At 48.3% G+C, this 42,964-nt stretch carries 33 protein-coding genes; 16 read left to right on the top strand and 17 right to left on the bottom strand.

Annotated features, from left to right (window positions below; all coding sequences use genetic code 11):
- Positions 1 to 319: 319 nt before the first annotated feature.
- Positions 320 to 643: an iron donor protein CyaY gene (gene cyaY, locus ACR2PX_RS10765; RefSeq protein WP_433999354.1), complete on the top strand. Its 324-nt coding sequence runs from the start codon at positions 320 to 322 to the stop codon at positions 641 to 643.
- Positions 644 to 818: 175 nt separating this feature from the next.
- The gene (locus tag ACR2PX_RS10770) at positions 819 to 1,529 is read left to right on the top strand and encodes a hypothetical protein (RefSeq protein ID WP_433999355.1); all 711 of its coding nucleotides are present in this window, start codon (positions 819 to 821) and stop codon (positions 1,527 to 1,529) included.
- A gap of 160 nt (positions 1,530 to 1,689) precedes the next feature.
- On the opposite strand, the gene ACR2PX_RS10775 is transcribed toward ACR2PX_RS10770, so the two are convergent.
- A complete protein-coding gene (locus tag ACR2PX_RS10775; RefSeq protein WP_433999356.1) occupies positions 1,690 to 2,841 on the bottom strand; it encodes a porin in 1,152 nt (383 codons plus the stop codon).
- An 880-nt stretch (positions 2,842 to 3,721) separates the two neighbouring features.
- The gene (tenA, locus tag ACR2PX_RS10780) at positions 3,722 to 4,408 is read right to left on the bottom strand and encodes a thiaminase II (protein ID WP_433999357.1); all 687 of its coding nucleotides are present in this window, start codon (positions 4,406 to 4,408) and stop codon (positions 3,722 to 3,724) included.
- A 108-nt stretch (positions 4,409 to 4,516) separates the two neighbouring features.
- On the opposite strand from tenA, the gene ftnA reads away from it, so the two are divergent.
- Positions 4,517 to 5,032, top strand: coding sequence for a non-heme ferritin (gene ftnA / locus ACR2PX_RS10785; RefSeq protein ID WP_433999358.1), 516 nt, complete (start codon positions 4,517 to 4,519; stop codon positions 5,030 to 5,032).
- An 88-nt stretch (positions 5,033 to 5,120) separates the two neighbouring features.
- Here the strand turns inward: ftnA and ACR2PX_RS10790 are convergent, their stop codons facing one another.
- The 6 genes from ACR2PX_RS10790 to ACR2PX_RS10815 all read right to left on the bottom strand — a co-directional run bounded on the left by ACR2PX_RS10790 (position 5,121) and on the right by ACR2PX_RS10815 (position 14,152).
- Positions 5,121 to 7,850 carry a hypothetical protein gene (locus ACR2PX_RS10790; protein WP_433999359.1) on the bottom strand — a complete coding sequence of 910 codons (2,730 nt, stop codon included), beginning with the start codon at positions 7,848 to 7,850 and terminating at the stop codon, positions 5,121 to 5,123.
- Positions 7,851 to 7,937: 87 nt separating this feature from the next.
- On the bottom strand, positions 7,938 to 9,410 hold the full coding sequence (locus ACR2PX_RS10795) for an ATP-binding protein (RefSeq protein WP_433999360.1): 1,473 nt from the start codon (positions 9,408 to 9,410) through the stop codon (positions 7,938 to 7,940).
- A gap of 23 nt (positions 9,411 to 9,433) precedes the next feature.
- On the bottom strand, positions 9,434 to 10,162 hold the full coding sequence (locus ACR2PX_RS10800) for a response regulator transcription factor (RefSeq protein ID WP_433999361.1): 729 nt from the start codon (positions 10,160 to 10,162) through the stop codon (positions 9,434 to 9,436).
- Between the two features lie 124 nt (positions 10,163 to 10,286).
- Positions 10,287 to 11,051, bottom strand: coding sequence for an enoyl-CoA hydratase (locus ACR2PX_RS10805; protein ID WP_433999362.1), 765 nt, complete (start codon positions 11,049 to 11,051; stop codon positions 10,287 to 10,289).
- 39 nt (positions 11,052 to 11,090) lie between these two features.
- Complete coding sequence (locus ACR2PX_RS10810) at positions 11,091 to 12,485, bottom strand: hypothetical protein (RefSeq protein WP_433999363.1); 1,395 nt, start codon at positions 12,483 to 12,485, stop codon at positions 11,091 to 11,093.
- Positions 12,485 to 14,152, bottom strand: a complete 1,668-nt coding sequence (locus ACR2PX_RS10815) for an amino acid adenylation domain-containing protein (protein ID WP_433999364.1) — start codon at positions 14,150 to 14,152, stop codon at positions 12,485 to 12,487. The genes ACR2PX_RS10810 and ACR2PX_RS10815 overlap by 1 nt, the downstream gene beginning before the upstream one ends.
- Before the next feature lie 470 nt (positions 14,153 to 14,622).
- Between ACR2PX_RS10815 and ACR2PX_RS10820 the strand changes: the two genes are divergently transcribed.
- On the top strand, positions 14,623 to 16,125 hold the full coding sequence (locus tag ACR2PX_RS10820; RefSeq protein ID WP_433999365.1) for a catalase: 1,503 nt from the start codon (positions 14,623 to 14,625) through the stop codon (positions 16,123 to 16,125).
- Between the two features lie 62 nt (positions 16,126 to 16,187).
- Positions 16,188 to 16,709, top strand: coding sequence for an ankyrin repeat domain-containing protein (locus ACR2PX_RS10825; RefSeq protein WP_433999366.1), 522 nt, complete (start codon positions 16,188 to 16,190; stop codon positions 16,707 to 16,709).
- Positions 16,710 to 16,740: 31 nt separating this feature from the next.
- Here the strand turns inward: ACR2PX_RS10825 and elbB are convergent, their stop codons facing one another.
- On the bottom strand, positions 16,741 to 17,394 hold the full coding sequence (gene elbB / locus ACR2PX_RS10830; protein WP_433999367.1) for an isoprenoid biosynthesis glyoxalase ElbB: 654 nt from the start codon (positions 17,392 to 17,394) through the stop codon (positions 16,741 to 16,743).
- Between the two features lie 420 nt (positions 17,395 to 17,814).
- Here elbB and ACR2PX_RS10835 point away from each other — a divergent pair, with 420 nt between their 5' ends.
- The 7 genes from ACR2PX_RS10835 to pgi all read left to right on the top strand — a co-directional run bounded on the left by ACR2PX_RS10835 (position 17,815) and on the right by pgi (position 26,144).
- Positions 17,815 to 19,014, top strand: coding sequence for a retroviral-like aspartic protease family protein (locus tag ACR2PX_RS10835; protein ID WP_433999368.1), 1,200 nt, complete (start codon positions 17,815 to 17,817; stop codon positions 19,012 to 19,014).
- A gap of 614 nt (positions 19,015 to 19,628) precedes the next feature.
- Complete coding sequence (gene pcnB / locus ACR2PX_RS10840) at positions 19,629 to 21,116, top strand: polynucleotide adenylyltransferase PcnB (protein ID WP_433999369.1); 1,488 nt, start codon at positions 19,629 to 19,631, stop codon at positions 21,114 to 21,116.
- A gap of 192 nt (positions 21,117 to 21,308) precedes the next feature.
- The gene (locus tag ACR2PX_RS10845; RefSeq protein ID WP_433999370.1) at positions 21,309 to 21,794 is read left to right on the top strand and encodes a hypothetical protein; all 486 of its coding nucleotides are present in this window, start codon (positions 21,309 to 21,311) and stop codon (positions 21,792 to 21,794) included.
- Between the two features lie 113 nt (positions 21,795 to 21,907).
- Positions 21,908 to 22,405 carry a 2-amino-4-hydroxy-6-hydroxymethyldihydropteridine diphosphokinase gene (gene folK, locus ACR2PX_RS10850; protein WP_433999371.1) on the top strand — a complete coding sequence of 166 codons (498 nt, stop codon included), beginning with the start codon at positions 21,908 to 21,910 and terminating at the stop codon, positions 22,403 to 22,405.
- Between the two features lie 154 nt (positions 22,406 to 22,559).
- Positions 22,560 to 23,354, top strand: coding sequence for a 3-methyl-2-oxobutanoate hydroxymethyltransferase (gene panB / locus ACR2PX_RS10855; RefSeq protein ID WP_433999372.1), 795 nt, complete (start codon positions 22,560 to 22,562; stop codon positions 23,352 to 23,354).
- 122 nt (positions 23,355 to 23,476) lie between these two features.
- Positions 23,477 to 24,328, top strand: a complete 852-nt coding sequence (gene panC, locus ACR2PX_RS10860; RefSeq protein WP_433999373.1) for a pantoate--beta-alanine ligase — start codon at positions 23,477 to 23,479, stop codon at positions 24,326 to 24,328.
- Between the two features lie 172 nt (positions 24,329 to 24,500).
- A complete protein-coding gene (gene pgi / locus ACR2PX_RS10865) occupies positions 24,501 to 26,144 on the top strand; it encodes a glucose-6-phosphate isomerase (RefSeq protein WP_433999374.1) in 1,644 nt (547 codons plus the stop codon).
- 62 nt (positions 26,145 to 26,206) lie between these two features.
- Here pgi and ACR2PX_RS10870 read toward each other — a convergent pair whose 3' ends face one another.
- Positions 26,207 to 29,839, bottom strand: a complete 3,633-nt coding sequence (locus ACR2PX_RS10870; RefSeq protein ID WP_433999375.1) for a hypothetical protein — start codon at positions 29,837 to 29,839, stop codon at positions 26,207 to 26,209.
- 264 nt (positions 29,840 to 30,103) lie between these two features.
- Here ACR2PX_RS10870 and add point away from each other — a divergent pair, with 264 nt between their 5' ends.
- Entirely contained in the window at positions 30,104 to 31,099 is a 996-nt protein-coding gene (gene add, locus ACR2PX_RS10875) for an adenosine deaminase (protein ID WP_433999376.1), read from the top strand.
- 33 nt (positions 31,100 to 31,132) lie between these two features.
- On the opposite strand, the gene ACR2PX_RS10880 is transcribed toward add, so the two are convergent.
- A complete protein-coding gene (locus ACR2PX_RS10880) occupies positions 31,133 to 32,143 on the bottom strand; it encodes a 2-hydroxyacid dehydrogenase (RefSeq protein ID WP_433999377.1) in 1,011 nt (336 codons plus the stop codon).
- Positions 32,144 to 32,221: 78 nt separating this feature from the next.
- On the opposite strand from ACR2PX_RS10880, the gene ACR2PX_RS10885 reads away from it, so the two are divergent.
- The gene (locus ACR2PX_RS10885; RefSeq protein ID WP_433999378.1) at positions 32,222 to 32,599 is read left to right on the top strand and encodes a CidA/LrgA family protein; all 378 of its coding nucleotides are present in this window, start codon (positions 32,222 to 32,224) and stop codon (positions 32,597 to 32,599) included.
- Complete coding sequence (locus ACR2PX_RS10890) at positions 32,596 to 33,306, top strand: LrgB family protein (RefSeq protein WP_433999379.1); 711 nt, start codon at positions 32,596 to 32,598, stop codon at positions 33,304 to 33,306. Before ACR2PX_RS10885 ends, ACR2PX_RS10890 begins: the two co-directional genes overlap by 4 nt.
- A gap of 37 nt (positions 33,307 to 33,343) precedes the next feature.
- On the opposite strand, the gene ACR2PX_RS10895 is transcribed toward ACR2PX_RS10890, so the two are convergent.
- The 6 genes from ACR2PX_RS10895 to ACR2PX_RS10920 all read right to left on the bottom strand — a co-directional run bounded on the left by ACR2PX_RS10895 (position 33,344) and on the right by ACR2PX_RS10920 (position 41,296).
- On the bottom strand, positions 33,344 to 35,542 hold the full coding sequence (locus tag ACR2PX_RS10895) for a TonB-dependent receptor (protein WP_433999380.1): 2,199 nt from the start codon (positions 35,540 to 35,542) through the stop codon (positions 33,344 to 33,346).
- Positions 35,543 to 35,721: 179 nt separating this feature from the next.
- Positions 35,722 to 37,704, bottom strand: coding sequence for an iron ABC transporter permease (locus tag ACR2PX_RS10900; RefSeq protein ID WP_433999381.1), 1,983 nt, complete (start codon positions 37,702 to 37,704; stop codon positions 35,722 to 35,724).
- Positions 37,704 to 38,573: an ABC transporter substrate-binding protein gene (locus ACR2PX_RS10905; RefSeq protein WP_433999382.1), complete on the bottom strand. Its 870-nt coding sequence runs from the start codon at positions 38,571 to 38,573 to the stop codon at positions 37,704 to 37,706. Before ACR2PX_RS10905 ends, ACR2PX_RS10900 begins: the two co-directional genes overlap by 1 nt.
- A gap of 36 nt (positions 38,574 to 38,609) precedes the next feature.
- Complete coding sequence (locus tag ACR2PX_RS10910; protein WP_433999383.1) at positions 38,610 to 39,440, bottom strand: ABC transporter ATP-binding protein; 831 nt, start codon at positions 39,438 to 39,440, stop codon at positions 38,610 to 38,612.
- A gap of 209 nt (positions 39,441 to 39,649) precedes the next feature.
- A complete protein-coding gene (locus ACR2PX_RS10915; RefSeq protein ID WP_433999385.1) occupies positions 39,650 to 40,036 on the bottom strand; it encodes a hypothetical protein in 387 nt (128 codons plus the stop codon).
- A gap of 12 nt (positions 40,037 to 40,048) precedes the next feature.
- Positions 40,049 to 41,296, bottom strand: a complete 1,248-nt coding sequence (locus ACR2PX_RS10920) for an MFS transporter (protein WP_433999387.1) — start codon at positions 41,294 to 41,296, stop codon at positions 40,049 to 40,051.
- A 309-nt stretch (positions 41,297 to 41,605) separates the two neighbouring features.
- Between ACR2PX_RS10920 and ACR2PX_RS10925 the strand changes: the two genes are divergently transcribed.
- Positions 41,606 to 42,916 (top strand): IucA/IucC family protein, encoded by a 1,311-nt coding sequence (locus tag ACR2PX_RS10925; protein ID WP_433999388.1) that lies wholly within the window; start codon positions 41,606 to 41,608, stop codon positions 42,914 to 42,916.
- Positions 42,917 to 42,964 lie beyond the last annotated feature (48 nt).

The raw sequence follows: 42,964 nt of genomic DNA on the forward strand, positions 1-42,964 counted from the left end.
GTTCTAGACAGCTTCGATGGATTCGTGAGAATAGTTGACCTATTTAATCGAATTCATCGAATAATTGGGCCGTTCTTTCTGGAATTTAGGCCGAAATAGTCTTAAGTCCGACAGGCTCCTAGAGCAACGCAAGGAGCAGTTGCCGAGATGGCCCCTTTACAGAGCATCCGTAGGCCTCATTCAGGAGCATCCACTGCAGCGTTCCAACAGATTGAAAGATGTTGAATATTCCTGCACTGTTGCGCCTTGCACTGAATGCTCCTGAAATGAGCTGAGCTCCATGATTAATTGAGAACGCGCCCTTATGACGGATACATCTATGAACGAAAACCAGTACCATGATCTGCTGGACGACCTGATGGTCGCCATTGAAGACGCTATTGAAGAAGCAGAGCTGGATATTGATTATGAAACCGCCGCAGGCATTCTCACACTCACCTGTGAAAACGGTACCAAAGTTATTCTGAGTCGCCAGACTCCGGTACTGCAATTATGGCTGGCTGCCAAAAGTGGTGGTTTTCATTTTGATTATGATGAAGACAAAGAGCATTGGATTGCCGACAGCAACGGTGAAGAGTTTATGCAAATGCTAAACCGGTGCCTGAGCGAGCAGTATGGAGAGTCTGTAGAACTGACTCTTTAAGCTCAAGGGAAGCAACAAGCTTCCCTGTTTATTTGAGAAAACCGAATGCTGTATCTTAACCCGGACATTTCATAAAGCCACCTGGATCGGGATGCAGACTGCAAAAGCTCGACACTCTCTGAAATTTCCGAGCTAAATTAAACAGACCCCTATGTGTTTGTGACAGGAAAACTCTGTGCGCTATATTTACCTTGTTCCTTTCCTGAGCGTCATCCCATTCTCTTTCTCCGGCCCATTGCCTCTTCAACCCCTATCACTTGCGGATGCAGTAGGAGATATCAGCACGCTACTGGAGTTGAGATCTGTGTCCAACAACAGAAAAGAGGGATCTTCTTATCACTATATCTGCAAAGCTACTGACTTTATTTACGGACTTGAATGGGAACAGGAGAGCAATCAAACATTTTGCCAGCATCTGGATCCTGACGGAAATATTGTCCTGACGAGCTCTTTCGCCCCGGCTTTCTCTGAACAACAAGAGATAGAAGAAGTCGCAGAGGAATTCATCATGACAAATCGAATGCCCAACCTCTGGATAGTGAAAAACAGGGAGAAAAACAGGGAGAAAAACAAGGATCTATGCTACCTCCATAGAGTAAATCCAGTCCAGGAGCATTGCCTGAAAACCCGGGAAGCCAAAGCAGAATTAGAATCAGGCTCCGGGATGATGGTAATACCCGATCAAACCCCGTCCCCAACAGCACCTGACGCCTCTACAACCAGGCGACCGAAAACAACTATAGACATTCCTGCCACAACGGGAGGCGCAGCGATCATAGCAACGGGACTGCTTTTGATTGCACTCTTTCTTGTCGAAACCAAATTTCACTGCATGCTTAATGGGTGTAAGTCGCTGTATAACAAAGTGCAGCTAAATTTGCCTTAATGAGCCATCACTTTGGATGCTTGAAGCGCCAAAGCTCATCAGTGAAGAGAAGCAATAAAAAAGGCGAAGCCCGGATAGGAATTCGCCTTTTCTGACAGAGTCCGACAAAACAGAATACGTTTCCTCAGATACTGCTTACTGTCAAACCAACCGCTTCAGACTAGAAGTAGTAGATAGCCTGTACAGCGTAGGTGTCGTCAAAGTCTTTCTTGCCACCAGCATTAACTTTCTCGCCACGGGTGTATTCGAAAGCGAACTGCATTGGGCCAGTTTCATAGATAGCACCAACCATGTAGTCGGTGAACTCAGCGTCAGTGTTCTCACCTGTGTAGGTGTCGTCAGCAGACAGCTGGTTGAAACCAGACTGCAGGTAGAAACCGTCAACAACCTGAGGCAGTGCCAGTTTACCGTACAGTTCAATACCGTTAGATTCTTTGTCCAGTATACCTTTTTCTACAGCAGTCTTGTTTTCAAACTGACCGTAAGTAGCTGCCAGGTACAGAGCTTCATTTTCGAACTTGGCACCCACAGTAGCAGAGGTTGACTTGTCGGAACCGCTATAGGCTGGCAGAGTCACATTACCGATCTGACCCAGTTCTTCAGCGTATTTGGTTTCGTTGTAAGTAGCACCAAGAGACAGACCCATTGGCAGGTCGTAACTCAGGGCAACACCGTAACTGCTGTCACGTGTTCCGTCTACAGTTGTGGTAGCATCTGACATGGTCTTGCCAGCAGTACCTTTCAGTTGGTACTGGATACCAACATTCAGGCCACCGAAGCTTTTGCGGTATTGAATGACGTCATCAGCACGTGCTGTACCGTCAGTGTCACCACCACCGTGAGAAGCATCGAGATCACGAATCAGGTCATTTGAAGACATCATGCCGTCACGACCGCTGTAGATACCCATAGCAGCGCCGCCGCCGATAGCGAAGACATCAGTCCAGCCGGATACGTCATAAGTTACAGCCCATGCTTTACCAGCAGTGAACGCACCGTAAGTGTCGTGGCTCAGGCCAACGTTGCCCAGACGATTGAAGAACTGGTCGTCCTGGTCGCCGTCAACAGCGTAGAAGCCCCATTCAGCAACAGCGGAACCGGTCCAGCCGCTGTCAAACTTGTGAGCGTACTTGAAGTTGATGCGTGGGCTGGCATCGCCCATCTCAGCGTCGGAACCGTCGCTCTTAACGGTTTTAACGCCGATCTTACCGCCGATTTCCAGGCTGTTTACGTCATCGTTGTAAACTTCCAGGGCCATCGCCTGGCCGGCAACGAGGGATGCTACTACAGTGGCAAGCAGTTTCTTCTGCATGGTCACTAGACTCCTGACTGAATGTGTTGTGTGGTGTAGATCATTTCTGCTTTTAATATGTGATCAAGATCTATTAAAAATGATTCTGTGATCGAGCAATTATATGCGGATTTTTATAAGCTATGGGACGATTGTCATATCACTAAAAGTGATACGCCAATCCAACTTTCAGCTTTGCTCTCGGTTTACCCCCAATAAGAACCAAACAAACACCTACACACACACCCATCGAAGAAATACATCTACCTATTGAACTCTCTGATTTGATTTTTTGTCATAAATATTTAACACAATACATTAAGTAAGTTTTTTAAAAACTCAGTAAAAGTTGGCTGAAGAAACGATCAATTTCACTCTAGTAAGGGTCCATACGGATCAAAAATAAACGACATTGTTTATATTATTGTCAAAATGGGGGGGCCGCTATCCCCTGTTAGATACTGGATCTCAAAGAGGACTAAGTAGAAGGGCACTCCAGTACTGACAGGACTTACAGCAGGATAAGTACAAACATCGTTATTCGTCAGCGGGACAAGGTCGATAAGAAGAAGGTATTTAAATCGGGCATATTTATTCTTTTAAAAAGAATTTTTAATCCAAAAAAAGCGGTTAAATGGATGAAATAATCCTTCAATCCATCGGAAAATCTTTTCTTTCATTGCTCAAGACTGTTTTTACTCCAGGAGCCTGACCGAGAATTGCGCCCGAGCATAAAGTTCAGTAGAGCGAGCCAGCTGTTTCACTAAATTCGTGCGAATAGTTGACCTATTTAATCGAATTTAGTGAGAAAGATGGCCGCTCTTTCTGGGCTTTAGGCCGGGCTGTCTCTTCTCGGTCAGGCTCCTAGCAGCCGATTGCAGCTCACCCTGACCAGCCACCCTCAAAAGGTTCGATTCAACCCCATGTCCCAAAAGCCTATTTCAAGGCGGGTAGCTTCCCTGAAAGTGCGGCAGAGCGATTCCATTCTGCCTTCAGAAAAACGACTGGCAGCCAGCTTCTCAATGGCTTCAACCTGCTTAATCGCTCCCTGAACAAACTCATCCCCTCCATAAGTCTGAATCCATTTCCAATAGGGGTTGCCTTCTTTTTGGGTCGCCGGATCACTGATCAGTCTCAGGCCGATCTCTGCATAGCCTACAGAACAGGGTGACAGAGCCGTTTGAAGATCAAGAATATCACCCGCCATGCCTCGCTCAAGCACATAGCGGGTATACGCCATATTGGCCCTGGCTTCCGGCTGGCTCACAACGTCCTGCTCGGTCATGCCCCACTCGGCGCAATACTCCAGGTGAAGATTCATCTCTGAAAGAATACCCGCCACTGAACCGGAAGCAACTCTCATATCCTCAAGATTATCGGCTTTATAGACCGCCAGGGCATAGGCTCTGGAGAAGTGAATCAGAAACAAATAATCCTGCTGCAAGTAATGTTTGAAGCTTTCAAGCGGCAAAGAGCCATCCGCTATACCTTGCACAAACTCATGGTGACAATAGCTGTACCAGTCGTCTGCACAGGCTGTTTTCATTTTGCAATAAAGCGTATCAGGATTATCGAAGGGGGTGGTCATGATGCAATCCACTAACAGCGATGGGAGAAGGCGAAAGGATACCCTGATTGTTCATCTACGGCATCAAGCCGTTATAATTCAGCTTTTTGGAACGAACAGGTTAATCCCATGCTGACTCAAACCATGGTCGACAAGCTTAACGATCAGATCAATCTTGAGTTTTACTCCTCCAATCTTTATCTGCAGATGGCTTCCTGGTGCGAAGCTCAGGGTCTGGATGGCTGTAATGCGTTTCTGCGCCGCCATGCCCAGGAAGAAATGGAACATATGCAGAAGCTGTTTAACTACGTCAACGAGACAGGTGCAATGGCGGTAATTGGTGCTATCAATGCCCCTCCCCACCGATATGAGACAGTAAGAGATATCTTTCAGTGCACTTATGAGCATGAGTGCACAGTGACTCGCTGCATCAATGAACTGGCACACACGGCATTTACTGAGAAGGACTACAGTACCTTCAACTTTCTCCAGTGGTATGTGTCCGAGCAACACGAAGAAGAAAAACTGTTCAAGGGCATTCTGGATAAAATCGATATGATTGGCTTTGAAGGTAAGGGGCTGTATTACATTGATCAGGAAGTATCCAAACTGGTAGCCTCCATGCCTCCTGTAACAGCGGTATAAAACAGCCATGAGCGAAGAAAAATATTTTGCGTCACCCTCGAGTATGACTAATGGCCAAGCAAAATATTTTTCACAGTAAAAACAGTGATCACAGAGCAGCTTGCATGGCTTTGAACGTTTCTTCATCCACCACTTGAAGCTTGCTCTGTGTATATTGCTGCCCTTTCAAGCGCTTGTTCAGGCGATCCGGGTTAACGGCATCTGCTACTCGAAACAAGTGCTCATGACCGGGAGTCATCAATTTTCTGGCTTTACCCAGCTCACCATTCAATTTTAATAACTTGCAGGATGTACTGATCAACGATCCCAGGCACCTCCTGTACTCCATAGGGATAACAGCATCTTTCAGATCAAGCTGATCCAAACGCTCTTTGTTAATGTCTTTTCCGATCAATCGACTCATACCAGCCACAGCAAAATCCAGTCCTTTCTGAATTTCAACATCTCGCTGACCGGCTTCATATCGAAGATTCTTGACCTGATTCAGACAGAGCCAGGCTTTTTTCTGAAGCAGGTAAGCTGAATGAAGCACTGAGAGCTTTTTCTTCTGCAGGGCCTTCAGTCCGGCCATGGCTTCCTCATAACACTCATCATTGATCTGTTTATCCAGAGTGTTCAGCGTTTGCCAAAAGTTCGTAGCGGTTAAGACCGGACGAGGAGTCGACACTTTGGCCTCAGCTTTCTTTACATCAGCTTTCTTTACATCAGCTTTCTTTACAGTGACTGTCTCCTTTTGTTCGCCCTCTACAGAGGATTTTGAACGCGCTTCCTGAGGCTCCTTGTCACTTGAAGTATCAGACCCGGACGACCTTCCTGATGACTGCAGTTTTTTCTGCTCTTTTTCTGATTCGCTGGCAAAGGTTTGTTGACACAAATCGACCATGATCCGGCAATAATGCGCCTCGTCAGAATCACTCTGCTCTTTCAACAGTTCAACAGCCTTTTCAAAATAAGCGGCTGCATACTCCCAGACCGAGCTGTCATTACTCACTTTACTCAGCAACAAATCAGCAGCTCGCATATAACCTGCAGCAACACCAAATCGTCCTGCTCGTAAATAATACTTAAGCGCTCTCTGAAAATGTTCTTTGACAGGATTTGCAGAAACACCTCTCAGACTGACGGCATCCCCCATCCAGATCATTGCAACAGGGTTACCCAGTCCAAGAGCCGCTTTATCAATACACGCCACCCCATGAACGCCATTTTGCCCTTCGCTATCAGAATAACAGAGACCCATTAACCAATATCCTTTGGCAGGATCGTGCTTCCTGAGACAGCTTGCTCTGACATATCCGGCGTACCGGTCACGCCTGAAGTCCACTCCTTTCAAGCACCTCAAACAATCTCTGGCCCACATAACAGGCGATGCAGATAAGGCCATCACCATTAACTGATGACGGGATACCGGATCCTGACGCTCCTGTTGAACCAAAGCAGGGATATGTAAGGTTGGGGACGAAGAAGACGTAGTAGTAGAGGAGGAGGAGGAGGAGGAGGAAGAAGAAGAAGAAGAAGAAGATGATGATGATGGCTTCTGGGTCATGACGGCAACGCCTATCAAACTCCAGAACTCTGAAAAGTCTCGTTCAAGGAAAATGCACAAATCTGCAAGCAGATCTTCATCTGCAGAATCGGGTAACAGTATTTCTACCTCTTCATCACTAAATTCAGACAACAATAGTGTTCTGAAAGCCTTTAACACTGAGTCAGTATCCCCGTCATTCAATAGCTTTCGCACACTGCTTTTCCTGACATCAAAAAACTGCCAGAGAGCCTCGACTCGCTCTCGAGAAAAACGGTGATAAAAATTCACCAGAGGCGTCACCCGCCCAGAAGAAAGCATTTTGGCAAGCTCAGACCGGGATGCCAGCCATTGCCTGAATCCCTCTTTAGTCTGACAATGTCTGGGAATCTTCAAAACCTGAATCAGGCACTTATCCACCTTCTCTTTTTCCGCAGTTTGCTCCACCAGTGGCTGAAAAACCTTCCAGGCATGCTTAACCATAAAGGCAGTGTCTTCTGTGTCTTCATATAGATCATGACTGGCCGCTTGAGGAACCCGATTTACTCTGACTTCCTGCTCCAGAAGAGCCAGTGCAGCCTGACCTTTCTCCGGGTCACTGAGGGGAAGATACTCCTCCACCATCCCCAGTTTGATAAGAGCCAGCTCCCAATAGGCTTGATAGTTTCCCTGCCGGATAGACTGCTCCAACTGCACCAGGGCATTACCATAATCCCCTGCCAGGCTGTAATTCATAAAAAGGCTGTAAGTAATATCTGAAACCAGATCTGAATCAACATCCGCGTCTTTCAATGCTTGATACAGCACGTCCTGAGCTTCTTCCAACTGACCGAGAAAGGTCAGTTTCTGTCCGAATTTCAAAAGCAGGGAACAACGCCTGATCCGGGTATTTTCAGGAATGTCCGTTCTTTTCAGACAGTCTCTCTTGGCCGGTTTCTTTTTTCTGCCGCTGGGCCTGCCTTCATTGCTCATTGCATCAGACAGAGCTATTTCTGCCTCAAGCTCCCGCAAAGTACAGTAATGCTTTGTTCGAAGCAGATTCAGAGCTACCGGGTCTTCCTCTGCTACAAACTCGAACCACTCTATATTGGTCAGGGCTTTCGGCTTACCATGAATTCTACGGCTATCGACCGGTTTAGCCTCAGGCAGGGGCTGATGCTCTTCAGATGATCTGGGAATCTTGGGCTTACAGGCTTGAGGGAGCTCTTTTTGCTCTGCCTGTGCTGAAGTATCTGGAGTTTGTCCGGAAACAACAGAAGGCTTGCTGTTATCTCCTGCATCATAGCGATCCATGTTATTTTCTCATCTATTCAACCATCTATTAAGATTAGATGAGCAGCGCACTTTCAGTAGCCGACCTGTCTATTCCCAGTCAGGCTCCTAAACAGGCAGAGTAAACCGGAAACAGGTCCCTTCTCTCAATCGGCTGGTCACCTCTATCTGGCTGCCATGCAACTCCAGAATCCTTTTGACGATGGAAAGCCCCAACCCGATACCTCCGGGCTTGCTTCGATGCTCTGCAGTCAGCGAGGCCTGGTAGAAACGATTGAATATTCTCGGTAGATCCTTTTCATCGATCCCCCTGCCAGTATCCTCAACCGTTACATTGACCCCTTTAGCCGAAGTCGTTAGGCGGATCAGGATAGAACCACTCTCCGGGGTATGGATAATGGCGTTCTTCAGCAGATTATCAAACACCCTCTGAATCATTCCGATATCAGCAAATACCTGGGTTTGACTCTCATTGCATTCGATGGACAGGGAGATACCCCGTTCTTTTAATGTCAGGCGGAAACTCTGGACCGTGTCATACATTAATTCAGCCAGTAAAAAATGTTCGAAGTCTGGCTTCTTGCTGCCTGACTCCAACTTTGAGAGTTCAAACAGATCCGAAATCAATCTGGATAAACGATGACAGCCTTTTTCTGCCAGCCTCAGATATTCGATACGCTGACCAGCTTCCAGACTCTCATCTTTGATAATCAGGGTTTCCAGATAACCCTGCATAGTGGCCAGAGGGGTTCTGAGGTCATGGGAAACATTGGAAACCAGCTCCCTCCGGAGACGGTCTGTGGTCCTGAGTTGCTCCAATTGTGTTTTTATTCGACCGGCCATAGCCTGAAAAACGGCAGATAACCGGACCACCTCATCGGTTGTCTGTCCACCGACCTGAGAAAAAAGATTCTCTGCCCCTAACTCTGACTGGGCAAACTCCGACATATCACAACTGAGTTTGGTCAGTGGCCGACTCAACAATCGGAATATCAGCAAACCCACCAGCGCACTACTGGCAACAATGATGAGTAATGACCAGAACATCTGCTTACTGATATGACTCCAGGCAATACGGTCACTGATGTCGTCATAAAGCCTGCCACCCAGCACCACATAAAAGTATCCCCGCAGACCCCGTGCATCCCGTATTTCTGAAGCTGAAAAAATCTTGTTGATATCGCTGTGTCTGGGATCGTTGGCACGAATGGGATAGCGCTCATCACCGGCAATAAATCTTTTCACAGGCTCAAGATCAACCTGATCTCGAATCAGTTCACCTTCTTCTAAGGTATGGGTCAGGACTTTACCCTGAGGATCCAGCAGATAGACCTCAACCGCCGGATTTATGATCATGGCCTGATGTGCCAGCATTCTGATGGCTCGCTCACTGCCCATGTCACCTTCGATCAGTTCATGCTCGCTGGTCACATACATGGCAATACTTTGATTAAGCTTCTGGGTCAGCTCTTCATAGTAGAGCCTCATGCCCCACTGCCCAATCACCAGAGCAGCCAAACCCACACCGGAAACAATAATCAGCAGCGCCAGTGATAGTTTCCTGTTCAAAGTATTCAGCATGTCCCTGTTCCTGAATGACGCGGTTAAACCACAATTCTTGGAAGGGTTTTTCCCGGATTGTCCTGCAGCTTATAACCTACCCCCCAGCAAGTGATAATATACTCAGGGTGTCGTGGATCCAGCTCAAGCTTGCTGCGCAAACGATTAATATGAGAATTCACAGTGTGCTCATACCCTTCATGGTTATAACCCCACACCTGGTCCAGCAACTCTGTACGGCTGAAAACCCTGCCCGGATGACGCACAAAGTGCATCAGGAGGTTGAATTCTCTGGCCGTTAAGTCAACGGCTCTGCCAGACAGCTTCACCAGACGACGGGCTTCCATGATCTCAAGATCCCTGACCCGGATGATCTCTTCAGAGGTCAGGTGGTTGGTCATCACCGCTACTCTTCGAAAAATGGCCTTAATCCGGGCAATCAGCTCCAGCATACTGAACGGCTTGGGAATATAGTCATCAGCCCCCACTTCCAGCCCGACCACCCGATCCAGTTCTGTCGAACGAGAGGTCAGTAACAAAATAGGGATAACCTGATTCTGTCGCCGCAACTGTCTGCAGATTTCCAGACCACTGGCTCCGGTCAACTGGATATCAAGAATCAGCAGATCCCAATCTCCGGAAACAGCGGCCTGCAGTCCAATATTACCGTTCGTGACATGGGTGACCTGAGCCCCCAGATCACCCAGATGCAGCGAAACCAGATCACCGATTTCCTGCTCATCTTCCACTATCAGGATACGTTTGTTTTCCATGTCTTGATCTAACTCAGGATGGAATTGCTGATTTGTTTGTATCGCAGAAACGGAAAAGTGTGAAGCCTGCACCCGGAAAATTGTGATGGGCACAGACATCCTTTTGAAAAGCGTGACAACTGGATTACATTCCCTTGAAATCCGGCTGTCTTTTTTCCAGAAAAGCAGCCATCCCTTCTTTTTGATCCTCAGTAGCAAACAAAGAATGGAATACCCGGCGTTCATACAGCAACCCTTCATTCAGGGTCAGCTCCAGAGCCTGATCTACCGCCTCCCGGGCCACCATCACCGCTGGCTTGCTGTATTGAGCAATGGCCTCCGCTACTTTGATCGTTTCTTTTATCAGCTCATCGGTACTGAAAAGTCTGGCCACCATTCCTGCCTGCTCAGCCTCCTGAGCGGTGATCATTCGTCCAGTCAAAATCATATCCATAGCTTTGGCTTTCCCAACCAGTCGAGTCAGTCGCTGAGTACCACCAATTCCCGGGATCACACCCAGTTTGATCTCTGGCTGACCAAACTTTGCAGTCTGAGATGCATAGAGGGTGTCGCACATCATGGCCAGCTCACAACCTCCTCCCAGGGCATAGCCTGACACAGCGGCTATTTTCGGAGTACGTAATTGGGCAAAGCGTTCCCAGCCTGCAAAAAAATCTTCCTGAAACATCTCGGCAAAGGATTTTCCCGACATTTCCCGAATGTCGGCACCGGCAGCGAACGCCTTTTCTGAGCCGGTAATCACAAAGCACCCCACTTTCGGATCACGATCCAAAGGTTCCATGATCTCCAGCAGTTCATTCAGTGTTTCTGTATTGAGTGCGTTCAGTGCTTCAGGGCGATTCAACCGGATTAGAACCACTCTATTTTTATGTTCAACAATGATGCTCATGACGGTTTCCTTCTAGATTTATTATTGGTTGGGTGTTGCTCATGAATCCCAGATCGCACCGTAGGCGGGGATGCCCCTCAACTCCATTTCATAAACTACTTTCTGGGTAAGGGGCTGGTTGGCAATACAAATCACCGCCTCAGCTCCCGTTGCCACTACCGCGTCATGGGCCAGTTTCACCAGATCAGGTTTGCCATGGCTGCCAGTATCCCAAATCAGAGCATCAGGCACCGCCTCAAGAATCTCATCCACTAATTCATCACCGTAGGTTTTACGCGGAGTGCGTGTGGACCACACCAGGCTGGCAGGTACTTCTTTTGCCAACAGATGAGGCAAACAAGGACCAATCCCACTGCCGGTTGCAATGTAAACAACCCTCTTGAAGAGCACTTCAATATTGGCGACACCTGCCGTTGGAATACCCTTGACCCAGATATGTTCCGGCTGATCATTAATAAACTGTCCGGTCCAGTCTCCGGCTCGGGAAATTGTCAGGCGAAACCCTTCCTCATCCGGCGATGGAACGTTGGCAAAAGAATGCCATTCCAGCAATGGGTTGCGACTGATGGTCGTAGCCGATCCAGCAAAAGGCGTGACACCATGATCAAAACGAGTCAGAGCAACATGGGGAGAAGGCGAGTTAATATCGATTTTTACCTTTTTCAATCTCAGCCAGGGAAGCATGACACTGAAGGTCATGATACAGAGTCCCCAGAAAGAGGTACTCTGGACCAGTTCGGAAAGGCTGCCGGCAAACATATAACTTTGAACCCAGAAAAGTATAAGAACGGACCAGCCACCAAACCGGTGTACCCACTCAAACTGATTGTGAAACCGGCTTCGAACTGGCGGCATTGCCATGGCAACGATGACAATCAGCAAAGCCATGAGTGCCATGATGACGCCCATAACCCCCTCAGGCACACCAGGCAGCTGATGGCTCTGGTGATAAAACAAACCGCCCAAAAATGCTGCATACCAGAGGGTTCCGGCAAAAGCACTGCCGCTGTGTAAACCACCAAAATGGTAAACCTTGGCCAGCGTCCATCGAATCCAGAGCGGCCAGCTAACGGGAGCCCTGGTCGCTACCCAGAAGAAAAAATTGATGACATACTGCTGTCGAACCAGCACCGCTACGGCGAAATTAGCCAGCACCATATCGGACAGTACCGACAGATTGATACCTTGCTGAGACCACCATCCAGCCTGGGTTAATCCATACCAGAGCATCGCAGCATTAATGGTCAGCACCAGAAAAACCAGACGGTTATAATGCTCGAAATAGCGATGCCTGATGAGTCTTCGGAAAAAGCTATGCCTTGGCTCTTCCGATGCTTGCTCTGCAATTTTTGTGAAAAACATTTTGTTTGACCGTTCTTCATGTTCAATGGACGCACAAAATGTTTTTCTTTCGCTATAGGCATTCGTTTCCATTACGCTACCGCTCCTTCTTTTTCTGCCGGACTCTCTGTCGGATTATCATGGGTCTGAATCATTGCCAGCAGAGTCCGCTTATCTGTTTTTCCTCGTGCAGTAACCGGAAACTCGGGGAGTGCAACCATTGAGGATGGAAGACAGTAGTAGGGCAGTTTGTCTTCCAGGATGTTCAAACACTTTTGAATGTTGGCACTGGCGGGCCTTACAAATGTCACCAGTTCTTTATCGTTCAGCTTTAGCGTGACTGCCTGCTGACATAAACCTGCCGATTCGATAACGCTTGAAATGGCATCCAGCTCCACCCGAAATCCTTTCACTTTGACCTGGTCATCGGTGCGCCCAAAATGCTCCAGCTCACCATCTTCATTCCATCGTGCCAGGTCGCGCGTTCTGAACATCAGGCTGCCATCTGCCATAAAAGGATCCGGTTGATAGCGCTCCCGAGTCAGTTGGGCATTATTGATGTATCCCGCTGATACGCCCTTGCCTCCCGCCCAGATTTCTCCTACTTCACCCATCGCGCAAGGCTGCAACTGCTCATCCAGCACATACACCGTATTGTTGGGTGTGGGCTTACCAATAGTGAGAGCTAAGGAATGGGGACGAAAATGCTGTGCAGTATTAATGATGGTGGTTTCAGTAGGACCACAACTGTTGATAAACCGGCACTTATCGGCCCATTTTTCTGCCAACGGTCTTGGACAGGGCTCACCGGCTACAGCAACACTTTTAACCCGATGACACTGCTCAACATCAACTCGTGCAAGAATACTGGGGGTCGCAATGATGACATCACACTGTCGTGCAGCCTCAGTGAAGTCTTTTTCCCGAATGACCAGAGTACCGCCATGGGACAGACAACCCAGAATTTCCCAGGCTGCCATGTCAAAAGCGATGTTCAGTAACTGCGAAACTTTATCGCCGGGCTGGATACCCAGATTGCCCGGTTCGGTCAAAAGAATATTGCAGACATTACCGTGGGTGACCTGCACACCATTCGGTTTGCCAGTGGTTCCCGAAGTAAAAAGAATAAAACAATTATCAGTGTGGGTAATGGCAGAACGAGGGACTGTCAGGGACCAGGACTGCTGATCGTCCTTCCGGGGATAATCCAGGCTATCAATAGCCAGTACTCTTTGATTCTCTCTGGCAGGAATCTTGTCCATCAGATGCGACAAGGTCAGAATGACATTGATATCTGCCAAATCCATCACATCCGTTAAAGTGGCTGCCGGGGTTATTCTGACATCCTGAGGCACATAGGCGGCTCCTGTCTTCAGAACGCCCATCAGACCCACCAGCATGTCAATAGATCGCTCAAGAAACAATCCAACGTTAGTTCCCCGACCTACTCCCGTAGAGGCCAGTTGAGCAGCCAGCCAACCGGCTTTACGGTTCAGCTCGCCATACGTCATTGTTTCTTGTTTGTGCTGAGCGGCAGTAGCGTTTTCCTGCTTCAGGGCCTGCAGTTCAAACGCCTGATGAATGGCATAATGCGGAATCTGTCTGTCAGGGCCTTTACCAAAAGCCTCGAACATCGCCTGATCTTTAGGATCTAACCCTCCCAATGCCTGTCGGTTGAACCCCTTGTTTTGAGCAACGTCTTCCAGGGACTGATTTAGTGATAGTGAGGTCACCAGGCTGTTGTGGCTTTCCATCCTCATTGTTTTTGTCTCCAGTCAAATGAAATGATTGTGAAAAGTGGGAAGCCTGTCCTTGTCAGATCAAGGCCATTTCGGCCTGAAATCCAGGAAGAGCGGGCAGCACATTTCACTTGCATTACGGGTGACTGAGAACATCACAAGAATTTCTCACAGAATTATCACGGGCTTCTCACAAATCATTAAAATCCACTCCTGATACTCCTTTCAGTTCGAAATCAATACTGCTAATTCCTTCCATATGACAACTACACAACACACTTGAAATCATTAATTTTCTCTATGATCCAGATAGAGAAAACCAACTGCCTCCTTAGTGCCCCAACTGATTCAATACACAAAGCCTTAGTCGTAACTGACTGAATCGAGTCAGCCAGTTTTAAAAATCCCCACTTAAAACGATGGGAAAAACAAATCCCCTGAAAGCAGTTCCGCCGTTAAAAGTGCTTGCACGGGGCCAGGAGATAAAAACGATGAGACTTATTGTCCGTTGCACAATACTGGCTCTTGCCATATCCACCACCCTTCAGGCCGAACCTCTGACCAGAGATAACGGGGCTGTGGTAGGTGACAACCAGAACTCATACACTGCCGGCGAGAACGGGGCTGTTTTGCTTCAGGATGTTCAGCTGATTCAGAAACTCCAGCGTTTTGCCCGGGAGAGAATTCCTGAGCGAGTGGTTCACGCCCGTGGAACCGGCGTTTATGGAGAATTCAAAGCCAATCGTGACATTTCCGATTTAACCCGGGCAGCTGTTTTTAAAAAGGGTGAAGTGACTCCGGTATTTGTTCGTTTTTCCACCGTCATACACAGCAAAGGATCACCGGAAACTCTGCGTGACCCAAGAGGGTTTGCCACTAAATTTTATACCCGAGAAGGCAACTGGGATCTGGTTGGTAACAACCTGCCGGTATTCTTTATTCGCGATGCCATCAAATTCCCGGATATGGTTCACTCGCTGAAACCTTCTCCGATTACTAATCAGCAGGACCCCAATCGATTCTTCGATTTCTTCAGTCATGTTCCTGAATCGACTCATATGCTGACCTGGGTCTATTCCGACTTTGGCACACCGGCCAACTTGCGTCAGATGGACGGTTTTGGCGTGCATGCCTACAAATTCGTAGACAACGGTGGTGATGTTTCCTACGTGAAGTTTCACTGGAAAAGCCGCCAGGGCATTAAGAACCTGACCGCTGAAGACGCTGCAGAAGTACAGAGCAAGGACTTCAGTCATGCAACTCGTGACATGTATGAAGCCATTGCCAACAGTGATTACCCAAAATGGGATCTCTTCATCAAAGTACTCAAACCGTCGCAGCTGGATGACTTTGACTACAACCCACTGGATGCCACCAAAGTGTGGGCCGACATCAAAGAAACCAAAGTGGGCACTATGACGCTGAACCGGACTCCGGATAACTTCTTCCAGGAGACAGAACAGGCTGCTTTTGCACCAGCCAACATAGTGCCAGGCATCGAACCTTCTGAAGATCGCCTGTTACAGGGCAGGGTCTTTTCCTATGCAGACACCCAGATGTACCGTCTTGGCGCTAACCATCAACAGATTCCCGTTAATCGTCCAAGAGTGGCGGTGAACAACTGGAATCAGGACGGTGCAGGCAACCAGGGGAATCAGAAGTCGGATGTCAACTATCAACCCAGCCGTCTGGATCCCAGAAAAGAAGAAGCTAAAGGGCGCTACAGCTCTCTGCCGATTGAAGGAGAATACCTGCAACGGGCTATCAGCAAACAGTTGCCGTTTGCCCAGGCTGGCGATCTCTATCGCAGCTTCAACAAACAGGAGCGCAAAAACCTGGTGAGCAACCTGGCTGGAGATCTTGGCAAGGTCACCAATGAGGAAGTGAAGTACGTAATGCTCAGCCACTTTTACCGGGCTGACAAAGAGTTTGGTGAGCAACTGGCTAAAGCGATTGGCGGCAATATGAAAACCGTCAAGAACATGTCCAGGTAACTTCGATGATACACAGTGGTGCACCTAGTGTGTGCCACTGTCGTTAAAAAACAGGTGACTCTATGCGTTACGCTATCTTGTTTTCATGGTTTATAGGACTCGCTGCTTTCGATCAACAGGTACAGGCTAGCGCTTCAGAATATCCAGAGCAAACCACACCAGCTACTTCTGAAAGTCTCGATCAAAGCCAGGCAGCACAACAGTTGATGGATTTTTTCTTTGCGGCAGCACGTACTAACGATACAGAAGTAATCAGTACCTTTTTGGAAGCCGGTTTCCCGGTAAACGTCTTGAATCACAAGGGCTATTCGGCTTTGATGGTGGCTACTTATAACGGACAGCCAGACGTTTTCAATCTACTTCTGTCAGAAGGAGCCGACCCCTGCCTTCAGGACAACAGAGGGAACACGGCATTAATGGCAGCCATCTTTCGGGGGGAGTTGAAAATGGCCTACCGACTGATGAAAAGTGAGTGCGACACTCAGCAACAGAATAATGCCGGACAAACAGCGGAAGAATTTGCCCGTGTTTTTGGCCAGGAAAAAATTCTGGAGAAGATACTGACCGATAAAAAGCCACTGTGATTTTAATACAGTGGCTTTACAACAAAAAAAATCAAACCATCAACAAAACACGATCTACCAGTTTGTCGATTCCTTCTGCCGCTTCACTGATACTTTTCGCAGTCATATAGGCTGGAGTTGTGACCAGCTTGTGAGTGTCGTCCACCACGATATCATCCACAGCACACTCTACATGCTTAACTCCGGTCTGCTCCAGTGCAGCGGCAGTTTCAGCGTCATTACCAATGGTGGCCAACACACCCTCACCAAAAATACGACCCGCGATGGCAGGGGCAATACACATCAACCCGACGGGTTTGCCTGCTTCTGCGAAAGCCTTCGCTGCAGAGCTGACGCCAATCTGAACCCTGAGTTCACTGCCACTGAAGGCGAAGTCCGATAAATTTTTTGCAGCCCCAAAACCACCGGGCACAATCAGGGCATCAAAGTCTTCCGCCTTCAGCTCCCGAACCGGCCTGATCTCACCCCGGGCAATTCTGGCTGCTTCTACCAGAACATTCCGACTTTCTTCCATTTCTTCACCGGTCACATGGTTAATGACATGATGCTGGGCAATATCAGGAGCAAAGCACTGGTAGCTGGCTCCACGGCGATCAAGGCTGAGAAGGGTTAAAACAGCCTCATGGATTTCGCTGCCGTCGAATACACCCGAACCGGAAAGAATGACAGCCACTTTTTTACTCATAAAACAGTCTCCATTTCATACCGTCACGATGGAGATGCCGGACCATAGATTCTTATTTTTTAAAGTGAAAAGGCCCACCAAAAACATCCCATCCTGCGTAAAAGAACCCGGTTTGCATAAGAGAGGAACAACTACCGGATTCCAAGAACTAATAAGGACTCCAACAGATTACTTCGACTCCCCCTTTGGAGTCGAGCTAGACTGAAGCAAAAATGCTAAGAGGCTGCTTGGGAAGTAGGGGGCGAGGTAAAAATCCAGTAGAACTGAGACACAGCCATGAGCGTTCTAGACAGCTTCGATCAATTCGTGCGAATAGTTGACCTATTTAATCGAATTGATCGGAAAATATGGCCGTTCTTTCTGGATTTTTAACCGATCCATTACTTCCCAAGCAGTCTCTCAAATGGAGTCCTAATTCTGTTGAAAAAGCTTTTGGTTCTAAGGCTTCTGACACTGTCCATCATGATGTTTGCCACGGGTCTGATTACCGGGTGGTGGTGGCATGAGCTTTTGGCTGTGCGCGGTGAAAAGCCTTCTTCAGAAGGACTCGACTATCAGGAGTGGCTGCCTCTTCAGGATTTCAGTAACACCCTTGATCTGCCTGCTATACCTCAGGAAATCATCGACTTTGAGCAGGCACTGGAACAGCATAAATACGATGATGCTCTGATCATCTATCAACGACATGAGCGACAGGACTCCGATCTCAGCCAGCGCCTGAAAACCGTATTCTTGCAGAAAATGGATGAGTGGTCTGAGCACCGGGAAGACAGCATTGATGCATTGGAACGCTTTACCCAACACTACTATCAAGACACGGTTCTATTGCAAAAGCTGGCGCAACTGTACACAGAACAAGAGGCGTTGGAAAAGGCGATTGAAAAGGCGATTGAAGTATTGATCAGTGCTCGCTCCTTTACCTTACAGCCTGATGATTTGGAGAGCACAGCAACAAAGATCCACAAACTAAGCCGTCTTCTCTATAACAACAAACAAAAAAACCAGCAGCTGCCCGACACTCTGCCCCTGTTTCATAAGCTGGCGGCCCTAGAACCAGAGTACGCTTTTTATCGGTTTGCGCTGGCTCAGGGATACATAGTGTTAGATGAGCATGACAGCGCTATTCGGGAGTTGGAGTTACTGCAAACCGATGAAGAGTTTGGACGACTTGCATCCCGCCAGCTGTCAGACTTGCTCCCCCCAATTCCGGAAGAACCTGAGGAGACGCCTTCTTCAGCGATTCCTCTTTTTAACGAAGGTCATCACTATATAGCTGCAGCCCAGACTCAGGACAACAGCCAGTCGCGGCTGTTAATCGATACCGGTGCCAGCCTGACCACCTTGCCCAACACACTTCTGAAAGAGCTCAAACGCCGGAAGATGGCCCACCGGGTTGGCCATACGGAATTAAAAACCGCCAGTGGAATAGCTTTTGCACCTCTCTACCAGGTGAAAGAGCTGCATCTGGGACAATACATTCTCAAGAATCTGGAAGTGGCAGGATTGGATCTGGGGTATCCCTTTGCGGAAGGTCTGTTGGGGATGAATGCACTGGGTCAGTTCCACTTTCAGATCGATCAGGATCGCAACTACCTGATTCTGTCCCCCCGGCAAAACTAGCGGGACAACTTCAGTTTTTTCACGGCTTCGTACAGAACAAAGTCGGACTTAACGCTCCGAGGCAAAGTGTTACCTTTAAGTGTTACCTTTAAGTGTTACGTATTAGTACTTATTTGCTCCCAAGGTAACAATATTCCGTAACCCCTCCTCCCAAAAAAACAGAGCAACAAAGAAAATAACTTTAAAATCAATACGTTAAAAAAGTTGGCACAACCTATGCCATATACTGACAAAACAATAACAATAAGCACAAATAATAAAAATAAGAAGCTTCGCCCAAATAACAATAATAATAAGGGCAACAGTAAGTTGATTGTTTTGCGGTATGCCCCTGGGCCTGCCCTGAAAAGGTAGCCAGCAAAATCATCCACTTACAAACTCCGGCGATACAATAAAAATAATAATTATTCGCCAACCAAGGGGGAATTGACTTCCCCCTGTCTTCTTTTCTCTCTGACACCTGCCCAGATGCTCACTTTGTTCCCTTACCACCATAAACCAGTGTCATCATCCCCTACGGGAATGCTATGATGTACGCCAGACTGGAGCAGTACATCTGATCCACCACGACGGTTTTACTGACTAACCAACAAAGACTTCATGCAAAACTCATCATGACAGGCATCATTATTACAGTATTAGTGGTGCTGGCCATATTGCTTGCTGCTTACTTCTGGCTTAAACATTCTCCAGAAACAGATCCCGCACCTTCTGAGCCGCAGCTTCCTGAACCTGATTCCATTCGGGAGTCTGATTATTCCATTTCTGAAGATCAGATCCGCCTTCCCCGTGAAAGCCACCCTATCTCGCGCAGAGGAATCAGTGAAAATGCCTTGAAGGTACTTCACCGGCTGAACAGTAATGGCTACGAAGGCTACCTGGTAGGGGGCTGTATCAGAGACCTGTACCTGGATCTTCACCCCAAGGATTTTGACGTGGCTACCAATGCCACTCCAGAGCAGGTTCGCAGACTGTTTCGTAACTCCCGGATCATTGGCCGAAGGTTCAAGCTGGTTCATATTCTGTTTGGCCGCGAAGTCATCGAAGTCGCTACGTTCAGGGCCAGCCATGATGCAGAAGCCGAGAATGACAACCACAGCAAGGATAAGTCTCATCATTCCGACTCCGGACGGATTCTGAGAGACAATGTCTACGGCTCCATGAAAGACGACGCTATTCGTCGTGACTTTACCGTCAATGCTCTCTACTACGATGTGCGGGACTACTCGGTCATCGACTATTGCGGCGGTGTTCAGGACCTTGAAAATCGCACCCTGAGACTCATTGGAGACCCGGTCAAAAGGTACCATGAAGATCCGGTCAGAATGATGCGAGCCCTGCGCTTTGTCGCCAAGCTTGATTTTGATATGGATCCCGCTACAGCTGAGCCCATCTTTGATCTGGCTCACCTGTTAAGTGATATTCCTTCAGCCCGCTTATTTGATGAAGTCCTTAAATTGCTGCAATCCGGCAATGGTGTAAAAACATTCCAACTCATGCGTGAGTACAGTCTGCTCCAATATCTGTTTCCAGCGACTCATCACAGTCTGGAAGACCAGGATAAATGCACAGAAGCACTCATTATCAAGGCTCTGGAAAGTACCGACTCCAGAATAGCCCGTGGTAAACCGGTAACACCGGCATTCCTCTTCGCCGCCTTCCTCTGGGCCCCTCTGCAAAGGCTGTCCAGAGATCTGCGCGAACAAGGGGTTCCTCCAGCACCGGCATTGCAACAGGCAGCCATGACTGTTCTGGATAATCAGTGCACTCACACAGCAGTGCCCAAGCGTTTTACCATGGTCGTCAGAGACATCTGGGAGATGCAATATCGTTTGGAGCGCCGGCAGCCTAAGTCCATTGAATCGTTAATGGAGCACCCCAAATTCCGAGCGGCTTATGACTTTCTGGTTCTCAGGGAAGCTGCCGGAGAAGATTTGAACGATTCAGGCCAGTGGTGGACCGACATTCAGGACTCCGCTGACCAAGACAGGAACAGCATGATTCGCGACCTTCGCTCACGCCCTGGTGGCGGCAAAGGGGGTCAAAAACGCAGAAGACGCAGGCCACGAAAGCGCCCTCCTGTAATGAATAAACCGCAATAGACGTTGTGTGCAAAAAGGCAGTGGTTACCCTGCGAATCACTGCCTGACCGATCAGCTCAGTTAAAACCATGCTCCAATCAGTTTTGCTATGTTTACTGCCTGACCTTTGTCCGGGAGTCATAAACAGTAATGCTGTGTCAGAAAAGATCAGCCATATTCAAAAGCATAAACCGTTCCCTGATAGCGATAATAATGGCTACGATCAGTTCCTGGCTTCAGGCAGTTTCTGTTCCGACGAAAGAGGATTGCCTGCGCGAAATGGATTACTGGAGTGACTTCATTGCCCTGATTGTTGCCAGCCATCAAGCTTCAGGAACAGCTTTTATCCACAACCAGTTCTGGCCTGCCGTCTGGCCAGATGATTGTCTGAATACACCCCCTAGCCAGACATTTAAACTCTATTTTCGCCCCAAGACGAATGGTGAGCAGTTTTCAGCTGAGCATTACGGTAGGCTGCCAGCCAGCAGGAATCTTGTGATCCGGGACTATTTTTTTCCTTCTCTGATTTTTTATATGCACGATCGTCCAACCCAAATGCTAAGGCTGTACTGCTATGCCTTTGAGAAGCATGACAACATTTACTATATGGCCAACCGTCTGGAGTTCACCCTTAATTCCATCAATAACGCAATGGCTCTTCCCTGCTCTGCAGGTTCTATCCTATGGTTTAACCAATAATCTGAAAGCTTATGACGCTGTCTTCAACCCTGAAGTACGGTGTGAGAAAATACTGATTGGTTGATTGAGCCCCGAAGGGCCATGAGTCATTTTTAAACCATTGGATCTGAAGTATGACCACCGCCTATATTGCCCTGGGCAGCAATCTGGAAAACCCCGGCCTGCAACTGCAAAGAGCAGTGGACGACATCGATTCTCTGCCTGAAATTGAGGTTTCAGGCTGTTCGAAACTCTATATCAGCGAACCGGTAGGCCCTGAAGGCCAGCCAGATTATTGCAATGCTGCCGTTCGGGTTGAAACCACACTCACACCACTGGCCTTGCTCGATGCCATGCAATCTATTGAAAATGACCATGGCAGAGTCAGAACTGTTCGCTGGGGGCCAAGAACTCTAGACCTGGATATGATTCTTTTTGGCAATGAGGTCATTGAGTCTGAACGCCTGACAGTGCCGCACTATCAGATGCATGTAAGAAACTTTGTGCTCTGTCCACTTCTGGATATTCAACCGGACCTGACACTCCCCAGCAGAAAACCGGTAGAAGAATTACTGAAAGAAATGGGTACATCCGGTCTTGAGGTCATGGCAGAAAAGTACCCCTGGCTCTGATCCAGGAACTGACAGTTATCAAAGCATTGCGTATAATCCGCCCCTGACAAAGACAGGGATCAACCGGACAGTATCGGTTCTTCCCTTTCCTGATGGCTTTTTTGCTTAACGCTTAAAGCCTACTCCCAAAGCGACTGGCTTAAGGTCCTGATAGATGGCTAAAGTAACCCTTAAAACCCTCGCCGATATGAAGCAGTCAGGCGAAAAATTCACCAGTCTGACAGCTTATGACGCGACGCTCGCTCATCTGGTCAGCACGCAAGGGGTTGAAGTCATCCTGGTAGGGGATTCCCTGGGTAATGTCATACAGGGTAAAAGCAGTACAGTTCCCGTCACCGTTGATGACATGTGCTATCACACACGTTGTGTTGCCCAGTCAGCCCACGACTCCATGATCATGGTTGACCTTCCTTTTGCTTCCTACGCCACTGAAGAGCAGGCTCTGATGAGTGCGGCCAAAATCATGCAGGCTGGTGCCGAAGTGGTAAAACTGGAAGGTGAAGGCTGGCTGCCACCCATCGTGACCCGTCTCAAGCAACAGGGCATTCCCGTCTGCATACATATGGGGCTGACCCCACAGTTTGTGAATGTCTTTGGTGGCTATAAGGTTCAGGGGCGGGAAGAAGAAAGAGCCAACAGCATGATCCAGGCAGCCATTGACCTGCAGGCTGCAGGTGCAGCCATGCTGCTACTGGAATGCGTACCCAGTGATCTGGCACGGGAAATCACCAAAGCGGTCGAGATTCCTGTGATTGGTATTGGTGCCGGAGACGCAACCGATGGCCAGGTACTGGTCATACATGACATGCTTGATCTGACTCCGGGCCGCAAACCCAAGTTTGTCAAAAACTACATGAAAGACAGCAGCTCTCCACAGGAAGCCGTTGCTCATTACGTTGCAGAAGTTAAAGACGGGACCTTCCCGGGTCAGCAACACAGCTTCGAATGAGCCCATCTTCAGCCAGACTGTTCAACGGTCTGGCTGAGCACAATGCTCCATTCACTTTTCGAATAGCCAAGAGCCGGATAACTATCGGCTTTTCAAAATCACTGACAGTCTAGTCATTCACTATGAAAACAGTTCATACCATCGCTGAAATCCGGGACGCTGTAGCGGCCTGCAAGGCTGAAGGCAAAACCGTTGGTTTTGTACCGACCATGGGTAACCTCCACGGCGGTCATCTGACTCTGGTTGAAAAAGCTCAAGAGCTCTGCGATGTCGTAGTTGTCAGCATTTACGTTAACCCACTACAGTTTGGGCCTAACGAAGACTACGACTCTTACCCCCGCACCATGGAACAGGATCAACAGCTATTGAACGAGCAGGGTGTCAATCTGCTCTACACGGCCCAAACGACAGAGATATATCCTGAAGGCAGTGAGCAACACACTCACGTGAGTGTAGAAGTCCTCGATGGCATGCACTGCGGCAAAAGTCGTCCAGGCTTTTTCACCGGTATAGCCACTGTCGTGACCAAACTGTTTAATATTGTTCGTCCTGATGTCGCGGTATTTGGAGAGAAAGACTTCCAACAGCTGGCGATCATTCGCAAGATGGCCAGAGACATGTGCATGCCTGTTGAGATTGTCGGCGCTCCCATTGCCCGGGAAAAAACCGGTCTGGCCATGAGCTCCCGTAACGGCTACCTGACTCAGGAAGAACGTGAGGAAATTGCTCCTACGCTTTATCGCTGCCTGCAATCATCCCGTGAAGCTATCCTGGCCGGTGAGCGCGATTTTGATCTTCTGCGTCGCGATGCCTTTGCCAAAATGGCCCAGGCTGGCTTTAAGCCAGACTACTTCAATATCAGCAGTACCAACACCCTTCTGCCAGCTAGCCCCGAAGATCAGCAACTGGTGATTCTGGCAGCGGGTTACCTGGGTAAAGCCCGGCTGATTGATAACATTACGGTCGACCTATAAGTATTCAATCTGTTGTATTCGCTTAGGCCGGATACATAGTGGCCCGAATACTGCAGGCAAACTTATCCAGAGCCTGCAGTATTCACTCCTGACCTGACGCACATAAAAAGGCAGAAGCCATACCGGCTTATTGACCTGTTTTCCTCTCACCCTCCAGAGGTTGAATTGCATCATGACCCCTCTTAAACATCTTTCCACATCTTCATCATTGGAAACTCTGCAACAAAAGATGGCAGGTACACACCTGCGAGAACTGTTTGCCGGTGACCAGGATCGGTATGAGCGTTATAGCCTTGAAGTAGCAGGTTTGTTCCTGGATTACTCCAAGAACCTGATTAACGACGACGTCATGTCTTCTTTGATGAAAATGGCTGAAGAAGCCGGGTTGCCGGAAGCCATTCAGGCCATGTTTCAGGGCGAGAAAATCAATTACACCGAGAAGCGTGCTGTCCTGCACACCGCTCTGCGTAACTTTGGCACTGACCCGATCATGGTTGATGGCGAAGATGTCATGCCCAAGATTCGTGATACTCACGAGCGCATGAAACGCATTACTGATGCCGTGCATTCCGGCGAATGGAAAGGTTTCACCGGCCAGTCCATCAAGCATATTGTCAACATTGGTATTGGTGGCTCCTACCTGGGCCTGAAGACGGCCATCAATGCACTGACGCCTTATCATGTTGAAGGGCTGGAACATCACTATGTAGCCAATATCGACCCTAACGAAATTTCCGAAGTGTTCCGCAAGATCGATCCTCAAACCACCCTGTTTATCGTTGCCTCCAAATCTTTTGGCACACTCGAAACGCTGCAGAATGCCCAGGCTGCCCGAGCCTGGATGTTGGAAAAAGGCTGCGCCGAATCCGATATCCGCAAACATTTCGTTGCCATCTCCACCAACCTCAAGGCTATTGATGAGTTCGGCATCGCCCAGGAAAATACTCTGCCACTCTGGGACTGGGTGGGTGGTCGTTATTCTCTGTGGTCCACTATTGGTCTGATGATCAGCCTGGTGGCTGGCTTTGAGAACTTTCAGAAGCTGCTAAAAGGTGCCTGGGAGATGGATAAACACTTTGCCCAGGCGCCACTGGAAAAAAATATGCCTGTGATTCTGGGCATGCTGGGAGTCTGGTACCAGAATTACTTTGGTTCCGAGTCCCACGCAGTAATTTCCTACGATTACTTCCTGCGCGACTTCCCGGGTCACCTGCAACAGATGGACATGGAAAGTAACGGCAAGCAGACCCGTCAGGATGGCAGCAGAGTGGATTACCAGACAGGTGCCGTTATCTGGGGTGGTACTGGCACCAATGATCAACACGCTTACCACCAGCTGCTGCATCAAGGTACACGACTGGTTCCTGTCGACTTTATTGCTCCAGCCACCAGCCATAATCCTCTGGGTGAACAACACCCGTGGCTGTTTGCCAACGCTCTGGCCCAGAGTCAGGCCATGATGCAGGGTAAAAATCAGGATGAAGTACGTGATGAGCTGACCGCAGCAGGTATGAACAGTGACGACATTGACGCTCTGGCCCCACACAAGGTGATTCCTGGTAACCGTCCAAACAATATGATTGTGCCTGAGAAGATCACACCTGAAGTGGTCGGTGCTCTGGTGGCGCTCTATGAACAGAAAGTCTTTGTTCAGGGAACCCTGTGGCAGATCAACTCTTTTGATCAGTGGGGTGTAGAACTGGGCAAGGTCCTGGGCAATCAGGTTTATGACCGTCTGAAAGAGAGTGGCGCCACGTCCGATCAGGACAGCTCCACTAATGGACTGGTCAATCGCTTCAAGCGGTTAAATGTCTGATTTCATTTGATAAAAAAACGGCATCTGTTTAACAGATGCCGGTTAGCCCTAGAGACTGTCTTTTACTGTTGCTTTGGCAACAAGTAGGCAGCCATAGCCTGGATCTTTTCATCCAGAACCTTCTCATCGTCTTCTGGCAGATGATCTCTGAACAGCTGGACGATTTCCAAAAGCCCGCCCTGAAGGACTTTATTTTGTTCCGTCAGAGTACGGTTCTCTAACATCACTTGTGGCATATCCTTCACCAGACGATACTTGAGATCCTCAAGCTCACTTCTCATATGCTTTTGGCTTGTCTCAAGGTCAGCATTTCTGGCGCTGGCTTTTTCACCGAACTCTCTTTCTTCTTTCAGTTCCGATGCATGATCAAGCTTAAGCTGAGCGATCTGTCCATTCAGCTTTCTGACTTCCTCACGCAACTTCTTCTCTTCCAGAATTTGATCCGTTTCGGCTTTTAACAGCTTTGAGTTTTGAGCTTTAACTTCTGAGAGCTCTTCTTTGACGTCACCGACTTCCCAGGAAGCCTTGTTAGCTCTCCGCTTCTCTTGATCAAAAGAATGCCTGGAAATTCTCAATTCTTCTTTGAGGTCGGCAATTTGTTGATCCAACTCTTCCTTCTGTCGCTTCATGTCCTGGAATTCAAAGCGAGAAACACCACGATCACCATGGACCTGAAGACTGGACAAACTGCTCTCATAGACAGTGCCCAAAGGTTGATGAACCAGAGAAGGCGGTTGATGCAGAGAGGCACCAAGACTCACGTAGGGGTTACCGTCATCGTATTCAACGCCCGTCTCCTGGAAATTAAATCCTGAGCCCAGTGTGCCCGCCTGACCTGGATTTTTAGTCTGCTCTCTAAGCTTCTCGAGCTCTGCCATAGCTTCAGCAAATTCGGCTTTCAGTTTTACAACCTGGCTGTTTGCGGAGTTATAATCCAACTGAAGTCCCAAGGTTTTACCTTCCTCTTCATGAAGCTTATCCCTGGACGTTTCCAGCTCTTGCTTCAGTCCTTCCAGCTGAGCCTTTAAATCTCTCTCCAGAGTGGACATTTGCATTTGCTTTTCTTCCAGCGATCTGCGGCTCAAGCGCACCTGTTCTTCCAGACTATCGGTTGTTTTAGCTTTCTCTCTCAGAGATTCCACCTCAGACCTGAGAGTAACCATCTCTTTTTCAAGCTCCAGCTTGGCGGCCATTTGCTGCTTATGTTCAGTGTTCAGTGCATTGAATTGCTTTCTAAGAGAGGTCGTTTCTTCTCTTAACGTTGTCGCCTCTTTCTCAATGACGGTACAACCAGACTTCGCCTTGGCAGCTTCATTCACAGCCCGCTTCTCGGCTTCCTCTGCACTGGTTAATTTTGCCTTGGTACTCACCAGTTGCTTTGTCAACTCACTGATGCGCTCTTCAGACTGCCCGTAGGATTTCTTGAACTTCGCTTCTGAAGACAAAAGCTCCTCTTGAGCCAGCTTCAGGAGACGTTTCGATTCAGCTAAATCAACCTTGAGTGCTTCAATGGTCTGCTGGTTAGTAGACTGCCCCGATTTAGCAGAATTCTGAACGTGCTTCAGACGGGTAGTGGCTTCTTGCAGAGATTTTGACAAATTATCCACCTGCGTGGACTTTTGTCTTAGTTCAGCCGCAACTCGATCACGCTCCTGGCTGAGCTTATCCAGTTGTTGACTGACGCTTTGTACCTTCCCTTCCAAAGAAGCCCTGGCTGTATTCCACTTCTGAGATTCCATGATCCAGCCTCGCACTTCGTCTTCTTTCTGACGAAGTTCTTCTTGCAGTGTTTTTTCAGCTTTTACTTTTATCTGCAATTCAGACTTGGTCTGATGCAATTCTCTATTGACCGCAGCAAGCCCCTCTTTGTTAGCTTTTAGTTCAGAAGCCTTTAATCTGAGTGTTTTAAGTTCAGCTTCCTGTCTAAGGCTCAGATCCTCCAGTTTCAACACCTTTCCATTGGAGACCTCAAGCTGTGAACTGACTTCACTTAACTGTTTTTCGAGCTTTGTCTTTTGGGTCTGCAATTGAGACAAGTTCTTTTTGGCTTCCCTTGCTTCACGCTCCAGCCTTTGACTGGTCGTGAAATATTCGGTGGCCTTGCGCCTCTCTCTGTCTATTTCAACTTTCAGTGAATCAAGCTCACTGGCCAGTTTGACATAATGAGCTCTTTCTTTTTCGTACTCGGCTTTCCTTTCACTCAGTTCCTTCTGAAGCTGAATGTTGGCCAGACTGGCCCTGAATTTTTCATCTTTGACCTTGGTGGCAAATTCTCCTCTAAGCTGACGAACATCAGAGTCTGATGCGAGCTTTTCTGCCTCCAGCTGTTCATAGCGTTTTCTCTCGTCGTTCAATCGAGTTTCAAGTTGTTTAATCTGGCTTTGCAGACGAAGCAATCCTCTTTCAGATTTGGCCTTCTCTTCTTGCATCAAAAAGGCACTGGAAGAGTGGCTTTTCAAGTGTTTTTCAATGGCCGCTACTTTAGATTTTGCTTCTTCTCTCTCACCGACAATCTTCTTAAGATCCCTGGCCTGAGCATTTAACTGAGACTGCATAAGTTCATTTCTCTTCTGCAGTTCAGCAAACTTCTCTAAATGCTCTACAGCAGATGCGAAGTTGGCTTCAGCACTTTGCAGCTTTCTTTGTAAACCCCGGTTGATCTTGCCTAGCTCTGAGAACTGACCTTCAAGATCCCTTTTCTCTCGAAGCTCCCTCGTTACCTGATTTAACTTAAAGTCCAGATCTTCAACACGTCTGGTTTCTTTAGCTTTCTCTTCCTGGGCCTTTCGAGCAACGTCCTGAAACAGCACTACACGATCCCGGGTTTCTCTTAGATCGGTTTCCAGCTGCACAGCCAGATGATCAACACGCCCCAGTCTGTCCTGCTCAGTCAGAGCCTGAAACATTTGCTTCTCACTGAGTTCTACCTGTTGAGTAAGCTCTTGTATCTTTTTATCCAACTCCAGAACTTCGTGATCTTTGGCTTCAAGCATTCTGCTCTTCTGACGCAACTCACTCTCAAGTGAGCGTACGTGTCCTATCAAAGCTTGTGAGAAGTTCGCTCTTGAAGGGTTTTGGTCATATTCCTGATAACGACCCTGATCTCTTTGCTGGATGTCAGTGAGGAAGGTATTTTTTAGTTTCTCGAACTCATCCAGGAGTTCATTCGCCATGACCCCTAATTCTTCTTGATCTTTTTGCTGGTTTTCTACGGCTTTGTCATAGAAAGGAATATCATTATCCAAAGAAGTTTTAGTCTGCTGGGCAATATCGAGAACCGCACAGAGCTGACTATGGATCTGGCAAAGACGGCGGTAATCTCTCTGGATTTTCCCGTCCATTTTCTCCAGCTCAGCCAGCACTTCAGACTGATCCGCCTCGGACAGTTTTTGTGAATCTGTGGATGTGGACCAAAGGCTACCCAACCAGGATGAGGAAGCTTCGACAGAACGGGACTCAAGTTCTTTACCGCCATTCAAATAAGGGCACTGCTCAGGAGACTCTGGCAACTTTGGCAGGGTCATGCCTGCAAGCGTCATGCTTAAAGCCCCTTTAAGAGCACGACATCTATTCAATGAATATTCAGCTGCGCGACTCGGATGATCGCTAAGCATCTCACGTGTCATCTGAACTTTTTCTTTCACTAAAAGTTCAGGAGTGAACGAAGGTTTCATTGAGCCTAGTGGACTGGCCATAGTAATACTCCCTTTACTAAATTGATAAATTCATAAATTCATAAATTCATAAACATTTTGACTATGCCCGGTATGGCTTGTTCCCCTGCAAGGCCCTGAATGACTGCCCTGTCAGCAATACTGACTGAATTTGTCCACCAAAAGCGGAACTCTGCTACTCTCGCCTTAGACTTATGGCTAATACCCTGTAAGATTCACTCCCTAAAAAAAAATCCTGAGCCTGGGAGCTACAGGCACCTAACGATTGATGAGAGCAGCAGTAACATGATTGACAAGTCTATTCCCCTCACTGATATTCATCGTCACCTGGACGGTAACATCCGCCCTCAGACAATTCTGGAGCTGGGCCAGCAGCATAATTTAGAGCTGCCGGCCAGTAATCTGGAAGAGCTGATTCCCCATGTCCGTGTTATGAGTAACGAGCCGAGTCTGGTGAGTTTTCTGGCCAAGCTGGACTGGGGTGTAAAAGTTCTGGCGGATTACGATGCCTGCCGTCGTATCGCTTATGAGAATGTAGAAGACGCTCTGAATGCTCAAATCGATTACACCGAGCTGCGCTTCAGCCCCTACTACATGGCGATGACTCACAACCTTGACCCTCAGGGTGTAGTAGAAGCAGTAGTGGACGGTGTACAGGCAGGTAGCCGTGACTTTGGCGTCAAAGCCAATCTGATCGGTATCATGAGCCGTACTTTTGGTCAGGAAGCCTGCCAGCAAGAACTGGATGCGTGCCTCGCCTTTAAAGACAAACTGGTCGCTATTGATCTGGCAGGTGATGAATTTGGCAAGCCGGGCGAATTGTTTGTTGGGCACTTCAAGCAGGTTCGTGATGCTGGCCTGAATGTGACTGTTCATGCTGGAGAAGCCGTTGGTGCTGAAAGCGTGTGGCAGGCTATTCGTGATCTGGGTGCAACCCGAATTGGCCATGGTGTCAGAGCCATTGAAGACCCAGCGCTGATGGATTATCTGGCTGAACACCGTATTGGTATTGAGTCCTGCCTGACTTCAAACATCCAGACCAGTACCTTCCCAAGCATTGAGAAGCACCCGCTCAAGAAATTCCTGAAGCACGGTGTGCTGGCCACAATCAATACTGATGACCCCGCTGTAGAAGGTATTGAACTGCCCTATGAATATGAAGTGGCGGCTCCTGCTGCAGGCTTGTCCCTGGAGCAGATTCGCCAGGCTCAGGAAAATGGCCTGACGATTTCTTTCCTGAGTGACGCAGAGAAAGAAGCACTTAAAGCGGCTAAAAAGTAATCTATTGAAGGTCGGGGCTTACTGACTCGACCTTCAATGCTGATCCGGTACTTCTCTGGAGATTTCATTGCCTGAGGTTTTACCTTCAAAAAAGGCTTTGGCGTTAATCAATGTGGTTTCAGCAATGGCGGTCAGCGCCTCTTCAGTGAGAAATGCCTGGTGACTCGTGAAAATAACGTTATGGCAGGCTGAAAGACGTCGGAAAACATCGTCCTGAATCATCTCGTCCGACAGATCTTCAAAGAAAAGATCTTGCTCGTTTTCGTAAACATCCAGAGCCAGTCCGCCCAGTATGCCTTTCTTTAACGCTTCCATCGCTGCCACTGAGTCCAGCAGCTGTCCTCTACTGGTGTTTACCAGCACCACTCCGGGTTGCATCTGATTGAATGCATCCTCATTGATCATGTATTCGTTATCTTCCGTTAAAGGACAATGAAGCGTGATCAACTTGCTCTGTTGCAACAAGTGGTGCAGTGAAACATAGTCCCCCCCAAGTTCTTCAAAGGCCTTGTTTGGATAGGGGTCGTAACCCAGCAGCTTACAGCCAAAACCTTTCAGAATACGGGCGGCAGCCATACCTATATTGCCTGTACCAATGACACCCGCTACACGACCGTGCAAGTTAAAGCCGGTCAGACCCTCAAGGGAAAAGTTCGCATCCCGGGTTCTCTGGTAAGCTTTGTGAGTTCTTCGATTCAGGGTCATGATCAGGGCAATTGCATGTTCTGCCGTAGCCTCAGGAGAATACGCAGGGACTCTTGCGACAGTAATACCCAATTCTGCAGCAGCTTTAAGATCAACATTGTTAAATCCGGCACAGCGCATGAGCAGAAGTCTGATATTATGCTCAGCCAGTACATCCAGCACTGGCCGACTGAGATCGTCATTCACAAATGCACAGACTGCATCACCCGCCTTGGCCAGGTGAGCGGTTTTTTCATCCAGGTGAATATCAAAGTATTCCAGATCAAAACCATAGTCAGCATTACACTGATCAAAGTATTCACGATCGTATTTTTTGGCATTAAAAATGCAGATTTTCATGGGCGATCCAGTATTAGTGCTTTCTCATACAGCCAAGCGTTGTAAGCAGTCTATAAACCATCATAGCGGAGTTTTTTAGTGAAAATAGCCTTTGTATGCCGACGTATGGCTGCCTGGCTAAGCAGTGTCATTATTCTGATGGCCTGTCTGTGGACAGGTGACCTGGTGAGTGTCTGGATCGGCCATGCCCTTCCGGGCAGTATTATCGGGATGCTTCTTCTGGCTGCACTGTTATGCAGTGGCCTTATTCGATTGTCCTGGGTTGAAGTTGGCGCCGGTTTTCTTGTGCGCTGGATGTCCCTGTTGTTTGTGCCTATCGGAGTGGGTGCGATCGACCAGCTGGACTTGCTGGCCAACAGTCTTGGCGCTCTGCTGCTGACCAGCATTCTGGGGACAGTGATCATCATGGCCGTCGCCGGCTGGTTGTTTCAATGGCTGGAGCGAACCCAACGATGATGTTTTCTGTCATCCCGATGAAAGGCCTGCTTTATTGCTCTCTGACAGTGGCCGTTTACCTGATTGCCTGGAAGCTTCAGAATCGTTTTAAGCACTCGCTGCTCAATCCGGTACTGATCAGTATTCTGGTATTGGCAGGTATTCTACTGGCTGGCAATATTTCCTACTCAGACTATGAACAGGGAGGTAACTGGCTGAGCAATCTGCTCGGCCTGGCTGTAGTCGCTCTGGGGGTTCCGCTTTATCAACAGATGAGAGAGATTCACAAAGAGCTGCCCGGTGTGATTCTGGTGGTTTTTGCTTCCAGCCTGTTTGCCCTCATCAGCACAGTAATTCTGGCGGTCATGGCCGGTGCCGATGGTCAGGTGGCTATTTCTCTGGCTCCCAAGTCGGTCACAACCCCCATTGCCGTCATGATTGTGGATAACCTGAATGGCGTCCCCTCTCTTGCAGCCATTGCCGTTATCCTGACGGGCCTTATGGGCGCTATTTTTGGCATGCCATTGCTTTCTTTGCTGAAAATCACGGATCCCAAAGCCCGGGGAATTGCTATGGGCACTGCCTGTCATGCATTGGGTACGGCAAGAATTGTACAAAGCTCTCTGCAGGAAGGTGCCTATAGCGCTCTGGCTCTGGTGCTTTCTGCCAGTATCAGCGCTTTGCTGGCTCCATGGGTCGTGCCATTGGCGCTTAGCTGGATCAGTTGAAAGAAACTGCCGGGTTAAGCCCGGCAGTTTGTCCGGCTTAATACTCTACGCGATAGCTCAGAGTATAAGCACGTCCTTCCGCCTTATGAGCACTGATGCCACTGTAAGTGGTTCTTGCCCACTGACTGTAAACCGTTTCATAGTCCTCATTCAGAAGGTTGGTAATACCTGCTTTCAGTGTTCCCACCGGCAAGTCAAAGGAAGCCAGCAAATCGACTGTGGTATAACCATCGATATCCAGACTCACGACCTTGCCACCGGAAACCTTCTTACCCTTGTCGTAATCCGCAAAGGTGGTGGACTGCAGACGTACATTTATGCCTTCCTGATCATAGGAAACAAAGGCCACATACTTTTCAGGAGAAACATCGGCTGCCTGCAGGTCTAACCAGCGATCCACTTCCTTATAGTAACTGCGTCCTTCAGTGAAGGCATAGCTGCCACCCAAGCTCCAGTTATCATTGAGGAAATACTCCAGAGAACCTTCAAAGCCATACACTTTTCTTTTCTGATCCAGCAGATCGACGTTGTAATCAGAGTTAAAAGAAATGGTTTTGTCTGATTCGTTATAGAAGACAGAAGCGTTGGCCAGAAGGCTGTCAAAACGCCCACGCCAGCCCAACTCATAACTGTCGGTCTTGATAGCATCCAGATTGGCTTCGGAAACATTGGTACCATTTATGGCCGGATTGGCAGCCAGTGGGCTGGTTGGCGCAACCGCATTTCTCAGAATTCTTGAAGCATCAGGCACTTCAAACCCCTGGGAGTAGTTGGCAAACACTTCATTGCTGTCATTTAACCGGTAAACCAGACCCACATTGAACAGGTTATCGTCATACTTTCTGACATCGCCTTTCAAAACAGTTCTGAATGCTTCAGGCAAAAGCCAGGTTTCCGCCAGAGGGTTATAGTCACTGATATCCACTTCAGCCTGTTCATGACGTACACCGGCATTCATTGTTAGTTGTTCAGTCAAATCCCAGGATGTCTGCAGATACAATCCCAACGTCTTGGCTTCTACATCCGGTCCGTATTCATAAGAGGAACCTGTGGGTGTGATGACCTTGCCACCACTGGCTATGTACTTCTGCAGATCGTGCAGCTGACCTCTTTGCTTACCCTTATCGATATCGTAATCAAGACCGTAAGAGATTCTTAAAGTGTCGGTCAGCTCTCTATCGAGAAGCAACTTCACCCCGAAGACTTCTGCAGTAGAAGTCGACTGATTAACAAAAATGCTGGAGCCAATCACATTGGGATAAGGAAAGAATCTTGCTTCGCGCTCACGATAGTAGGTTTGCAATTGAAAGTTGTTACCTAATAAATCCGCATCACTGTAGACCAGATCAATAGAGTTTCGCTTGCTATACGGTTGATCCTTCAGTTCCAAGCCTTTAACCGGTGCTGGCGTATCAGCAATCTTGCCGGTTGCTATAGAAGAAGTATCAGGGGCGTAATCAGAATCCATCTGATCATCAAAGTATTGCAGGGTAGCTTCCAGACGCTGCTCAGTATTGAAATCATAACCCAGTTTCACCAGAGCATCTTTGGAATCGGTATCGCTACGGCTGACCTGGGAGGGGTCCGGATTAACCCGATCACCATCGGCATCAAAAATACCATCACGGCTCTCGTAAGTACCACTGAACAGATAATCAAAATTACCCTGACGACCACTGATACTCTGATTCAGGGTGTAGGTGCTCAGTTCGTCGCCCGATACCTTGATACCGGCTTCAGAAGCAAACTGGATGTCGCCATCGGCCGGCTTACGGGTGATAACATTAATAATACCGCCGGTAGCACCGCCACCATAAATAGCGCTGGCTCCGGAGATCACTTCAATGCGTTCAATATTTTCTGGGCGGATCATGCTGAGTTGGCGGCTGATCTGACGGTTATCGGCCTGAGAAATACCATCAATCAGAACCAGAGCTTTACGACCACGGACGCTTTGGGTTCTGTCCGTCACTGTCTGGGTGCTGGGACCAAAGCCAGGTACCAGCTGCTCAAGAATATCCGCCAATTTCTGGCCGGGCTGGCTTTGCTGAGCCACTTCTTCCTGGCTAATAACCTGAACGGTTCCGGATACATTAGAAATACTGGCTTCAGAGCGGGAAGCGGTAACAACCACTTTTTCCAACTGAGTCACTGAATCATTCGTTTCTGCAAAAGAGCTCTGGTTACCCAGAGCCAGAGTTATAGCGATGGCAAGAGGCGCTTTATTAGCCTTCATGTGTGAGGGACTCCCTGTATATTGATTATCATATTTATTTTTATAAAAATTCAGCTCATAGAGGCTCTGAAACTATTCCCATAATTAGAGGTAGCTGAATTTTTAGCTCATGGCTGTTTAGATCCCTGTCATTGTTCCGGGCCTGCTTCCTGCAGGCCTCTGATTTCAAAAAGGATTAGTTAACGCCTTTGGACGTATTTACCGCTGATCAGCAGTAGGATGAAGTAAATGCCTCCGGCTCCTGAGACCAGCAGTCCGGAAGGAATTTCAAAAGGAGACATCAGCGATCGGGATAACCAATCACTGAGAACCAGCAGCAATGCACCGGTCATGGCTGTGGCCGGAATCAGATGCCTGTGACTGGACATACCGGTCACACGACAGATATGGGGTGCCATCAGACCTATGAAAGAAATCCCCCCCACTGTTGCAACACTGACTGCACTCAGCAGAGCAACCAGCAGCATCAGCAGAAAGACGGAAACCTTTACCCTGATGCCTAACAATGCTGGCCAGAACGCTCCTAACTGAAGAATGTCGAGCTTTCGCCACATCAGCATCAACATCGGAATCAGGATCAACACACCGGAACCCAACAAGTAAACCAGATCACTACTGGCCGCATAAGTACTGCCTGATAGCCAAAGTAGTACCTCACTGGACTGATTACTGCCCAGAACCAGCACCACGCTGATCAGCGTGGCCGAAACCGCAGAAAGACAGAGTCCAGCCAACGCAAAGAGCTGGGGATTGAATCCAGTCATCCGACTCAGAGCCATCAAAAGAACCAGAGCAAAACCGCTACCCAGCATCGACAACATGGCCATGTCCATACGTTCCAGTCCCGGAACAAGCACGGTTCCCATGACGACAAATAAAACACCCGTTGTCGTTAGACCAGATACATCGGGACTGGCCAGCGGATTTCGCATCAAGCTCTGGAGAACCAGACCAGAAACAGCCAGAGCCGCTCCAGCAAAAGCTGCCGTCAAAACTCTGGGCCAGCGCAAGTCAATCCAGGACATATCAAGGCCGCTGAACAGACTGAAATAACAAGCGACCATCAGTACAGACAACAGAACCAGAAGAACTTTTACCGGAGACCAGTGAAACAGTGCACGTATTCCAGTCTCTCTGGGTGCCGTTGCCAGACCGCTGATCCTTTTACGTTGGGTCAGCAGAAAAATCATAAAAGGAGCGCCCACCACTGTGGTCATCGCCCCGGCAGGAATACTGTAGTGAGCTTCTGACATCAGGAAGGGAATCATTCTGGCCAGGACATCCGCACTGAGAAGCAGCAAAGCGCCAATCATGCTGGCTACCAGCAGGCGACTCCAGGCTGAACGATAACCAAGCCCACGGGCAATGTGCGGAGCAATCAGTCCTATAAAACTGATCATTCCCACCTGACTGACGACAGTGGCTGATAACAACAGAGCAATAACCAGAGACAAGCCCACGGTTCGTTTTACATTCACCCCCAGACTTCCAGCCTGTTCACTACCCAGCTCAATCAAATCCAGTCGTCGGGCCAGTAACATCGCAAAGACGATCATCAAGGTAAAAATCGGCCAGCTGCTATTGATTGCCTGGTAATCAAATTGGGCAAGATTACCGGCACCCCAGGTGTACAGCCCATCCAGACGGTTTTCAAAAAACATCAGCATACCGGCACTGAGAGCGCCCAGTGACAATGTTATTGCCATGCCAACCAGAACCAGATTAACCGGTGAATCACTGATGGCACTGGCCAGCCTGAAGACCAGTAATGTGGTAAGAGCAGCCCCGGTAAACGCCACAACTACCGGATACTGATCCGTGATTTCAGGTAACAGAACGGACCCCAGTACAATGGCCAGCATGGCCCCTGAATTCACACCCAGTGTCGCTGGACTGGCAAAGGGATTTCTTGTCGATCCCTGAATCAGTACACCCGCAGCGCCGAGGGCTGCTCCGCATAGCAAAGCCATCAAGGTTCTTGGCAAAAGCAACCAGGTTACTATTTCAGAAGCCATTGAGTGATGGGCCGCTTCTTTCAGGAATGGCAATCCATACAGTAAATCCAGGTCGATACCGGCAGGACCCACCGTCAGAGAAACAGTCACCAGCAAAATAAATAAGAAGACTGCCAGTGTGGGTTTTACAGACTCCAGAATAAACATCACGCCTCCGGAGCCAGATGACTGGCAAAAGCAGTGGCCATTCGCGCGGCCGATTCAGGACCACCAAATGACCAGAGAGCTGGCAAGTAATAAACCCGGCCTTCTTTTACAGCAGGCAGCGCATTCCAAACTGAGGATTGAGCCATATCAGGCAGGTTGTCAGGCTGACTGCCAATGATGATCAGGCTGGCATCGCCAATAGTGGTCAATTTAAGGAGATCAACATGAGTAAAATCACGACCTGGCAACGCAGAGTGCCAGCTATTGTCGAGTCCGATCTTGTTTACAATAGCTCCGGCCAAAGACGAATCACCGTAGACTCGAAGCCCCAGCCCCATCCCCACAAACTTACCCACAACCACTTTATGACCAGACAGTCCCGCCGCCTTAATAACACTGCGAGCCTGTTGCAGTTCTGACTCCATTTCTTTCAGTTTTTTTTCTGCCAGAGCTTCCCGCCCCAAAATGAGAGCCACTGAACGAAAAATCCCCTGCATTCTCACGAAGTAATCCACAGGGTCTTCCTGACTGGGATACTGGGTATAGAGAACAGTCGGAGCAATGGTATTCAGCTCATCAGCTATACGACTATGGCGCCACTTATAACCGAGTATGAGGTCTGGTTTGAGGGCGGCTATCGCTTCGAGGCCGGGCTCTGCTCTTTGCCCCAGCTCGGTGACACCTTCTGGAATGACCGGGTCATCAGACTGCCACTTTCGATAACTCTTGATCGATGTCACCCCTGCAGGAACTACGCCCAGGGTGAGTAACATTTCAGCCTGAGTCCAGTTCAACGCAGCAATCTTCTCTGGGATTGCAGGCAAATCTGGTTCAGTCATTGAAGCCATAGTGGTGGTGGATATGAGCATCAGGCAGCAGCTGATTTTTTTGAGGACTGCAAACATTCAGGCTACTTCCATACTCGGTACACTGCGAAGAACAGGCCCAGCCTGCTGCTCGCCCACTGGCAAAAACAGAGACTCTCTTCTTCCTTCTAGCTGAACTTCACGGGTCTCTACCCCAAACACTTTTGAAATAATGCCCTTATCCAATACCTGAGTAGCAGCGCCCTTTCTTACCACCTGCCCTTGGTTCATCAACACCACTTCATCGCTGTACTGGAGGGCCTGGTTCAAATCGTGAAGCACCCAGACAACGGTGGTCTGCTTTTCCTGATTCAGTTGTCTGACGATTTCCAGCAAACGCAACTGATGGGCGATATCCAGCCAGGAGGTAGGCTCATCCAGCAGCAGAATGCCTGTTTCCTGAGCCAGTACCATCGCCAACCAGACTCTTTGCATTTCGCCGCCAGAAAGATGGTCTACCCGTTCATGGGCATAATCATCCATACCCACTCTGGAAAGCGCAGAGCTGATCGCTCTGTGATCGTCCTTTTTCAATCGACCAAAAGGGCCTGCATGAGGGTATCGACCACAAGCTACCAGGTCACTGACGGACATACCCAGAGGCACAGGTGAGTGCTGCGGTAAAAGAGCCATTTTTTTTGCCAGGGTTTTACGGTGGCATGACTTTAACGACTTCCCACCCATCAGAATCTGGCCTTCACTGGGCTCAAGCAAACCTGAAAAAAGCTTCAAAAGAGTGCTTTTACCCGAGCCATTGGGACCCAAAATGGCGGTAATTTTTCCTGGTGTGATATCAAGGCTGGTTGATTGCAGAATGGTTTTTCTTCCCACCTGCAAGCATGCCTGATCAAGCGTCAGAGTCTGCTCCATGGCCTCAGCTTCTTTTCGATTAGTGGAAGTGCACAGCTTTACTGACAGACTCTTGGAGCAAACGCCTCATAGTGTCTATTCAGCCACATGTACACGTCACTTGATAATTATTATTCAATGCCAGACTGCCTGATGTTGTCTGATAGCCATTTGCTCAATAGATAGACAACGGGCGCGAATAGTAATGATTATCATTTGAACTATCAAGTTTAAACCGTCGTTTGATTCAATCGCTCAATCGCCCAGTCACGTGCTTTGTCAAAATCGAGACAGGCCACCATGGGAAAAGGCATGGCTTTTTGCATGTTGTCACTGACCACCCTGTCACCCTCCTCTTCAGAGATCACAACCCGGGCAATACCAAGGCAACACTCCCCCAGATTCTCCCTGTTCTCTTTAAACCAAAGCCCCAGATTTTTCCTGGCCTCAGGCGAAAATTCACTGTTGGGTTTTGCCTGAATAATAAGACTGAAAGGTTGCTCTCTCGCCAACAGTTCAGAAAGGTCCAGCAACCACTGGTTAGCATCATCATCGCTGGCTGGACGATTAAAGCTGACTGTCACAATGGGCCAGCCCACCATTTGAATTGAGGTCATGGTCAAATTTCTCTAGCAAGTTCGTTTTTTTGGAGACTCGACTAACACAAAGGAGATCATCAATAGCAGGGCAGCCAGGGAAATACAGAAGACTTCTGCCAGCTGATTTTCCAATGATCCTCCTAATCCGGCCAGGAGTGCTCCCAGGGTATATCCGATGGTGTGAATCATACTGAGAGTTCCTGTGAGGACACCCTGCTGATCCACCTGTTCTGATGCCAATGTCGTGTAGACCGGAGTAAGCAATGCAACCGAAGCGGCACTCACCACCAGCCCGAATATCAGCCATACCAGATTAGTGGCTGTGATCAGCAGGAAACTACCGACCAGTAATAAAACGCTTCCGACTTTTAATGACAGAATCAGCCTGCCTTGAACCCAGCGAGACACCAGCAAATGGGCAATCACCGTCGAAAAAGCTGCCACCATCATAAGCATCGAAAGAACTCTTGATGCCGCAACGCCGTCATAAGCAAAGCGCTGCTGCAAAATAGGACCTATGAGGTACTGCAGCAGACCGAAGAGCGTTGTCACAGAGCAGGCCACCAGCAAAACAGGCCAAAGTGATTTCATCATTTGCCTGAACTGATTTTTTTCTTCACTGCCCTTTTCCTGCTTAACGCCTGAAGGCTGGTCAGTGGTTAATATTGAGGCCTGTAAGAGCAAAGGGATGGTGAGAATCACCAGCGCTAAAACAGGGAACACACTGCCCTGGGAAATCAGCACCGCAGGAATCACAGGGCCAATTAGACGCCCGACATTAATACTGGCTGTAATCCGACTTAGACTGCGCACCCTGCTCGAAGAATCACTGTCGTCTATAGCCCAGGCCTGAACGGCAGGGTACAAACCTGATACCAGCAAACCGTAAACAGTTCTGGCAAAAAACATCAGGCCAACTGCCCACTCTGTCGTCAGTAGTTCCAAAGTCAGGCCATAAATCGCCAGCGCCAGCAGCAGAAAACTGACCGTGAATCCGAGAAGTCCAGACTGGACCACTCTCTTGCGTCCATAGCGGTCACTGATTCTTCCCCAGAGTGGCGCAGTAAAAATAAACAGGCAGGTTCCTAACGGCACCATGGCAGTGAGCAGGCCATAACCTAAACCGGTTTCTTCAACAATGGCTGGCAGACAAATCAATAACGTAGTCTGCCCGGCACCCAGCATAAATACCGATCCAAACCGACAGAAATCTTTTAATGAGTTGCCGGTTTCATAAACCGGCTTTGTTATGACAGGGCCAAGCTCGTTTTGTTGCATGGTTCATGTCTTTTGTTTTGGATTGTTGCAAATGATAACGATTCTCACTTAGAATGCAAATCAAACTTGCCCCGAGCTTGATTTAACTTCATTGATAAATGCAGGAAATAGTTATTAAAGCCATGACTTTAACAGCACTGGCTTCATTTAGTAATTGGGTTCCTTCTGAAATACAGAAAAGAAAAAAATTCTTATTTTCAGTGAGTCAACACTCTTATTAACAACCCTGAATGGATGAATATTTTTCGCTATTCAATTCCAATTGATGAAAAAAATCAAGATAACAAGAACCTCTGGAGAATGATGTCAGTGTCCACTCCATCTCTTGAAAATACAGCATCCAAAGCTGCAAACACCGCCATTAACAACAGATTCAGTCATGAGCTGAATCATAGAATCAACAGTCATGAACAGGCAGAATATCTAAGCGCAGGCTGTTTCTTTAATGCTTTGCTCAGGGAATGGAAAGGCTGGTCATTGGAGTCTGTTGATTGCCATAAAAAATGGCTGTCAGATCAATCATTGCATTCAGATTGGCAACCCCCTGTTGAGGCTGAGGCTGCTGTTTCAATTCCTCTGAACAACAGCAAACATTTGCTTTTGATTCACATTAAACATTTTTCGATTAGTGGCAGACATCAGTTTTATACACCGATTGCCTTAATCAACCAAAGCAACAACACACTCCATGAATTATCATTCACTGAATCTGTAAATTTAATCATTAATGACAATGCATTATGGAACAGCGAACTCAATCACAGGAAACTGTTTCTTAATCGCGTAAAAAGAAGCGTTGAGAACATGGAGTTGGTTCTTGAATTAAGACAGTATGAACTGGATAAAATATTTGCTGGCTGCATTGATTTTCAATCTTCAGAGCAGGCTCTTCTGGTGGGTCACTCCGTTCATCCCACACCCAAAAGTCGGGATCAATTTACCGCAGAAGACTCGGAACGCTATATTCCTGAATACGGCAATAGTTTTCAGCTGCACTGGTTTTCCATTGATGCCAACCTGCTGGAAGCAGACAGTGTTCATGAATATTCATTCCATGAACTGACCCGCCAACTGGCTTCTGAGGATTCTGAGTTCTCCAGTAGCTTTCTCCGGGATATTCCTGAGCACCAAACCCTGTTACCCGCTCACCCATGGCAAGCACAACAGTGGTTAAAGAATGCTTACATCCAACAGCTGATCAGTGAAGGCAAGCTCATCGACTATGGCCTTCATGGCAGCCAGTGGCGTGCCACCTCTTCAGTTCGCGCCATCCATGCAACCCATGCCACTTTTATGTTGAAGTATTCGCTCAGCGTCAAACTGACCAACTCAATTCGTCACCTGTTACCCAAAGAAGTGATTCGGGGCAAGGAAGTCCATCAGGTGAAATATCAAACACCTGTCGGTACAGAGCTGAAAAGCCTTTATCCGGATTTCGAAATCATTACCGAGCCAGCCCACGCTGCCATCAAGGGGAAAGATGGGCAGGTATTACCTGAAACCATGATGGTTCTTCGGGAAAACCCCTTCAATCGCGAAGCTATAACTCGATTCTGCAGTTTTTCTCACTTGACAATCAGGTTGCATCCAATAATTCAAATTTCCCAGCATGAGATTTGAGTGATTCCGTAGGCTCCCGTTTACCAAGATCTCGCCCCGCCATATGCC

The organism is Endozoicomonas sp. (assembly GCF_051008435.1).
Lineage (GTDB): Bacteria > Pseudomonadota > Gammaproteobacteria > Pseudomonadales > Endozoicomonadaceae > Endozoicomonas_A.

What these genes read in the sequence shown, in the direction of transcription:
- cyaY (WP_433999354.1), top strand. Translation starts at nt 320, where the DNA reads ATGAACGAAAACCAGTACCATGATCTGCTGGACGACCTGATGGTCGCC.
- ACR2PX_RS10775 (WP_433999356.1), bottom strand. Translation starts at nt 2,841, where the DNA reads ATGCAGAAGAAACTGCTTGCCACTGTAGTAGCATCCCTCGTTGCCGGC.
- tenA (WP_433999357.1), bottom strand. Translation starts at nt 4,408, where the DNA reads ATGACCACCCCCTTCGATAATCCTGATACGCTTTATTGCAAAATGAAA.
- ftnA (WP_433999358.1), top strand. Translation starts at nt 4,517, where the DNA reads ATGCTGACTCAAACCATGGTCGACAAGCTTAACGATCAGATCAATCTT.
- ACR2PX_RS10790 (WP_433999359.1), bottom strand. Translation starts at nt 7,850, where the DNA reads ATGGATCGCTATGATGCAGGAGATAACAGCAAGCCTTCTGTTGTTTCC.
- ACR2PX_RS10795 (WP_433999360.1), bottom strand. Translation starts at nt 9,410, where the DNA reads ATGCTGAATACTTTGAACAGGAAACTATCACTGGCGCTGCTGATTATT.
- ACR2PX_RS10800 (WP_433999361.1), bottom strand. Translation starts at nt 10,162, where the DNA reads ATGGAAAACAAACGTATCCTGATAGTGGAAGATGAGCAGGAAATCGGT.
- ACR2PX_RS10805 (WP_433999362.1), bottom strand. Translation starts at nt 11,051, where the DNA reads ATGAGCATCATTGTTGAACATAAAAATAGAGTGGTTCTAATCCGGTTG.
- ACR2PX_RS10810 (WP_433999363.1), bottom strand. Translation starts at nt 12,485, where the DNA reads ATGGAAACGAATGCCTATAGCGAAAGAAAAACATTTTGTGCGTCCATT.
- ACR2PX_RS10815 (WP_433999364.1), bottom strand. Translation starts at nt 14,152, where the DNA reads ATGAGGATGGAAAGCCACAACAGCCTGGTGACCTCACTATCACTAAAT.
- ACR2PX_RS10820 (WP_433999365.1), top strand. Translation starts at nt 14,623, where the DNA reads ATGAGACTTATTGTCCGTTGCACAATACTGGCTCTTGCCATATCCACC.
- ACR2PX_RS10825 (WP_433999366.1), top strand. Translation starts at nt 16,188, where the DNA reads ATGCGTTACGCTATCTTGTTTTCATGGTTTATAGGACTCGCTGCTTTC.
- elbB (WP_433999367.1), bottom strand. Translation starts at nt 17,394, where the DNA reads ATGAGTAAAAAAGTGGCTGTCATTCTTTCCGGTTCGGGTGTATTCGAC.
- pcnB (WP_433999369.1), top strand. Translation starts at nt 19,629, where the DNA reads ATGACAGGCATCATTATTACAGTATTAGTGGTGCTGGCCATATTGCTT.
- ACR2PX_RS10845 (WP_433999370.1), top strand. Translation starts at nt 21,309, where the DNA reads ATGGCTACGATCAGTTCCTGGCTTCAGGCAGTTTCTGTTCCGACGAAA.
- folK (WP_433999371.1), top strand. Translation starts at nt 21,908, where the DNA reads ATGACCACCGCCTATATTGCCCTGGGCAGCAATCTGGAAAACCCCGGC.
- panB (WP_433999372.1), top strand. Translation starts at nt 22,560, where the DNA reads ATGGCTAAAGTAACCCTTAAAACCCTCGCCGATATGAAGCAGTCAGGC.
- panC (WP_433999373.1), top strand. Translation starts at nt 23,477, where the DNA reads ATGAAAACAGTTCATACCATCGCTGAAATCCGGGACGCTGTAGCGGCC.
- pgi (WP_433999374.1), top strand. Translation starts at nt 24,501, where the DNA reads ATGACCCCTCTTAAACATCTTTCCACATCTTCATCATTGGAAACTCTG.
- ACR2PX_RS10870 (WP_433999375.1), bottom strand. Translation starts at nt 29,839, where the DNA reads ATGGCCAGTCCACTAGGCTCAATGAAACCTTCGTTCACTCCTGAACTT.
- add (WP_433999376.1), top strand. Translation starts at nt 30,104, where the DNA reads ATGATTGACAAGTCTATTCCCCTCACTGATATTCATCGTCACCTGGAC.
- ACR2PX_RS10880 (WP_433999377.1), bottom strand. Translation starts at nt 32,143, where the DNA reads ATGAAAATCTGCATTTTTAATGCCAAAAAATACGATCGTGAATACTTT.
- ACR2PX_RS10890 (WP_433999379.1), top strand. Translation starts at nt 32,596, where the DNA reads ATGATGTTTTCTGTCATCCCGATGAAAGGCCTGCTTTATTGCTCTCTG.
- ACR2PX_RS10895 (WP_433999380.1), bottom strand. Translation starts at nt 35,542, where the DNA reads ATGAAGGCTAATAAAGCGCCTCTTGCCATCGCTATAACTCTGGCTCTG.
- ACR2PX_RS10900 (WP_433999381.1), bottom strand. Translation starts at nt 37,704, where the DNA reads ATGTTTATTCTGGAGTCTGTAAAACCCACACTGGCAGTCTTCTTATTT.
- ACR2PX_RS10905 (WP_433999382.1), bottom strand. Translation starts at nt 38,573, where the DNA reads ATGCTCATATCCACCACCACTATGGCTTCAATGACTGAACCAGATTTG.
- ACR2PX_RS10910 (WP_433999383.1), bottom strand. Translation starts at nt 39,440, where the DNA reads ATGGAGCAGACTCTGACGCTTGATCAGGCATGCTTGCAGGTGGGAAGA.
- ACR2PX_RS10915 (WP_433999385.1), bottom strand. Translation starts at nt 40,036, where the DNA reads ATGACCTCAATTCAAATGGTGGGCTGGCCCATTGTGACAGTCAGCTTT.
- ACR2PX_RS10920 (WP_433999387.1), bottom strand. Translation starts at nt 41,296, where the DNA reads ATGCAACAAAACGAGCTTGGCCCTGTCATAACAAAGCCGGTTTATGAA.